Below are 56401 nucleotides of genomic sequence, written 5' to 3' on the forward strand. Positions count from 1 at the left end.
GATCTGCAGCGGCGGCGAGCGGGTCAAGGACGCTGCCGGCGAAAAGGCCCACCCGACGCAGAAGCCGGAAGCCTTGCTATACCGAATCCTGCTCGCCTGCACGAAGCCGGGTGACGTCGTCCTCGACCCCTTTTTCGGCACCGGCACGACGGGCGCCGTCGCTCGTCGCCTGGGCCGCAAGTGGATCGGTATCGAGCGCGAGCCTGCCTATGTGAAGGTCGCGCGCGATCGCATCGCCTCCACCCTTCCGCTCGACGAAAGCGCTATGGAGACCGTGCCCGACAAGCGCGGCCAGCCGCGCGTCGCCTTTGGCCTGCTCGTTGAAAGCGGCATGGTCCCGGCCGGAGCGCTCTTGACGGACAGCAAGCGCCGCTGGTCGGCCCGCGTGCGCGCTGATGGATCGATCGAGTGCGAAGGCCACAGCGGATCGATTCACAAAGTCGGTGCCGCCTTGCAGGTCGCGCCGTCCTGCAATGGCTGGACCTTTTGGCATGTAGAACAAGAGGGCGCGCTCACCTTGATCGACAACCTGCGACAGAAGCACCTGTCCACGCTCGCTTAAGGCTTGCGCCGGACTGTTTCGGCGTGGTGATATCGCCGCTGTGATGCGCCGCCTGGCCCTCGTTGCTTTTGCCTGCCTTGCGCTTGGCCATGCCTCCGCGCAGGTGTTGCAACCGGCCGCCGACGATCCACGCTTGAATGCGGCGCTTGCGGCCCTGAAGCCGCAAAGGCCGGGCGCGGTCGATGCCTATGTGATCGTTGCCGCGCTCGACACGGATCCGGTCTTCAATCGCGAGGCAAGGGAGGCCGGCCGGGTTCTGGCTGAGCGTTTTGGTGCCGAAGGCCGCGTGATTACGCTCGCCGAAGACGAAGGCGACGACCGTGCCGCCGCAGCCGGAACTCCCGCGGACCTCGCCGCAGCGCTGGCGCGGGCCGGAGCCTTGATGGACAGGAATGAGGACGTGCTGGTGCTCTACACCACTAGCCACGGTTCGCCTCATTCGGGGCTCAGCTACGACAATGGCGCCCGCGGCAGCGGCATCGTCAAGCCTCAGGACCTGACCGCAATGCTTGCGGGCAACGGCGCCCAGAACCGGCTGATCATCCTCCAGGCCTGCTTTTCGGGCCAGTTCGTGCCGGCTCTGGCAGGCCCCCGCTCCGTCGTTGTGACGGCCGCTTCGTCGATGAAATCTTCGTTCGGCTGTTCGGCCAGCAATGATTGGACTTTCTTCGGCCACGCCTTGATCAATCAGGCGATGCGTACCCCCGACACCCTGGCTCGACAGATCCGTCGGGCCTTCGTGACGATCATCGGTTGGGAGCAGAAGCTCGGCATCGAATCGTCCAATCCCCAGGTCAGCGTCGGTGCGGATACGGGGCCGTGGCTGGCCGCGCTTGACGCAGAGGCTCGCCCTGTGCCGCCAACGCCGGTCGGCAAGCCGCCTTCGGAACTCGGAAATTAGGACCTCGATGCGCAAACTCATTCGCCCTACCGGCTTCGTCGATTCGCCGTTCGGGCATGACGGCAAAGTAGCGCGCCTTGCCTGTGGCCTCACCTGGTTCGCCTCGGTCGAGTTGCTGACCGTCGAGGATGGGAGGCGTACCTCGACCGAGTTGCTTGCCGTCGAAGGTCTCGAATCCCGCTTTGACGACGATCTTGGCGCGCAATGGCAAGCGCTGACGGCCACGCGCCCCCCGATGCAGCTTGGCGAGCGGACCGTTCGCCTCGATCAGCCGCAAGTCATGGGCATCGTTAACGTGACCCCGGACAGCTTTTCCGATGGCGGCCAGTTCGGCGATGCGGTGTCAGCCGCGGACGCGGGAGCCCGCATGTCTTCGGCGGGCGCTGCGATCATCGATGTCGGCGGCGAATCCACCCGCCCGGGCGCCTCTCTCGTCTGGGAAGGCGATGAAGCCGAGCGCGTGGTTCCCGTCATCCGCCAGCTTGCCGGCGGCGGCTGCGCGGTATCGGTCGACACACGCAAGGCGGCGGTAATCGAAGCGGCGCTTGGGGCAGGGGCGAGGATGGTCAACGACGTGTCGGCGCTGACCTTTGACCAGCGCTCGGCGGAGGCCGTCGCCGCTTCGGGTGTGCCGGTGGTGCTGATGCATCATCAGGGCGATCCGCAGACGATGCAGGACAACCCTCGCTACGGGGACGTGCTGATTGAGGTCTACGAGTGGTTGGAAGGCCGCATTGCCGCCGCCGAGGAGGCCGGGATTTCCCGTGACAAGATTCTCATCGATCCCGGCTTTGGCTTCGGCAAATCGGTCGCGCACAACCTTGAGCTCATGAATGGCCTCGCACTGCTGCATTCACTGGGATGCCCGATCGTCCTCGGCGCCAGCCGCAAACGTACCATCGGCGCCCTGTCCAACGAAGCGCCCTCAGGTCAACGCCTGGCCGGCTCACTGGCCTTTGCGCTGAAGGCTGTGGAGCAGGGCGCGCAGATTGTCCGCGTCCACGATGTCCCCGAAACCGTCCAGGCCCTCAAGGTTTGGCGGGGCCTCCGCGACCAGGCTTTGACGCCTCGGGCTTGAAGGCAACTACGATAGGCCCAAGTTCCGAATGGCTGTCCTGCCGGCCATTCGCCGGATCCCACAGCGAACTGACCGACCCATCAAAATAGAGCGCGTCCGGCGTCTTCAATTCGTCGCGAAAGAATCGCGCGAATTTGCCGAGTGACACGGCGCTCTTTGAAATGACGAAAACGGCCTTCCCATCGCGAACCCCGACGCCATTGCGGATCAGCCGCGACTGTCCGTCCGCCTGCAGCTTGGGGTGCAGCTTGCCCTGGATGACCAGCATGGGGCCTGATTGAGTCATCAGGTGAGGCGCGCAACGGAAGGCGGGAATCGCGTCACTCGGAGAGATCATCGCCCCGCCGCCACATCCGACGATGAAGACTCCATTCGGTTTCAGGTGAAAATTGCCTGGGCCATCCCTCAGGTTGAGCTTGTGCAGTTCCCGGCCGTCCGCAACCGCATAACCGATTGGTCGTCCCTGCTCGTCGAACATCCCCGCGTTCATTGCAAAGGCGACGCGGGTCGGGTCCACCTTGCGCATTAGGTCTGAAAAGCTGCGGGCCGGAACCTCGTTCTTCCCGGCTGCGAACAGCTTCACCTCGCCGCCCTTGTTGTCGCAAACCGTGAAATGCGATGTTTCGAACACCTGCTCATGGCAGAAGGATTGTGGCGCCTTGTCTGGCTTCGCCTGCGCGCAATCTGCCGTGAATAAGAATAAAGGAAGCAACCAGATACGCATGCGGGCAGGCTAGGGCTTTTGCTGGTCAGACACCACGCTCAGCAGCCTTACGGTCGGCACGCCGCTTCCGCATACCACGGCGCCAATCGTCCTCAAGTTCCGGGTGGCGGTCGAGAAACTCGTTGTGAAGCCGGTCCCGTATCTCGAAATATTCGGGACGGATGAGCGTGATTTGCGCTGGCGCGCCAATCGCCGAAGCGAGCAATTGGGCCGCAATCTCCGCTGCCTCTGGATCGAATAAAGGACGCTCACCCGGCCTTCGCTGGTACTTCAGTTCCTGCTCCATCCGTGCTTCTTGATGCCCGCTATCATGGCCCGCCGTCGGGAGGCTCCAGGTTGTGCCGTCGGGCAAGTTTAGCTGAAGTCCCCCGCATCCGTCACGATCCCAACGCCCTTCGAGGGCTGCCCCGAGACTAGGGCTGCGAAACCGCCATCCGCCTCGCGACCGCGGTCCAGGTGGCTCACGGATGGCGTCTGGGAGTGGCTCGGCCGGGCCGATTGTGACCTTGCCCAACTCACGCAAGAGCCGGCCGCCCGGCCCATCGTGGGAGAAATAGTCGCGGACGGCCTGGTCACGAGCTCGCGACAATTCCTGATCGCGCAGAGTCTCCTCGCGACGCTTGGCCTGCTTCTCCATTTCCCTGCGCAGGCGTTCCCGCCCTTCAGGCGAGTTCTGCATTCTTGCGGCGAGGGGAAGGAGCGCGACGCTGGCGAGCGCCATGCCCGCAGTGACGATTGGATTGCCGAAGAAGCGCCTTAGCCCCTCGAAGACTTCATCGTTACGCTCGGACATGCTTTGCGAGGTCTATGCGGCAGTGTCGATGCCGAGTTCGCCCAGTTTGCGGTAAAGTGTCGAGCGCCCAATGCCGAGGCGACGCGCTACTTCCGTCATGCGCCCGCGATAATGGCCGATCGCGAGGCGAATGATGTCCGCTTCCAGCTCTTCGATCGACCGGATGTGACCGTCGGGGCGATAGAGCGTTAGTTGTGGGCCGCCCATGGCCGCGTCCGCGCTCGCCTTGGTGATGTCGGGCAAATGGTCGCTACGGCGGCCGCTGAAGCGCGACTGGATGGCGATGTGGGGGAAATGGTCGGCGGTCAGCGAGCTACCTTCGCACTGCAGTGCGGCCCGGAACAGGACGCCGGCCAGCTGGCGGACGTTGCCCGGCCAGCCGTAACGCATCAGCACGGCCAAAGCGTCATTGCCGATCGACAGCGGCTTCAGGCCGCGGTGCTCGGCGATCCGGCCAAGCAGGTGCCGGGCGAGGGTCGGGATGTCGCTGGCGCGGTCGCGGAGCGCTGGAATGACCACGCTTGTGGCGCCGATGCGCTCGGCCAGATTGCCGTCAAAACCGTCCGGGAGCGGCCGGCTGGAGGTTGCGATGACCCGGACATCGACCGAGTTGGACCCGTTGCAGCCGACCGGACGCACTTCGCCGGTTGCTAGCACGCGATCGAGCCGCTGCTGGGTCTCGGGTGGCAGTTCGCCGATTTCGTCGAGCAGCAGGGTGCCCCCGTCCGCCTGGACGATGGCACCAACCTTTTCGGAGAATGCGCCCGGAAAGGCTCCGGCGACATGACCGAACAAAGTGCTGTCGATGATGTTCGCAGCAACCGCCTTGCAGTCGACCTGGATCATCGGGCCCTTGGCGCGCAGCGAGGCCGCGTGGATGGCACGAGCAAAGGTCTCTTTGCCGGTTCCTGGCTCACCGATAATCAGGATCGGCAGGCGGTTGCGGGCCGCCTTGGCGGCTACGGCCAGGGCTGCGCGGAAATCAGGAGCGGCGCCAACCAGCTCTTCAAGCGCCAGGTCCGGCGCTAGTTTCTCTGACAAAGGAGCTAGCTCACCAGACGCGCGACGGCGGTCGCGGTGAGCGCTCAAAGCCTCGAGCAGGCGCTCCGGAGCGACCGGCTTGGCCAGGAAATCGCTGGCGCCGGCGCGCATCGCATCGACCGCAAGGTCGATCGAACCGCCATCCGCCAAGACGATGACCGGAAGGTCGGGGCGAACCTTGCGCATGGCGGCGATCAGGCCGGGTCCGCTCTCGCTATCCCAACTGGACAGGAGGGACGCGCGCACTTCGCGGCCGTGGGGTCCTTGCAGCAGGCCTGCGGCGGTTTCCGGATCGGCAGCGCTGACGACGCTCCAGCCGGCGCGCGACGCCGTCGCGGAGACGATGCGCCGCTCGCCGGGATCGGCGTCGACCAATAGCAATGAGCGTAGGACTTCTTCGCGCATGTGTGCCTCAGCTTGCCACGTGCGCGCGACAATAGACTCTCAACGGTAAAGGTCGGCTTAAAGGGCTTGGGACAATGCGGATCGGTTGGTAAGACCCTTGCCGAAACTCATCCTCTCAGGGGTCAAATATGGTCAATTTTCCAGACGCTGAAGGCGGGCACGATTCCAACTTCCCGGTACACGTGCGCAATTACCTCGGCTTTATGAACCTCGTGAAGTGGACCATCGTCGTTGTCGCGATCATCGCGGCCGTCGTCATCTACGTCATCGCAAACTAGGCTGGAGCGGCCATGAAGATCGCGGTCCTTAGAGAAGCGGACGGCGAAACCAGGGTCGCCGCCATTCCCGAGACGGTGAAGAAATTCATCGGCCTCGGAGCTCAAGTCGCCGTCGAATCCGGTGCCGGCGAAAAGGCCGGGATCAGCGATTCCGACTATAAGGACGCGGGCGCCAGCGTCGCCGGCCGAGCCGCGGCGCTGAAGGACGCCGGCATCATCCTCTGCATCGCCGGGCCGGATCCGGCGACTCTGAAAGGCGCGGCCAAGGGCGCCATGCTGGCGGGCGCGCTCGATCCAGCCCACCGCGCGGGCGACATTGCCGCCTACGCCAAGGCGGGGATTGAGCCGCTGGCGATGGAGAAAATGCCGCGGATCACGCGCGCGCAGTCGATGGACATCCTGTCCTCGCAGTCGAACCTTGCCGGTTACAAGGCCGTCGTCGATGCCGCCGCCGTTTATGGCCGGGCCTTGCCGATGATGATGACTGCGGCCGGGACGGTCAGCGCCGCCAAGGTCTTCGTCATGGGAGTCGGCGTGGCTGGCCTTCAGGCAATTGCAACCGCGCGCCGGCTCGGCGCCCAGGTGAGCGCCACCGACGTCCGTTCGGCGACGAAGGAGCAGATCCTTTCGCTCGGCGCCAAGCCGATCTTCGTCGAGGGTGTTGCCGGCATAGAAGGCGAAGGGCAGGGCGGTTACGCAAGCGAGACCAGCCCCGAATACCAAAAAGCGCAGGCTGAGCTGGTATCGGGTCACATCGCCAAGCAGGATATCGTCATCACCACGGCATTGATCCCGGGGCGCCCTGCGCCGCGCCTGATCAGCGACGCGCAGCTGGCCTCCATGCGGCCGGGCAGCGTCATCGTCGATTTGGCTGCTGAGGCAGGCGGGAATGTGGAAGGTACTAGCCCCGGAAAGACCGTCGTTCGCCACGGCGTCACCATCGTCGGCGCGGTCCAGCTGGCGCGCACTTTGCCAGCGGATTCATCCGCGCTCTTCGCCCGCAACCTTTATAATTTCCTCAGCGCGTTCTGGGACAAAGAGGCGGGGAAGGTCGATCTTCCGGCCGATGACGAAATCGGCAAGGCGCTCCGAGTCGCAGTGACTGAAGACGCAGTCGGCTAAGACTGCCTGACCAGGCGGCGGCGCCGCCCGCTTTACCCCAAAAGAAAAGACCGGCCAGTCTTCCTGGGCCGGTCTAATCTATAAAAAACTCAATGGTTTGGGCGGATCAACCGCCGCTGCCGGCGTTGCTCCAGCCACCGCCAAAGAGCCAGCTCCAGAAGCCCTTCACGGGCGGACGCTTCTTCATGGGACAACTCCCCCTTTGTTACGTGCGAATCACGTCGGCACGTCGGGGATATTAACCCTAATGGATATGGTTATCAAACGATTAACTATTTCACCTCAGATCGGGCCGCAAAGCACATGGCCGGTGCCTCAAAGCACAGCGCTGACTCTGCCGCGATCAAGCAACCGCGAACGAGTATTTGTTAACTATTTGGGGAATGGCGCCTATATTGGCGCTTTGACTTAAGCCGCTGTGCGGCGGCGCTCGACGAGCAGGCGACGGACGATCTCTTCGTAGCTCATCGGCCGACCGACGATGAAGCCTTGGGCGATGTCGCATTTCAGCATCGTCAGCTGCTCGAGGCTTTGCGGGTCCTCGACGCCTTCGGCGACGACGGTCCGCCCAAGCGAATGGGCGAGGGCGATCGTCGACTGCACCATGATGAGGTCGCTGCGGTTGTCGCGCATCGATTTGACGAAGCTCTGGTCGATCTTGATCTCGCTCGCGGGAATCTTCTTCAAATACTCCAGCGTCGACAGGCCAGTGCCGTAATCGTCGATGGCAATCTTGACTCCCAACTCACGCAAGCCCGCCAGCAGCTCAATGCCATAGCCGGTGCCCGACACGGCAGCCGTCTCGGTCAGCTCGAGCGTCAGCTTGCCGGGCTCCAGCCCATGCTTGTCGAGGACCGCCGCGACCCTTGCCGGCAGGCGCCGGTCAGTCAGCATGCGTGCTGACAGGTTGACGGCGATTTCGAATTCGATGCCGCGCTTGCCGATGTTTGCCGCGGCCTCGACCGCTTTATCGAGGACGAAGTCGGTCAGCGGCTCGATGCGGTCATGCTGCTCGGCGGCGGAAATGAATTCCACCGGGCTGATCGGGCCCTTTTCAGGGTGAGTCCATCGCGCCAGCGCCTCGGCGCCGATCGTCCGCCGCGTCGCCAGGTCCAGCTTGGGCTGGTAGGCGAGCCAGACCTCCCCATTCTCGATCGCCTTGTCGAGCTGGGACAGGAGGGAAAGCCGCCACGGCACGTCTTCAAGCCGGGCGGGATCGTGGAATTTCCACTTGAGCGATTCCGTGTCGGCATCGTCGGCGGCGACCAGGGCGCTGCCGAGACGGCTCGTCGGCGAGCGGCTGCTGCCAAGCTCGACACCGAAGCTGAGCACGGCATCGATGCTGGTTCCGCCGACCCGGACCGGGCTACGAAACAAGGCGTGCAGCGCATCCAGGTGCGATGCGAAAGGCGTGCCCTTGGGAGCGAACCATGCAAAAATTCCCTCGTCGCCCTGGTAGATGCGGCGATTTTCCTGGCCCAAGGTCAGGCGGGCCACGATTTGTTCGATGAACTGCCGCTCGCCGGCGGCATCGAGTGTCGATGCAATCTCCGCATAATTGTGCACGCGGACTGCGACCAGCGGCAGATCCTTGCCGCTGCTGTCGGCGGCCAGCGCCGCGAGATTGGGTAGGCCCGTCAACGAATTGACCAGGCCCTTCGATCGCGACTGCATCCAGCCAAGCCGGGCGGCGACTGTGCCGACGAGGAAGAGGGCCGGGGTAATGTCGATCCAGATGCGCAGGCTTTCCGTCGCCAGCGGCAATACGAAGATGACGCCCGCGGCGACGGCGAGGACGCTGTGGCGCCGCTTGCGCACAGCCACAACCGTCGCGCCGAGCGCGATCAGCAGTGCCGGCACCCAACCCAAGTCGTGAGAAGCGCCCTTCTTGAGCGTCTCCGCGGCGAGCAGGTGGATGAATACCCCGCCGCGCTTGCCCCGCCCCGGAATGAAATATTGATCGCCGATGCGGGTGGAATTGGTCCCCACCATCACGGTTTTGCCGGCAATTTGCGACCGCTCGACTCGCCCGCTCAGCAGGTCGGCGGCACTGATCCGCGGGACGCTGTTCGGATCCAGCGCGTAATCGATCAGGAACTCGCTGCCGAGAGGACCGCTGACGCCGGCGGCACTTGCCGCCAGCGACGGGAGCGCGCGGCCCCCGACATCGGCGGCATAGGGAACCCGCCACGCGGAGTTTTGCCAATTGTAGCTGACACTGATCGCGGCGAGTTTGGCATGCTTGGCGAACATCGACAGGGGCATGCCGGTGTCCTGCTTGCCGCCCTGGTCCCCGACCCGGTTCTGCACGGCCAGGATGACCTTGCCCGAGCGCGAGATTGCTCGAGCCAATGCGGCGTCCTCCGCCGGTGAACTCGGATTGGCGTAGAGAATGTCCATGACGATTTTCTTGGCGCCGAGCCGATCGATTTCGCTGACGATCTTGGCTTGCTTCGATCGCGCCCATGGCCAGCTACCCACTTCGCGCAAGCTGGCGTCGTCGACATCGACCAGGACGATATCGCCACTCACGGCATGGCTGCGCACACCGTCGCGGGCAATTCGGAGGGCATCTTCCAGCACTTCGCCAAAGCCGATCAGGCCGAAGACGATCGCCGCAAGCACGGGCCACAGAAGCAAGCGCAGCCCCGTGTCCCTTGTGGCTTCAGTCTTCTTTGGCGATGCCGAGCGCATCTCGTCTCCAACGGGAAATGACCCCGCGCGCACCTATGCGCGTGCAAAGGTTAACAACCTGGAAACCCCGTCTTGTTTAACGTCAGGACGCCCCGGGCAACTTGCAGATATCCACCCAGCGGTCGCCGACCAGCTCAAACAGACGGTCCACCGATACCCGCACCGAGGTGTTAAGCGATCCACCGGCCGGATAGACGGTTCCAAGTGGTCGCAGCGAAACGTCCAGATAGATCGGCAGCCCTTCCGGCAGATCGAAGGGACAGACGCCGCCGACGGGGTGGCCGGTAACCTTGTATGTTTCATCAGGCCCCAACATCCGTGGCCTGCCGCCGAGTTCGCTCTTGGCTTTCGTATTGTCGAGGCGGGCGATTCCACTCGTCACAAGCAGGAAGACCTCATCGCCGACGCGTACGGTTAGGGATTTGGCTATTTGTGCAGGTTCGACACCCAGGGCTTCGGCAGCCTCCAGGACCGTCGCGGTGCTGGCTTGGACCTCGATGAACTCAAGATCCGGTGCGTACTTCTGTAGCCAGGCATGGACGGATTCGGCACTCATCTTTGCTGGTCCTCACGCATCGGGGAGATTGCCTCTGTCCTATCGCCCGTATCCTGTGCAATGCTGTGCTTCATGCACCGGGCGCCGCGCAGCAATCGTTCATTTCATCTCTCACCCGTTATGCAGTCTTGGGGGTCACGAAAATTGGTCGTTGATCCCAAGACTTTTGTGACTTTTGCGACCTTAAGAGGCTGATGGGGGGCTAATGGACTTCATCTCAATCCTGTCGATTTTCGTGCTGGCCTGTTTCGTCGGTTATTTCGTCGTCTGGTCGGTAACGCCGGCCCTGCACACGCCGCTGATGAGCGTCACCAACGCCATTTCCTCGGTCATCGTCGTCGGGGCACTGATCGCCTCAGCGGCGGCCGGAAGCCCATATTCGAAGTGGCTTGGGTTGGTCGCGGTCGCGCTAGCGAGCGTCAACATTTTCGGCGGCTTCGCGGTCACGCACCGCATGCTGGCGATGTACAAGAAGAAGGAGCGCCAGGCCCCGCAGGGAGACAAGACTCATGCATGAGGCCGCCGCCATTCCTTCCTGGGTACTGCTAGCCTACCTCGTAGCGGGCGTCTGCTTCATCATGGCGCTACGCGGGCTGTCGAGCCCGGAAAGCAGCCGCCGCGGCAATCGCATGGGCATCATCGGCATGACGATTGCCGTGGCGACAACGCTTGCGACCCACGAAATCGCGACCCTCTGGGAAATCGCCATCGCCATCTTGATTGGCGGAGGCGTCGGGCTGGTTATCGCCCGCCGGATCCAGATGACGGCAATGCCGCAGCTGGTTGCCGCCTTCCACTCGCTGGTGGGCATGGCGGCGGTGCTGGTCGGCGCGGCAGCCTACCTCAACCCTGGCGCCTTCGGCATCCTCGGCCCGGACGGCATTCATCAGGTCAGCCGCATCGAAATGGGGCTTGGCGTCGCCATCGGCGCTATCACCTTCTCTGGTTCTGTCATCGCCTTCCTCAAGCTCAACGGCAATATGAGCGGCAAGCCGATCATCCTGCCGCTACGGCACGTCATCAACCTTGGCACGCTCGTCGCCATCCTCGGCCTGATCGCCTATTTCACGCAGGACCAGGCACCCTGGATCTTCTGGACGGTCACGGCGCTCAGCTTCGCCATCGGCTTCCTGCTGATCATCCCGATCGGCGGCGCCGACATGCCGGTCGTGATCTCGATGCTGAACAGCTATTCCGGCTGGGCGGCGGCGGCGATGGGCTTCACGCTGCACAACAGCGCCATGATCATCACCGGCGCGCTGGTCGGCAGTTCGGGCGCCATCCTCAGCTACATCATGTGCAGGGCCATGAACCGCAGCTTCGTCTCGGTGATCGCAGGGGGCTTTGGCGGCGACGCGGTGGCGGGCGGCGACGCGGTGGCGATTGACCGACCCTACAAACGCGGTTCGGCCGAAGACGCGGCCTTCCTGATGAGCCAGTCGGACCAAGTCATCATCGTCCCGGGCTACGGCATGGCAGTCGCCCAAGCCCAGCATGCGCTGCGCGAGATGGCCGATCTCCTCAAGAAGGCTGGGGTGAAGGTCAAATATGCGATTCACCCGGTCGCCGGCCGAATGCCCGGGCACATGAACGTCCTGCTCGCCGAGGCGAATGTACCCTACGACGAGGTCTTCGAGCTGGAGGACATCAACAATGAGTTCGCGCAGACCGACGTCGCCTTCGTCATTGGCGCCAACGACGTCACCAACCCTGCCGCCAAGACCGACAAGTCGTCACCGATTTACGGCATGCCGGTCCTGGACGTGGAAAAGGCCCGCACCGTCCTGTTCGTGAAAAGATCGATGGGCGGCGTGGGTTACGCCGGTGTCGACAATGAATTATTCTATCGCGACAACACGATGATGCTGCTTGCCGACGCCAAGAAAATGGTGGAGGAAATCAACAAGGCCCTCGGCTAAGCCACGGCCATACAAGCGTTTCTGGGTTAAAGCCCCCAGCCGGATCGCCCCGGTTGGGGCAGAGTCGGGAAGGGGTCGGCAACGTGCGCAAACTGGGAATCATCGGCGGCACCAGCTGGGCGTCGACGGCGCTTTATTATGAGCATCTCAACCGAGGAATCTCCGCTCGCCTCGGCGGTCTCCACAGCGCTCTGCTCTGCATCGAAAGCCTCGACATGGCCCCCTTTGTCGCCATGCAGCAGTCCGGCGACTGGGACGGCGTCGCACATGTCGCCGTCGAAGCCGGCCGCCGTCTCAAGGCGTCGGGCGCGGAGGGCTTGCTGATCGCCTCGAACACCGGCCACAAGGTCGAGGGCGCGATCACGGCGGAAACCGGGCTTCCGGTGCTGCACATCGCCGAAGCCACCGCCGATCGCCTCGTCGCCGACAGCCGGACGCGGGTTGCTTTGCTCGGCACCCGCTTCACCATGACCGAGCCCTACATCCGCGATCGATTTGAATCGCGTGGCATCTCCCTCGCGTCCATCGACGCCAGCTGGACCCGGGAAGTGGACCGCATCATCTATGAGGAGCTCGCCGCCGGCCGCGTCGTCCGCGACAGCCAGCGCAAGCTCAAGACGCTGATCACCGAGCTCGCCAAGCAGAAGGTCCAGGCGATCGTTCTCGGCTGCACCGAGCTGGTGCTCGCGGTCGACACCCGCGCCAATGTCCTGCCGGTCTATGACACGACCGCCATCCACGCGCGCTTCGCCGTCGATTGGATGCTGAGCGAGGAAGAGCAGGCGAGGGCGGCCGCCTAGCGGGAATCCGCTTCGCGCCCTACATCGTCGGAGTGAGCAAAGCCGATCGCCCCGACCAGCCTGGAGCCGCCGAGCGTTTCAACGAAGAGACGGCGACCTATGCGGTGCGCGGCTCAGATGTGCCCGACCTCGAAGCAGGCGTGGCAGCGATCCGCAATGTCCTGAAGACCCTGCCGGTCCGGCCAGGTGTCTATCGCATGCAGGACGCGCGGGGCGACGTACTCTACGTCGGCAAGGCGCGGGCGCTGAAGAACCGCGTCACTAGTTACACGCAAGTCGCCAAGCTGCCGAAGCGCCTGCAGCGCATGGTCGCTCAGACCCGGTCGATGACCATCGTCACGACCCGGACCGAGGCTGAGGCGCTGTTGTTGGAAGCTCAACTGATCAAGCGGTTCCGGCCTGCTTACAACGTCCTGCTGCGCGACGACAAAAGCTTCCCGTTCATACTTCTGCGCGAGGACCACGAATTCCCGCGTGTCCAAAAGCACCGAGGTGCGCGGCGCATCAAGGGGCAGTATTATGGGCCGTTCGCCAGCGCCGGGTCGGTGACGAGAACGCTCAATGCACTGCAGAAACTATTCCTCTTGAGGAGCTGTTCTGACAGCTTTTTCGCCAACCGTTCGCGACCATGCCTGCTTTACCAGATCAAGCGCTGCTCGGCGCCGTGCGTGGACCGCATCGACCGCAAGGATTACGCTGACCTTGTCGCCGATGCGAAGAGCTTCCTCGCGGGCAAATCGACCAACGTGCAGACGCGCCTGTCGAGATCGATGGCGGAAGCGGCCGAGGCACAGGATTACGAACTCGCGGCCGTCTACCGGGACCGACTGAGGGCCCTGACCTACATTCAGGGCAGCCAGACCGTGCACGCCGAGGGGCTTGGAGATGCAGACATCTTTGCTCTCGCCTGCAAAGCCGGGTCGATGTGCATACAGGCCTTCTTCATCCGCGGCGGCCAGAATTGGGGGCACCGGGCTTTCTTCCCGGCGCACACCGCCGACGTGCCTGAAGCAGAGGTCCTGTCGAGCTTTCTCGTCCAGTTCTACGACGACATGCCGCCCCCGCGGCGCATCCTCGTTGATCGCGAACTTGCCGACGGCGAACTCCTGACTGAGGCGCTGACAGCCCGGGCCGAGCGCAAGATCGTCATCGAGCGCCCTCAGCGCGGCGACCGCCGCAAAGTGATGGAGCAGGCTCGCCGCAATGCCGAAGAGGCGCTGGATCGCCGGATGGCCGAAGCGACGACACAGGGTAAACTGCTCCGCGAGCTGGCCGACATGTTCGAGCTGGCTGAGCCGCCGAAGCGGATCGAGGTTTACGATAACAGTCACATCATGGGGACCAACGCCACGGGCGCTATGATCGTCGCCGGCCCGGAGGGCTTCCGCAAGAACAATTACCGCAAGTTCAACATCAAGTCAGGCGTTACTCCCGGCGATGACTTCGGAATGATGCGGGAAGTCCTGCAGCGCCGTTTCGCCCGACTTGAGAAGGATGACCCCGACCGCGCCAGTGGCGAATGGCCTGACCTTCTCCTTATCGACGGGGGCAAAGGACAATTGTCCGCGGTGTGCGATGTCTTGGAGGACGCGGGTGTTCATGACGTGCCGGTGGTCGGTGTCGCCAAGGGCCCACATCATGGCCGCGAGGGTCGGGAGGTGTTCCATCTGCCCGGCGGCCGTGAAATCACCCTGCCGCCAAACTCGGCCCTGCTCTTCTACATCCAGCGTTTACGAGATGAGGCTCACCGTTTCGCGATCGGCACACATCGTCAGAAGCGCGCAAAGAGCCTGACAACGTCGACTCTCGACGACGTTCCCGGCATCGGCCCTAATCGCAAGCGGGCACTGCTCATGCATTTTGGCACCGCTCGGGCGGTGAAGGGCGCCGCGCTTGAAGACCTTGAGCGCGCCCCGGGAATCAGCAGCGCGATGGCGCGCCAGCTCTACGATTTCTTCCATCCGGCGGGATGAGGATCGAGACCCAAGCGATCGTTTGCGCCCTGCTTGTCCACGGCGAGCACGGCGCCATCGTCCGCTTGATGACCCCGCAGGATGGCCTGCAGGCGGCCTATGTCCGCGGTGCTCGCGGACGGAGGATGCGACCGGTGCTTATCCCAGGAAACCAGGTTCAGGCTCGCCTGTCCTCGCGCACCGAGGCGCAGCTTGCACAGGCTGAAATTGAACTGATGCACAGCCGGGGGCCATTGCTCGGCGAGCCATTACCCGCCGCGGCAATCGAATGGGCAACGGCCTTGACCGCAACTGCCTTGCCGGAAGCGCAGCCTTATCCACCTCTCTATCAGGCGTTGGACGGGCTGCTGGCGGCGATCGAGGCCGCACCGGCCGCAAGCGGTTGGGGCTCGGCGCTGGTCCGCTACGAACTGCTCCTTCTCGCCGAACTTGGCTTTGGGCTGGACCTGCAGACTTGCGCAGTGACTGGCTCCAACGATGCGCTAGTCGCCGTCAGCCCCAGGTCGGGGAGAGCGGTCAGCGCTGCCGAAGCCGACCCGTATCGCGACAGGTTGCTGCCCTTGCCCAATTTCCTCCTGGACGGCGGCACGGCATCATGGCCAGAGATCATCGACGGCCTTCGCCTCACCGGCCATTTCCTGACGCGCGATGTATTGACCGACCGAGCCGCGTCATTGCTTGAGGGTCGTGAAAGACTTGTCGACCGCTTGCGCCGCGCCGCCGGAGTGGCATAGCGTTGCAGCATGAGCGGAGGATCCAGCTTCGATACCATGGCGATGCTGTTCCCGCATGTCGCGACTACAGGCGACATCCACGTCCGTGTCGCGGTTTCCTATCTTCCGGAACAAAGCGCGCCGAAAGCCGGGCGCTGGTTTTGGTCCTACCATGTCCGGATCGAGAACGAGGGTGAGCGGTCGGTCCAGCTGTTGTCGCGGCATTGGCATATCCTGGATGGGCGCGGCACCGAGCATGAGGTGAAGGGCGAAGGTGTGGTTGGCGAGATGCCGCTCATCCCGCCGGGCGGTAGTTACGATTATGTATCAGGCTGCCCGCTCGCTACTCCGTCGGGAGCCATGCACGGCAGCTATCGGCTCGTGGATGAAGACGGATCGACCTTCGATGTAACCATCCCGAACTTCCAGTTGCTGAGCCCAGTCGAATAGGATCGCCGCGGCCTCTGCAACTTTGATCCTCCGAATTGGTTTTCCAATTTGGCCCGAGTCACGGCCAGCCAGTTTGTCGAGGAGGGTGTGAGATGACGAAGCCCAGCTTTGCCGTAGCGCTAGCAGGTACTGCCATGTTGATTGCGCCAGTCGCAGCTCAGGCGCAGTGGGTGCCGGGATCCGAAATTGTCGGCCAGACGCTGCAGGTACAGAAGAATGGCGTCACTAACAGCGTGTTCCTTGGGCCAGGCGGCCAGGCGCAGATCACGACGCCTGGCGGGTCGGTCATCCCGGCGTCCTGGACGGCGGCCAACGGCCAATTGTGCCTGAACACGGGCGCAGCGCAGGAATGTTGGGGTTATGCAAACGCCTTCCAAGCTGGCCAGCCCATGACCTTGACCAGCAATTGCGGTACGGCCTCATGGCTTGCCAATTCGACCAACGCTCCGCCGCCGCCAGTACAGCAACCTGCGGGCGAAAGGGGTTAGGGTACCCTGCGCCCATCGATGTTTCCGGCAGGCGCATACCGGCAGACAAGGAAATCGGCGTGGGCATTGCTTGCAACCGCGCAGCCGACCCGCGTGGTCGTAGGCCAGATCATCTGGCTGTAATGGCCGACGTCAGCCCAGTTGCCGGTCGTGCTGACGGAAGGAAATAGACCGCGCCGGAAGTAGCGCTTCTCCGCGGACCAACTCCCCATCATCTGTGAGAGGGCATAGTGCCCGCGCGTCCCCATCCAGAGATTTTCGCCCTGTCCGGGACGCGACTGTCGCGGCGAGTGGCGCAGAACTCCGGAGGCAGCCAATTGTCCGGCATACAAAGCGGCGGCCTGAGCCAGGCTTGGATCCCAGCTTATCGGCAGGGCACCGACCGGCGATCGTTCACGATTGTGGGCAGCGATAGCCTCCGCGGAAATCTCGATCGGTCGAGCCGGTACGGGAGCACGCTGAACCAGCGACGGCTCGGCCACGCAGCTGCTGACTGCCACGACCGCGATGAGCATCGGAGTGCACATCAAGCGAAAACGCGGAACGGGGATTCCCGCTCCCCAGATATGAAAATGGCCGCCAGCGGCGGCCATGATCAATTGGCCTCGACAGTCCTTAGTCGGGACTGGCCGGCGAATGGCTGTCGTGGTTCTGGCTGGCGATCAGCGCGGCAAGCGCGGCGATGCCGAGAAGGCCCAGAATCACCGGCGAGATACCAAATCCATAGTGAGCCGGAGGCGGCACAGCCTCAGCCGCAGGCGGGGGCGGTGGCACGTCCGTCGCGGGAAGTACGCAGCCAGTCTGGCCCTGGACCGCTGTCGAACCCGCCGCCGCGGCGGCGGAGGCCGCTTCGGTGCAAACCGCCTGAGCAGATGCCTGCGTGCCAAATACGCTGACCGCCACGAGGGGGCTAATCGATTGAACGGGAGCCGCAGTGGCGGCGGCAGCCATGGTCGGGCTCGCGCATAGGGCGATAGCCACGGCAATTCCGACACCGGACTTGAAACGCGCCAGCTGCATCATGGTCTCCTACGCCTAGTCGGGCCTATACATAGGTCACCGCTCATTGTTAAGGGTGCACGAATAACTTTCGTTAAACGGTCAACCCGGTGCGAAGTTGCGCAGAAAATTGGGCCAACCGACTGAATGCCGGCCATGTGTGGAGAAAATGTGACTCTCACCCACCGACCGGCCTCACCGATCGCCGTTATCGCCGCCAATAGCGCTTGGAATATCGCCAATTTCCGGGCTCCACTGATCACGGCTCTCCGCAACGACGGTTGGCATGTCGTCGCACTTGCACCCGGAGACGGCAGCATCGCCGCGCTTGAAACACTTGGCGCAGAGTTCGTGCCAATCGGAATCGAGAGCTCGGGTACCTCTCCAGTCGGAGACGCGCGACTGCTGGCCAGCTATTTGCGGGTTCTACGACGACTGCGTCCGAAGCTATTCCTGGGCTTCACCATCAAGCCGAACGTCTATGGATCGATTGCCGCGCACCTGCTCGGGATCAGGGTCGTCAATAATATTAGCGGGCTGGGAACCGCATTCATGAAACCTGGCCCCCTCAACTGGCTGGTCACGAGGCTCTACAAGCTGTCGCTCCGCGGTTCGGTGCGTGTCTTCTTTCAGAACCCCCATGACCGTGATCTTTTCGTATCCGGCGGGCTCGTCCAGGCGGATCAGGCGACGGTGATTCCAGGTTCGGGCATCGATCTTGAACGGTTCAAGCCGCCTTCCCGGGCGCGCCAGCAGAACCTTCCATTCCGTTTTCTGTTCATCGGCCGACTACTCCGCGACAAGGGCCTCGTCGAATATGCCGAGGCTGCGCGGCTGCTTCGTCCTTCCTGGCCGAATGTCGAGTTCGCGGTGCTCGGGTTTGCGGGTAGTGATAATCCGTCCGCGGTTCCCATGTCGGAGGTCAGGCGTTGGGAGGGCGAGAATTTGGTGTCCTACCTTGGAGAAACCGACGACGTGCGTCCTTTGATCACTGACAGCGACTGCATTGTCCTGCCTTCCTATCGAGAGGGCCTGCCGCGCTCGCTGCTGGAGGCGGCGGCGATGGCCCGGCCGATGATCGCAACAGACGTTCCAGGATGCCGCGATGTTGTCGTGAACGGTGAGAATGGTTTCCTGTGTGAGCCGCGCTCAGCATCGTCGTTGGCTTCGGCAATGGAGGCCATGCTTCGCCTCGGTCCAGACGAGCGTCAGGCCTGGGGCCTCAAGGCTAGAACAATGGTTGAATCGAAATTCGATCAGCAATTGGTTGTTGATGCCTATTTGCAGGCAGCGAATTGATGTTTGCTCGCTTCTTCGGCGGGCGGGCCAAAGCTTCGCAGCCGCATGTACCGGCGGGCTACCGAGTATACGCGATCGGCGATGTTCACGGCCGCGACGACCTGCTCGAGCAACTGCTCGCTCGTATAGAGGAAGATCACGCGGCGCGGGGCCATGCTCGCCCGGTCATCGTCTTCCTCGGCGACCTTATAGATCGTGGCCCGGCCTCATCCGGAGTAATTGAGCGCCTGCGGACCTATCGGCCTGCCCAGGGACGGCTCGTGTTTCTTTCCGGTAATCATGAGGAAGTCCTGCTCCGGATCATCGACGGCGAGGCGCGGCTGGTGCCCGACTGGCTGCGCTTTGGCGGTGCGGAATGCCTTCGCAGTTACGACGTCGATGCAGAACGTGTGCGGGTGATGTCGCCGGCGCGAGCGATCGCGACAGTCAGGGAGGCAATTCCGGCGGCGCACATCGAGTTCATTCGGTCGTTCGAAGACACGTTTCGGGCCGGCGACTACTTGTTCGTACATGCCGGATTACGTCCCGGCATACCGCTGGAAGAGCAGGCGCGAACCGACTTACGATGGATCCGGGAGCCTTTCCTCGGCGATCGCGCTGACCATGGATTCATCGTCGTTCACGGGCATACGGTGCGCGAGGAGATTGAGGAAATGCCGAACCGGATCGGCATCGACACGGGCGCCTACCGATATGGCGTCCTTACTGCCATCGCCCTTGAGGCGGACAAACGCTGGTTCATTCAAGCCAGCTTGCAGCCCGAAAATTGATGGGCCCTCAAATGGAACTGTGCAATTCCATCCGCATTGGATGCAGTTAGTGGCCAGTCTGGATAGGTCTTGCTAAGGGGCTGCCGGCTGCATTCCGGGTTAGGAGCGTCACTTTGTCTGAATTGCAGTTCTCCAAGGGCGTCGCCCGCGCTTTCATCATCGTCGCGGCGGCCATCGGCCTTGTGTCCTGCGCGGACAGCCGGGGCGGACCGATCCCATATAATGTCCAGACTTTCGGGCTTCCCGACGCACCCAAGGTCGTGCCGCTGGAAGAAAATTACCGCATCGCACCGCTGGACGTCATCAGTGTACGCGTCTTCAAGATGGCGGATCTCACCGGTGATTACGAAGTCGATCTCACTGGCAAGATATCCATGCCACTGATCGGTGAGGTATCCGCCATCGATTTGACCACCGCTCAGCTCGATCAGCGCCTGACAGCCAAGCTTGGCGAGAAATACCTCGAGAATCCGGACGTCAGCGTAGGCATCAAGTCGTCCACTCGCCGCAGCGTCACAGTGGACGGCTCGGTCGGCAAGTCAGGAACCTATGCCATCAACGGCCCGACCACACTGATCCAGGCAATCGCCGGTGCGGGCGGTGTCAGCGAAAACGGCAATCCGCGTCGCGTTGCTATCTTCCGCCAGATCAGCGGGCAGCGGCAAGCGGCCGCATTCGATCTCACCAGCATCCGCCGCGGCGAGGCCCCGGATCCGCCAATCTATGCGGGTGACATCATTGTCGTCGACGGCTCGGCGACGAAGGCAGCGCAGCGCCAGATTCTGAACGCGCTGCCCATCCTGTCGCTTTTCCAGCCGTTCTAGCGAGGCAAGGCAGAATGATGCGTCGATCAGGAATGGCCCATGGGTAACGATGTTGCCCTGACGCCCGGCGAGCGCCAGGCGCTCGTCGACCCGTTCTCGCCGACCCGCGGTCATGGCCTGCACTGGCAGCCGGCGCAGTCGGAGCGTTCGCTCGATTTCGCATCCATTGTCAGGATTCTGCGGGAACATCGTTGGTTGATTCTCGGCGCCGTTGTTGCCGGCCTGGTCTTCGCCGTGATCGTGACCCTGATGACCAAGCCGCTCTACCGGGCGGACGTTATCCTTGAAGTGAATCCGCCCAACGTCGAGGTAATGGACGAGAACAAGCGGGAGAACGCCGGTCCGTCCACCGATAGCTGGGACATCCTCAACACCCAGGTGGGGTTGATCCGAAGCCGAAGCCTGGCCGAGCGCGTTGCCCAGGACCTCAACCTCGCCGCCGATCCCAACGTCGTCGGCACCCAGGGAGACGCCGCGACGCGGATGAAGATCGCCGCCACGGTTGTCCAAAGCGGCCTGAAAGTGGAAGTCCCGGAGAGTGGGCAATTGGTCAGTTACAGCTATGTGTCGCCGTCGCCTCAGTTGGCCGCACGGATCGCCAACGGAATTGCCGACAGCTTCATCGATTCCGGGTTACAGCGACGGTACGATGCATCCGCCTATGCACGGCGATTCCTGCAGCAACAGATCGCCAAGACTCGTGGCGATCTCGAGAAGTCCGAGCGTGAACTGGTCGCCTATGCCCAGGCGGAGGGTATTATCAACACGGCGACTGGCGAGCCTGGCTCAGCTGGCGGCGATGCCTCGTCGCTTCAGGGCGAATCCCTTGTCAGCCTGAACAAGGCACTCGCGGATGCGACGGCTCGGCGCGTCTTGGCCGAGGGCAACTATCGACAGGCGCAAATCGCGGGCGCCGCCGACGCCGCGCAGGATACGAGCGCCCTTCGCCAGGCACGCGCCTCGCTCGAGGCCGAATACCAGGAGAAGAGAACGCTGATGAAGCCGGATCATCCGGATATGCTCAGCCTTCGCTCCCGCATCGACGAGCTTGACCGACAGATTGCGCGTGAGGGCGGGGTCGCCGCGGGTGGACGTGCCAATACGCTTCTTGCCGAGTATCGCGCCGCCGCGTCCGCCGAGCGGGCGCTCCAGGGCAGGGTCGCTTCGCTCAAGGGCTCAGTGCTCGATCTGCGCGGCCGCAGCATTCGCTACAACATTTTGCAACGCGACGTGGACACCAACCGGGGTCTCTATGACGCGCTGCTGCAGCGCTATAAGCAGATTGGCGTCGCCGGCGGCGTTGGCGCATCCCCCGTTTCAATCGTCGACCGGGCTGAAGTTCCACCTGGGCCATTCAAGCCCAACCTTCTCTACAACCTTTTGGCGGGACTGGGGCTCGGCCTGCTTGCGGGGGTCGCGGGAGCCCTCGGCCTCGAATTCCTCCACGACACCATCAAGACCCGCGAGGATGTCCGCTCCAAGCTTGACCTCGCCTGCCTCGGCGTCGTCCCGCGCCAGCGCGGCAAGGGCAGCGTTGTCGAGGACCTCAAGGATCCCGCCTCACCGGTCTCGGAAGCCTATTCCGCGATCTTGGCCGCACTTCGGTTCAGTACGGAGCATGGTGCTCCGAAATCGATGCTCATTACGAGTACCGAGCCCGCTGAGGGCAAGTCTTCTTCGGCCTTCGCACTTGCGCAGAATTACTCTCGCCGCGGCGAATCTGTCTTGCTGATCGATGCCGACCTGCGGCGCCCAGCGTTCCGTGGTGCTTCCGATCGCCAGGGCCTGACCAAATTGCTCACCAACGATGAGCCGGTCCGTGGCCATATCCTTGAGACCCAGTTCGAGAATCTCTGGCTGCTGCCGTGCGGGCCGACTCCACCCAACCCAGCGGACCTCCTTGCAACCGGCAGGTTCAAGGAAGTCTTGCGCGAGGCCAGCGAGCACTTCGATCGGATCGTCATTGATGGGCCGCCGGTCATAGGCCTCGCGGATGCGACGCTGCTCGCGGCCGTCGTGGGCGATGTCATGATGGTCGTTGAATCCGGCAGGACGAAAACTCGCGCCGCGCGTGACGCGGCCGATCGGGTGCAGGCATCAGGCGCCAAGATCGTCGGCGTCGCACTCACAAAGTCGACGGACGAAGGCAGCCACTACGGTTATCGTTCCTATCGTTACGGCTACAAGCGTATCGATGAGCCGAAGAACGAGATCGTCATGATCTCGCACCAGCCGGAGAGTTGATGGCGGCGCGGGGGGGCAGAAAGCCAAGGGGCGCGGCGGCAATCGCCGCAGTAGCGGTGTGTGCAGCCTTATTGTCCTTCCAGATTATCAGAAATGCCGCCGCCGCTGAGCATGAGCGGTATCCCGCTCTGGCTCAGAAGCTATGGCCTTCGCATCCTGCCGTTGTGACGGACCGGGTTCTATTCGATATCGCCGTGGCCGCTGCACATGGTCGACTCCCCCCTGCAAGTGTCATTGAAGACGCTCGGCAAATTGCGACCCGCGCACCTTTGTCGCCAGATCCGTTCGTTATCCGTGGTGCGATCGCTGAAACCCAGGGACGAGGAGCCGTCTCCGAAACATTCCTGACTGAAGCGCGGTCCCGCGATCCCCGCTCGCGCGCTTCCCGCTTCCTGTTGGCAGATCGCTATTTCCGCACGGGTCGAATGACCCAGGGACTGATTGAAATGCAGGTGCTCGTCGGCCTGCAGTCGCGAGGCCTTGAGGCCTTCCTTCCGGCGTTGGTGGCTTATGCAAAAACACCGGGCGCCATACCGCAGATGCGCGATTATTTCCGGTTGCGGCCGCAAACCGAAGCGCCGGTACTGTCCATTCTGGCAGTCGATCCCGCCAATGCTGACCTGGTGATGGCACTGGCAACCAATCTTCGCCGCCCCGAGCCCGACTGGCGCGAAACCCTTCTAACCCGCCTCACTGCGACGGGCCAATATGCGAAGGCCTATGTGAGTTGGAGCCGCTTGACGGGAGTTCCGATGCGCTCCGGGTTGTACAATGCGGCTTTCGCGAAATTGCCGGCGCCTGCACCATTCAATTGGAGCTACGCGGAAACGCCCGAGGGCGTGGCCGAAGCCGACGGCAAAGGCGGGCTCGACCTTCTCTATTACGGCCGCGCCCCTGCAACTCTTGTTCACCAGATCATGCTGCTGCGTCCAGCGACCTACAAACTGGCGATGAAAGTAAACGTGGATAGCGGCGATGCGACAGCAATACGCTGGGCGGTTCGGTGTTTGCCGGGTGAGACGGCCCTCGCCGAAGTTCCTTTAAAGCCCGGTCCGGTTGAGGTGATATTTGCCGTTCCGGAAACCTGCCTGGCGGCAAGGCTCGAACTCGCGGGCGTTGCCGGAGATGTTCCGCGAACGACGGAAGTGATCATTTCTGGTCTGCGTCTGGATGCTGAGGCTCCGCGGTGAGCAGGCTGAAGTTCGCCATTCTTCCGTCCTACCTTTTCCTCTGCCTCCTGCTCGGCGGCAGTTCTCGCGGCGTTTGGGCAAACGCCTTGTTGCAGCTCTCGGCAGTCGGTCTCCTTGTTTGGGCTTTCTTGTCGCGCGATCCGCCTGCAATTCAGCCTGCTGGCCGGCGTCTGTTGCTTATCGTCGCGGTTCTCGGAGCGCTGTTCGCCATTCAGCTGGTTCCGATGCCGCCGGACTTATGGACGAAGATCCCGGGACGCGAACTCGTCGCGCGTGGGTTCGACCTCCTCGGAATGCAGCAACCGTGGATGCCTTTGAGCCTGTCGCCTTATGATACCATCGCTGCCGCGCTGACCCTGCTGCCCCCGTTGTCCCTTCTTATTGCCATGCTGCGATTACGCGCCTGGCGGGCAGAAACGATGTTCATGGCGTTACTGGCTGGAGCCGCGACTTCGATTTTGCTGGGCCTCCTCCAGGTCCGAAGCGGCACCGAATGGTACTTCTATGAGGTGACCAACCTCGGTGTCGCTGTGGGTGCCTTCGCCAACGCCAATCATTTTGCGACATTGCTGCTTGTCGCCATCCCGATATTCAGCGCAGTCGCTATTGGCAGATGGCGCGCCGCCAAGGACCGCCAACAACGATCGGCGATTTTTCTCGTCTCAGCTGCGGCCGCCGCAGTGCTGCTGGTCGGCATTCTCATGTGCCAATCTGCAGCCTTCCTCCTGCTGGGCCCGCCCGTTCTGGCGGCAACCATCTTGATTCCAATGCGCCTCGGCAAGACCCGCATTCGCCAAGGATTTCTGGCCATCTTCGCTTTGATTGTAATCGCTGCAGGTACTTTGGTCGTCGCGGGCGACCGGCTGCCTGGATGGGGAACCAGTGCGTCGGTCGAGACTCGGAAACAGTTTTGGGCGACGAGCGCGGCCGCAGTCCAAGGTCAGGCGCTGACAGGCTGGGGATTCGGCACTTTCCAGGAAGCTTATCGTCGCTACGAAGATGCCGGGTCAGTTGACCGTTTTTACGTCAACCATGCCCATAATGACTATCTTGAGATCGCTGTCGAAGGCGGCGTTCCGGCACTCTTGCTGGTCGTGGCCTTCCTCATCTGGTGGGCAAATCGTTCCCGCGAAGCGTGGATGTCATCGGGCGCAACTATCGAACAGAAAGCGGCTTCGATCGCTTCGGCGGCAATCCTGCTACATAGCCTGTTCGATTTCCCGTTGCGGACTTCGGCGATCACTGCGGTCCTTGCCGTGTGCCTTGCCCTCCTGGCCGGAGCCCGGGGAACGATCCGCTCTGCCGATGTCGAAAAGCCAAGGCACGCAACTCTCTGAGAGTTCGGGCGCGGAAACCGCCGGCCCGATCCATCGTTCAGCCTCAAGCGGTGAATTTGGATGGAGTGTGTCGCGGATGACGAAGCTGCCGTTCATGAGGGTGTTCCAGGCCTGATGGTCAGGACGCTTGGCACAATCCTGGTCACGGCGGTGCTGACCAGCGCCTTCTGGATCTTCTATTATAATGTCAGCAACGCGCCGCTGGTCGCACTTGCGGGTGAGAAAACGACGGTCGATCCTGCGAAAGAGCCCCCGGTCACAATCGCCGAGGGAGTGACCGTCGGCCCGGCCGGCCTCGCGCTTCCGGTCGTCGGCGTGAAGCCGGGCGAGCTAACCGACACATACACCCAGGCGCGGGCCGGCGGCGCCCGTAGCCACGACGCGATCGACATCATGGCCCCCGAAGGCCGGCCGGTCGTTTCAGCTGCACCAGGAACTGTTGAGAAGCTGTTCTTCAGCAACGGCGGCGGCGGTACGACCGTCTATGTCCGCTCCGAAGACCGCCGCTGGATGTATTATTATGCTCACCTCAGCGCGTACGCGCCCGGCCTTCATGAGGGGCAGCACCTGCTGCGCGGTGCCCCAGTGGGTTTCGTAGGTCATTCCGGCAACGCCAATCCCGATGGCCCGCATCTGCATTTCGCCATCAACCGGATGGAGCCGGGCGAGCGCTGGTGGCAGGGGACAGCGATCAATCCCTATCCGCTCCTTGCCGCCAAACCGGTCAGCCGCTAAGGCCGCGCCGGCTTTTTCTCACATTCCATAGGTTTCCAATGAAGATCAGCGGCGTGGACATCCGTCCCGGCAACATCATCGAATATGAAGGCGGCATCTGGCGGGCGGTGAAGATCCAGCACACGCAGCCGGGCAAGGGCGGCGCCTATATGCAGGTCGAGCTCAAGAATCTGATCGACGGCCGCAAGAACAACGTCCGTTTCCGTTCCGCCGAGACGGTTGAGCGCATCCGTCTCGACACCAAGGACTTCCAGTTCCTCTACCATGATGGCGACATGCTCGTGTTCATGGACAAGGAAACCTACGAGCAGGTCTCGCTTCCCGAAGATCTGATCGGCGAACCCGCCGCCTTCCTTCAGGACGGCATGGACGTCATCATGGAGCTTCACGAGGAGCGTCCGATCTCGGTCCAGCTTCCCGACACGATCGAAGCGACCATCGTCGAGGCGGATGCCGTCGTGAAGGGCCAGACTGCAAGCTCGTCCTACAAGCCGGCCATGCTCGACAATGGCGTTCGCGTCATGGTGCCGCCGCACATCACCAGCGGCACGCGCATCGTCGTGGACGTCTACGAAAAAACCTACGTCCGCCGCGCCGACTAATGGTCTCCCACTCCGGCCTCATCACCGTCATGCAGCGCGCCGTCCGCAAGGCGGCGCCGCGCCTTCGCCGCGACTTCGGCGAGGTCGAGCAGCTACAGGTGTCGAAGAAGGGGCCGGGCGACTTCGTCTCGATGGCGGACAAGCGCGCCGAGGCGACAATCGTCGAGGAATTGCGAAATGCGCGGCCGGATTGGGGCCTGCTGCTGGAAGAAGGCGGCGAGGTTGCCGGCGATCCGAACAAGCCGCGCTGGATCGTCGATCCGATCGACGGCACGACCAACTTCCTGCACGGCATCCCGCACTTCGCTGTCTCGATCGCGGTCGAGGAGAGGAAGCCCGATGGCCGCGGCGAGATCAGCCATGGCATGGTCTACCAGCCGCTGACGGACGAGACCTATTGGGCGGAAAAGGGCAGGGGCGCCTGGCTTCAGGACCGCCGCCTGCGCGTCTCCTCGCGGCGCTATCTCGACGAGGCCTTGATCGGCACCGGCATGCCGCACCTTGGCCGCGGCAAAAGCGAGAGCTGGGCGAAGATCTACAACGCCATCGCGCCGGAAGTTGCGGGTGTCCGCCGCTTCGGTGCCGCGACGCTCGACCTTGCCTGGGTCGCCGCCGGCCGCATCGACGGATTCTGGGAAGACGACCTCGACCCCTGGGACACGGCGGCGGGCCTTATCCTCGTCAAGGAAGCGGGCGGCTTCATCACCGATTACCGCGGTTCCGACCGCAGCTTCGAACGCCGCGAATATCTCGCGGCCAACGGCGAATTGCACAGCAAATTGCACAAGCTGGTGGCAGGCGCCCTGAGATAGGGCCAATTCGCCCTTTCAGGTGGTTGCGAGCCTCACTTCCCTGTCCTAAAGCCCCGCCATCTTTCGCCCCGTTGGGAGTTCTCCTTTGGCCAGCGTTGCCGCCGGATACCTGCCGATCCTCATGTTCATCGCCATCGCATTGGCGTTGTCGACGGCGTTCGTCGTGTTGCCCATGCTGGTCAGTCGGTTGACGGGCACGCACCGGCCTGACCCGGCGAAGCTTGCCGAATATGAATGCGGCTTCCCGGCGTTCGAGGACAGCCGCAGCCAGTTCGACGTCCGCTTCTACCTGGTCGCCATCCTCTTCATCGTCTTCGACCTTGAGGCGGCGTTCCTGTTCCCGTGGGCGGTGTCGCTCAAGGAAACCGGTTGGACCGGCTGGATCGCCATGGTCGTGTTCCTCGCCGAACTCGCGCTTGGCCTTGCCTATGCCTGGAAGAAGGGTGCGCTCGAATGGGAGTGATGCTGGATCCCAAGGCGAATCCGGCGCCGACAGAGGAGGAGCTCGCCCGCGCCGCCGGCCTCGTGCCCGGCGGGCCGGAGATGCAGCGCTTCGAGGAGATGCGCCGCGAGCTCGATGAAAAGGGCTTCCTGGTCACGACCACCGAGGATCTTTTCACCTGGGCGCGCACCGGCTCGCTTTGGTGGATGACCTTCGGCCTTGCCTGCTGCGCGGTCGAGATGATCCACGTCAACATGCCGCGCTACGACCTGGAGCGTTTCGGGGCCGCGCCGCGCGCATCGCCGCGCCAGTCGGACGTGATGATCGTCGCCGGCACGCTCTGCAACAAGATGGCCCCGGCGCTGCGGACGGTTTACGACCAGATGTCGGAACCGCGCTACGTCATCTCCATGGGCAGCTGCGCCAATGGCGGCGGCTACTATCATTACAGCTATTCGGTGGTTCGCGGCTGCGACCGCATTGTGCCCGTCGACATCTATGTCCCCGGCTGCCCGCCGACCGCCGAAGCCCTGCTCTACGGCATCATGCAGCTTCAGCGGAAAATCCGCCGCGAAGGGACGATCGAGCGCTGATGGCCGTCTCCCTCGCCAACCATGTCCCGACCTATGCGGACGAGCCGGCATCGCTGGCGAACCTTTCGCGCGCCCGTCGTCATGAGGGCGTCGAAACGGCGTTCGACGTAGACCGCGACGATTTGGTCGAGGTCATGCGCTCGCTCCGCGATGAGCATGAGTATCAGCAGCTCATGGAGATTGCCGGGGTCGACTACCCTGAGCGTCCGGAGCGGTTCGAGGTGGTCTACTGCCTCCTGTCGCTGACCAAGAACCACCGCCTGCACATCCACGTCTCGACCGACGAGAAGACGCCGGTGCCGAGCGTCACTGGCCTGTGGCCGGTCGCCGGCTGGCTGGAGCGCGAAGTTTACGACATGTACGGCGTCGGCTTCGCCGGCAATCCGGACCTGCGCCGCATCCTCACAGATTACGGTTTCGAGGGCTTCCCTCAGCGCAAGGACTTCCCGCTGACGGGCTATGTCGAGCTGCGTTACTCGGAGGCCGAGAAGCGTGTCGTCTATGAACCCGTGAGCCTGGCCCAGGACTTCCGCACCTTCGACTTCCTGATGCCGTGGGAAGGCGCGGAATATCGCTTGCCGGGCGACGAGAAGGCGACCCCGGAAGAACCGGGCGCGCCGTCGCCGGTTAAGGCGAACGTGGGGGCTAGGACGCCCAACTCGAAGACGCCGGCGGAGACGCCGAAGACCACCGAGAAGCCCGCTGACACTGGTGCGGGCGCAGAGGCCAACAAGGCGGCCGCGAAGAAGAGCAAGGCCGCGCCCAAGGCTAAGGCGCCGACGAAGCCGAGGGCCAAGAAATGACCCAGACCCTCGATGTCATGGTCGGCGGCGCGCCGGGCGACAAGCCAACCGCTGGCGACCAGACGGTCAGCAACTACACGATCAACTTCGGCCCGCAGCACCCGGCCGCCCACGGCGTGCTGCGCCTGATCATGGAACTGGACGGCGAGATCGTCGAGCGCGTCGACCCGCATGTCGGCCTGCTCCATCGCGGCACCGAAAAGCTGATCGAGTACAAGACCTACGCCCAGGCGCTGCCTTACTTCGACCGGCTCGATTACTGCTCGCCGATGTGCATGGAGCATAGCTACGTGCTCGCGGTCGAAAAGCTGATGGGCCTCGAGGTGCCGATCCGCGCCCAGTACATCCGCACATTGATGGCGGAGCTGACGCGCATCTCCAACCACATGCTGAACCTCGGCAGCCACATCATGGACGTTGGCGCCATGACGCCGAACCTGTGGCTGTTCGAAGTCCGCGAAGACACTCTGGTCTTCTACGAACGCGTGTCCGGCGCCCGCATGCACGCCAATTACTTCCGCGTCGGCGGTGTCCACCAGGACATCCCGGAAAAGGTGCTGGCAGACATGGGCGACTGGCTCGACAACCGCCTGCACCTGGTCGAGGACGCGATCAGCCTCGTCGCCGACAACCGCATCTTCAAGCAGCGCAACGTCGATATCGGCACCGTCACCAGGGAAGACGCCATCGCCTGGGGCTTCTCCGGCCCGATGATCCGCGCCGCGGGCGTGCCGTGGGACATCCGCCGCTCGCAGCCGTACGAAGTCTATGACCGGATGGATTTCGACATCCCGGTCGGCACCAAGGGCGATTGCTACGACCGCTTCATGGTCCGCGTCGAAGAGGTTCGGCAGTCGGCGAAGATCATGCGCCAGTGCCTGAAGGAAATGCCGTCAGGCCCGATCGGCACGCTCGACCGCAAGGTCTTCCCGCCTTCGCGCGGCGAGATGAAGCAGTCGATGGAAGCGCTGATCCACCACTTCAAGCTTTACACCGAGGGCTATCACGTGCCCGCCGGCGAGGTTTACGTCGCGACGGAAAGCCCCAAGGGCGAGTTCGGCGTCTATCTCGTCGCCGACGGCACCAACAAGCCCTACCGCTGCAAGATCCGCCCGACCGCTTTCTCGCATCTGCAGGCCATGGATTTCATGATGAAGGGCCACATGCTGGCCGACACCACCGCCGTCCTCTCCGCCATCGACGTCGTCTTCGGGGAGTGTGATCGGTGAAGGCGATCCTTCGAAGCTTGCCGGATTGGCTCATCGGCATGGCAGCCGGGTTGATGCTCGCCGTCTTCATGTTGCGCGATGCGGGGGTAGACGCGATTGCGGACGATATGCGTGACGGTGGTCTAGTCTTGGTTATTGCGAGTCTGGCATCCCGTTGGCTCGCTTCTAAAGCCACCAAAACTGAATTTGTTAGGGACAGCCAGAATGGCTGAGCGCCTCCTCCATCCCGACACGCCGGAGCTGCGCGAGCGCTGGGGCGGTTTCGCCTGGACCGAGGCGAACGCCAAGGCGGCCGCCGCGGCCATCGCCAAATATCCGGAAGGCCGCCAGCAGTCGGCAGTCATCCCCCTGCTCGACCTCGCCCAGCGCCAGGTTGGCGAAGAGACGGGCACGCAGGGCTGGCTGCCGATTCCGGTGCAGGAATTCATCGCCCGCGAACTGAAGATGCCGCCGGTCGCGGTGACCGAGGTCGCGACTTTCTACACGATGTTCAACCTGGCTCCGGTCGGGAAATTCCACGTCCAGGTGTGCGGCACGACGCCCTGCATGCTGCGCGGTTCGGACGACGTGCTGTCCGCCTGTTACAAGCGCGGCCTCAAGAAGGGCCACACGACCAAGGACGGCCTCTTCACTTTGACCGAGGTCGAGTGCCTCGGCGTCTGCGCCAATGCGCCAATGGTCCAGATCAACGACGACAATTTCGAGGACCTGACCGAGGCGAGCATGGGCGCGATCCTCGACGCGCTGGCCGAGGGCAAACAGCCCAAACCCGGCCCGCAGATCGAGCGCCAGACCAGCGCCCCCGAAGGCGGCCCGACCACGCTCAAGAAAATGGCCGAGCGCAATTACGACTATCGGGGGCAGTGGTGACCAGCATGCAGAGCCATAACCTCGCTCGTCCTGAGCTCGGCCTCTCGGATTGCCCCCAGCAATCCGTTCGTCCTGAGCTTGTCGAAGGGCGCATGCTCGACGGCCGTGCAGCGCGCTTCGACTTCGCTCAGCACGAGCGGATGCTTGGGGAGGCTGCCCGATGAAGGACATCCTCAAAGCCGTCGTGGCGATCATCATCATCCTCATCGCCATCAAGATCATCGGCGCAATCCTCGGCCTGCTGGTCGGCCTCGCAGTTGCCGGGCTCGTTGTCTATGGCGGCGTCAAGCTTCTGGAGGGGCCGCGCAATGGGTAGCGTCACGCCCCTCAGCGACAAGGATCGCATCTTCACCAACGTCTACGGCTATCAGTCGGCAGACCTGAAGGCGGCGCAAGCGCGCGGCGATTGGGACAAGACCGCCGATTTGATGAAGATCGGCCAGGACCAGATCATCGAGATCATCAAGGCGTCCGGGCTTCGCGGCCGCGGCGGCGCCGGTTTCCCGACGGGCCTCAAGTGGAGCTTTATGCCCAGGGAGCCCAAGCCCGGCAAACCAAACTTCCTGGTCATCAACGCCGACGAGTCCGAACCGGGAAGCTGCAAGGATCGCGAGATCCTGCGCCACGACCCGCACAAATTGGTCGAAGGCGCGCTGATCGCCGGTTTCGCCATGCGCGCCCGCGCCGGCTACATTTATGTGCGCGGCGAGTTCATCCGCGAGACTCAGGCGCTCGAGAAAGCGGTCGCCGAGGCCTATTCCGCCGGCCTACTCGGCAAGAACGCGGCCGGTTCCGGCTACGACTTCGACCTCTTCGTCCACCGCGGCGCCGGCGCTTATATCTGCGGCGAAGAGACGGCGATGCTCGAAAGCCTGGAGGGCAAGCAGGGCAAGCCGCGCCTGAAGCCGCCGTTCCCGGCCGGCGCCGGCCTCTATGGCTGCCCGACCACAGTCAACAATGTCGAGAGTATCGCCGTCGTCCCGACCATCCTGCGCCGTGGCGCGGCCTGGTTCGCCGGCTTCGGGCGCGAGAAGAACGAGGGTACCAAGCTCTTCCAGATCAGCGGCCACGTGAACAAGCCGTGCGTCGTTGAAGAGAGCATGTCGATCAGCTTCCGCGAGCTCATCGACATCCACGCCGGCGGCATCCGCGGCGGATGGGACAACCTCCTCGCCGTCATCCCCGGCGGCTCCTCGGTACCGCTGGTTCCGGCGGCGCAAATCATGGACGCGCCGATGGACTTCGACGGCTTGAAGGAGCTCGGCTCCGGCCTCGGCACCGCCGCCGTCATCGTCATGGACAAGTCGACCGACATCGTCCGCGCGATCAGCCGCATTTCGTATTTCTACAAGCACGAGAGCTGCGGCCAGTGCACGCCGTGCCGCGAAGGCACCGGCTGGATGTGGCGCACCATGGAGCGCCTCCGCGAAGGCGATGCGACGTCCGCGACGATCGATCGCCTGCTCGACGTTACCAAGCAAGTCGAAGGCCACACGATCTGCGCATTGGGCGACGCCGCCGCCTGGCCGATCCAGGGCCTGATCCGCCACTTCCGCCCCGAACTCGAGCGCCGCATCGCGGAGCGTGGCAATGAAACTCTCGAGGCAGCCGAATAATGCCTAAAGTCACCGTCGACGGCGTCGAGATCGAGGTCCCGCAGGGCGCGACCGTCCTCCAGGCTTGCGAACTGGCGGGGAAGGAAATCCCGCGCTTCTGCTACCACGAGCGGCTGAGCATCGCCGGCAATTGCCGCATGTGCCTGGTCGAGGTCGCGCCGGGGCCGCCCAAGCCGCAGGCGAGCTGCGCGCTGCCGGCCGCCGACGGCCAGACGATCAAGACCGACACGGCCATGGTCAAGAAGGCACGCGAAGGGGTGATGGAGTTCCTGCTCATCAACCACCCGCTCGATTGCCCGATCTGCGACCAGGGCGGCGAGTGCGACCTGCAGGACCAGGCCATGGCCTATGGCCGCAGCTATTCCCGCTACGACGAGAACAAGCGCGCGGTCGAAGACAAATATATGGGCCCGGTCATCAAGACCTCGATGACCCGCTGCATCCAGTGCACGCGCTGCATCCGCTTCGCCGACGAAGTCGCCGGCACGCCGGAAATCGGCATGCTGTACCGTGGCGAGGACAGCCAGATCACGAGCTACCTGGAGCGCGCTTTGACCAGCGAGCTTTCGGGCAACCTCGCCGACATCTGCCCGGTCGGCGCCTTGCTGCAGCGGCCGCAGAGCTTCGAGAGCCGCCCATGGGAGCTCCGCAAGGTGCCCGCGATCGACGTCATGGATGCGGTCGGTTCCAACATCCGTCTCGACGTTCGCCAGCGCCAGGTGATGCGCATCCTGCCGCGCACCAATGACGCGGTGAACGAGGAGTGGATCCACGACAAGACTCGGCACCACGTCGACGCGCTCGTCCGTAACCGGCTCGACCGGCCGTGGATTCGCGAGAATGGCAAGCTCCGCGCCGCCACCTGGAACGAGGCGCTGGAAGCCTTTGCCAAGCAATTGAAATCGGCGGGCAAGAAGGTCGCGGCCATCGCCGGCGACCTGCTCGACGCCGAGACCATGTATGCGGCCAAGAAGCTGCTGGCGGGGCAGGGGTCTAAATTGCTCGAAGGTCGCCAGACCGGCCTCGACTATGACGTCTCCAGCCTGTCGGCATTGCGCTTCAACACGCCGATCGCCGACCTGGAAAATGCCGATGCGATCCTGCTGGTGGGCTCCAACCCGCGCTGGGAAGCGCCGCTGGTCAACACGCGCCTCCGCAAGGCGGCGCGCAAGGGCGCCAAGGTCTTCGCCATCGGCCCGGTCGCCGACCTCGCCTTCCCGGTCACCTGGCTCGGCGACGATCTGAAGCTGATCGGCAAACTGCCGAAGGAGGCCGCCGACGCCATCGCCAAGGCCGAGCGGCCGGTGATGATCGTCGGCCCCGGCGCCCTGGGCAAAGGGGCACTCGGGGCGGCGCTGAAGGCCTCAGGTCCGTTCATCAAGACCGGGTGGAACGGCTTCAATACGCTGCATATTTCGGCGGCGCGCATGGCTGGCCTGATCCTCGGCTACGCCCAGAAGGGCGGCATCGCCGATATCGAGGCCGCCAAGCCCGAGCTCGTCCTGCTGCTCGGTGCCGATGAGGTTCCGGACGGCAAGTTCGACAAGGCTTTCAAAGTCTATGTCGGCCACCATGGCGACAAGGGCGCCAAGCAGGCCGATCTCGTCCTCCCGGCCGCCGCCTGGAGCGAGAAGCACGGCACCTACGTCAATATCGAGGGCCGGGTGCAGCGCGGCGAGCGCGCCACCTTCCCGCCGGGCGACGCCCGCGAGGACTGGACGATCTTCCGCGCCGTTTCCGACCTCACCGGCAAGCCGCTGCCGTTCGACCGCTTTGACCAGTTGCGCGCCGCGATGGTCGCCGATCATCCCGAACTGGGCACCGACGGCGTCATCGACTGGAAGTGGAGCGCCCCGAAGCTCGACGCCAAGGCGGAAGGTCCGGTCGGTTACGCGATCAAGGACTTCTACCTGACCAACGCCATCTGCCGCGCCAGCCCGACCATGCAGCGTTGCTCTGAAGAGCTGGTGCACGGTCAGTCATTCCTGGAGGCCGCCGAATGACGGCGCTCTTCCAGTCCTGGGGCGCAACTCACGAATGGGCGTGGTTCTTCTCCATGCTCATTGGCATCCTCGTCATCGCTTTGCCGCTGATGCTGGCGGTGGCGATGATCATCTATGCCGACCGCAAGATCTGGGCAGCCATCGCGTTGCGTCGCGGCCCCAATGTCGTCGGGCCGTGGGGTTTGCTGCAAAGCTTCGCCGACGGCCTGAAGGTCTTCCTCAAGGAAACCATCATCCCGAGCAGCGCCAACAAGGCGATGTTCCTGATCGCACCGATCATCACTTTCACGGTGGCGCTGATCGTCTGGGCGGTGGTGCCGTTCGACATCGGCGTCGTCCTCGCCGACATCAACGTCGGCATGCTCTATGTCCTCGCGGCGTCGTCGCTCGGCGTTTACGGCGTCATCCTCGCCGGCTGGTCGTCCAACTCCAAATACCCGTTCTTCGCTGCCATTCGCGCGGCCGCGCAGATGGTCAGTTACGAAGTCTCAATCGGCTTCGTCCTGATCTGCGTCGTTCTCTACGCCAACAGCTTCAACCTGACCGACATCGTCATGGCCCAGAAGGGCAATGTCCTCGGCATTTTCAGCGGCTACGGGTTCAACCCCCTGCTGTTCCCGATGGCGGTGGTCTTCTTCATCAGCTCGATGGCCGAAACCTTCCGCACGCCGTTCGACCTGGTCGAGGCGGAGAGCGAGCTCGTCGCCGGCCACCAGACCGAATATTCGTCGATGAGCTTCGCGCTCTTCTGGCTCGGCGAATATGGCAACGTCATCCTGATGTGCGCGCTGAACGCCATCCTCTTCTGGGGCGGGTTCCTGCCGCCACTCGACATCGGCTTCCTCTACTGGATCCCGGGCATCCTCTGGCTGTTCCTCAAGATGGGCTTCTTCTTCTTCTGCTTCAGCTGGGTGAAGGCGACCGTACCGAGGTACCGCTACGACCAGCTGATGCGGCTCGGCTGGAAGATCTTCCTGCCGCTCAGCCTGCTGTTCGTTGTCCTCATCTCGGGCTGGCTGATGTTCTGGCGCTATGGAGCCGCCGCATGATCGCGCGCACAATCAAGGCCTTCACCCTGTGGGAATTCGTCAAGGCGCATGCGCTGACCTTGAAGTATTTCTTCAAGCCCAAGGCGACCATCAATTACCCGTTCGAGAAGGCGCCGACCTCGCCCCGCTTCCGCGGTGAGCATGCGCTCCGCCGTTATCCGAACGGTGAAGAGCGCTGCATCGCCTGCAAGCTGTGCGAAGCCATCTGCCCGGCGCAGGCCATCACCATCGAGGCGGAGCCGCGCGAGGACGGGTCGCGCCGCACCACGCGCTACGACATCGACATGGTGAAGTGCATCTATTGCGGCCTGTGCCAGGAAGCCTGCCCGGTCGACGCCATCGTCGAAGGGCCGAACCTGGAATTCGCGACCGAAACGCGGGAGGAATTGCTCTACGACAAGGCGAAACTGCTGGCCAACGGCGACCGCTGGGAACAGGCAATTGCCGCTTCCCTTGCCGCCGATGCGGCGTATCGCTAGGCGCCCCGCATCCCATGATCGCAGTCATCTCCTTCTACCTCTTCGCGGCCATGACCATCGCCTCGGCGGTGCTCGTCATTTTCGCCCGCAACCCGGTGCACAGCGTGCTCTGGCTGATCGTGTCCTTCTTCAGCGCGTCGGGCCTGATGTTGATGACGGGGGCGGAGTTCATCGCCCTGCTTTTGGTCATCGTCTATGTCGGCGCGGTCGCAGTGCTGTTCCTGTTCGTCGTCATGATGCTCGACATCGACTTCGCCCAGCTGCGCTCCGGCTTCACCAGGAACCTGCCGTTCGGCCTCTTGATCGCGCTGGTATTGCTGGCGGAGATCATCGTCGCCGCCAATGCGCGCGGCGCTGGCTCGATCATCGCCGACAAGCCGCCCGAAGCCGCCCAGCCGAACATCGTCGCGCTCGGCGAGGCGATGTACAGCCGCTTCCTGTTCCCGTTCGAAATCGCCGGCCTGATCCTGCTCGTCGCGATGATCGGCGCCATCGTCCTGACGCACCGCAGCCGCGGTGACGTTCGCGGCCAGAAGATTTCGAAGCAGGTCGACCGCCGCCCGCAGGATGCCATCCAGAACAAGCAGCCGGCCGTGGGGCAGGGGGTGAAGCTGTGATCGGCCTCGACCATTACCTGACCGTGGCGGCGATCCTGTTCACGATCGGCGTGCTCGGCATCTTCCTCAATCGCCGCAATATCATCCTGATGCTGATGGCGATCGAGCTGATCCTGCTCGCCGTGAACATCAACCTCGTCGCGTTCAGCGCCTTCCTCGGTGATCTGACCGGCCAGGTCTTCGCCATGTTCGTCCTGACCGTCGCCGCCGCAGAAGCGGCCATCGGCCTCGCGATCCTCGTCATTTTCTTCCGCCGCCGCGGCTCGATCGCGGTTGACGACGCCGACCGGATGAGAGGCTGACATGCAACTCCAGCTCCAGCTCATCGTCTTCCTGCCCTTGCTGGCGGCGATCATCGCGGGCCTCGGTGGGCGTGTCATCGGCCAGACTGCTTCAAAGGTCGTCACGACGGGCGCGCTGATGATCGGGGCGGTCCTATCCTGGCCGATCTTCATCCAGTTCCTCGGCGCGCATGCCCAGCCGCAGGTCGTCGACGTCCTTAAGTTCATCCAGTCAGGCGATCTCGATGTGAACTGGGCGCTGCGCGTCGACGCGTTGACGGCCGTAATGTTGGTCGTGGTGACGACCGTCTCGTCGCTCGTCCACCTCTACAGCTGGGGCTATATGTCCGAAGACCCCAGCCAGCCGCGCTTCTTCGCTTACTTGTCGCTGTTCAGCTTCGCGATGTTGATGCTGGTGACCGCCGACAGCTTGGTGCAGATGTTCTTCGGCTGGGAAGGCGTCGGCCTCGCCTCCTACCTGCTCATCGGCTTCTGGTACCATAAGCCCTCGGCCAATGCGGCGGCGCTGAAGGCGTTCGTCGTCAACCGCGTCGGCGATTTCGGCTTCAGCCTCGGCATCTTCGGCACGTTCCTGGTGTTCGGTACCGTCTCGATCCCGGCAATCCTGGCCGCCGCGCCCGGCATGGCCGGATCGACCATCGGTTTTGCCGGCATGCGGGTCGACACCATGACCCTGCTTTGCTTGCTGCTGTTCGTCGGCGCCTGCGGCAAGTCGGCCCAACTCGGCCTCCACACCTGGCTTCCGGACGCGATGGAAGGCCCGACCCCGGTTAGCGCGCTCATCCATGCCGCAACCATGGTCACCGCCGGCGTCTTCATGGTGTGCCGCCTGTCGCCGATGTTCGAGACTAGCCACACGGCGATGACCGTCGTCACCTATGTCGGCGCGGCGACCTGCTTGTTCGCGGCAACCGTCGGAACGGTGCAGAACGACATCAAGCGGGTCATCGCTTATTCGACCTGCTCGCAGCTCGGCTACATGTTCTTCGCCGCGGGCGTCGGCGCTTACGGCGCGGCCATGTTCCACCTCTTCACGCACGCCTTCTTCAAGGCCCTGCTGTTCCTCGGCGCAGGCTCGGTCATCCATGCCATGCACCATGAGCAGGACATGCGGTTCTACGGCGCGCTAAGGAAGGAAATCCCGATCACCTTCTGGGCGATGGTCGCGGGCACGCTGGCAATCACCGGGGTCGGCATTTTCGGGATCGGTTTCGCCGGCTTCTGGTCGAAGGACGCGATCCTCGAATCCAGTTTCGCCAGCGGTTCGGTTCACGGCACCGTCGCCTTCTACCTCGGCGCGTTCGCCGCGCTGCTGACCAGCTTCTACAGCTGGCGGCTCATCTTCCTGACCTTTTTCGGCAAGCCGCGCTGGGCGGGCAGCGAGCATATCCAGCACGCGGTCCACCACGTTCATGAAGAGCAGAGCGAGATGGCGTCCGACCACGACAGCGCCCACGATCACGAGGTGCACGCCAAGACCGGCACTGCCGGCTATCACCCGCACGAAAGCCCGTGGACGATCCTCGTGCCTTTGGTCCTGCTGTCACTCGGTGCGGTATTCGCCGGCCAGATCTTCCACGAATATTTCGTCGGTGCTGAAGGCGGTGAGGGCTTCTGGCGCGGCAGCGTCGCGTTCAGCGAGCATCTCGCCCATGCCAGCCACGAAGTTCCCTTCTGGGTGACTTACACGCCGCTGGCCGTGATGCTGATCGGCCTCGCCATCGCCTACCGCAACTACATCGCCAAGCCCGATGCGCCGGCGGCCTTCGTCGCGCAATTCCCGAGCCTGCACCGGTTCTTGATCCACAAATGGTATTTCGACGAGCTCTATGACGCCATCTTCGTCCGTCCGGCCATGTGGCTCGGCAATCTTCTCTGGAAGAAGGGCGACGAGGGAACGATCGACCGCTTCGGCCCGCACGGCGCGGCCGTGGCCGTCGGTGTCGGCAACAAGCTCACGACCCGCCTGCAGTCGGGCTATGTCTACAGCTACGCGTTGGTCATGTTGCTCGGCCTGATCGGCGCGGCGAGCTGGGTCTTCTGGTGGGTGCGTTGATGGGCCTGCCGATCCTGACCATTTTGATCGCGGTGCCGCTGATCGCCGGCGCGCTCTGCCTGTTCGTCAACGCGAGCAGCGCGCGCTGGATCGCACTCATCGCCACCCTGATCGACCTCGCCATAGGCATCTACCTCTGGACGGCTTTCGATCCGTCAGGTGCGCAATGGCAATTCACCGAGCTTGTGAAGTTCGGCGCCGGCGGCATCACTCCGTCATGGGCTCTGGGCATCGACGGCATCGCCTTGATGCTGATCATCCTGTCGGTCTTCCTGATGCCGATCTGCATCGGCGCCAGCTGGGTCGCGATCGAGAAGCGGGTGCCCGAATATATGGCCGCCTTCCTGCTGATGGAGGCGCTGATGCTCGGCGTCTTCTGTGCGCAGGACCTGATGCTGTTCTACATCTTCTTCGAGGGCGGCCTCATCCCGATGTTCCTGATCATTGGCATCTGGGGCGGCGCGGAGCGGATCAAGGCCAGCTACAAGTTCTTCCTCTACACCTTCTTCGGCTCGGTGCTGATGCTGATCGCCATGATCTACATGGTCAGCACGGCGGGGACGACCTCGATCCCGAAGCTGATGGCCTACGACTTCCCGTTCGACGCGCAGAAATGGCTATGGCTCGCCTTCTTCGCCAGCTTCGCGGTGAAGATGCCGATGTGGCCGGTCCACACCTGGCTTCCCGATGCGCACGTCCAGGCGCCGACCGCGGGCTCGGTCATCCTGGCCGGCGTGTTGCTGAAGATGGGCGGCTACGGCTTCATCCGCTTCTCGCTGCCGATGTTCCCTGAAGCGTCCGAATATTACATCCCGCTCGTCTTCATCCTGAGCGGTGTCGCGGTGGTCTACACCTCGCTCGTCGCTTTGGCGCAGCGCGACATGAAGAAGCTGATAGCTTACTCGTCCGTCGCGCACATGGCATTCGTGACCTTCGGCCTGTTCGCCTTCAACCGGCAGGGCCTCGAAGGCGCGATGATGGTCATGCTCGGCCACGGCCTTGTGTCGGGCGCGCTCTTCCTCTGCGTCGGCGTCATCTACGACCGCCTGCACACCCGCGAGATCGCGCGCTACGGCGGCCTTTCCGACAATATGCCGGCCTATGCCTTGCTGTTCATGGTTTTCACCATGGCCAGCGTCGGCCTGCCGGGCACCAGCAATTTCGTCGGCGAGTTCCTGGCGTTGGTCGGCACCTACAAGGTGTCGAGCTGGGCGGCGATCGTCGCCACTACCGGCATCATCCTTGGCGCCGCCTACATGCTCTACCTCTACTGGCGCATTTGCTACGGCAAGCTGGTTCACGCCGACGCGGCCGCGATGCCCGACCTCAGCGCCCGCGAATGGTGGTTGCTCGGTCCGATTGCGGCATCCGTCTTCTGGATGGGCATCTATCCAGAGAGCTTTCTGAAGCCGATGCGCGCCGACATCGGCCGCCTGCTGGAACGCGTCGAGCGCGCTACGCCGCCAGGCGATGCGCTGCTCACCGCCGGCAAGCCAGCGGCCGCAACCGCGCATGAAGGGGCGGCGCACTAATGAACCTGGCTGCCATCCTTCCCGAACTGATCCTGACCGTCAGCGCCATTGTGCTGATGATGGTTGCGGCGCTCGGCCGCCGCATGACCCCTGTCACGACCTGGGCTTCGGTCGCGGCCCTGATCGCGGCCTGTTTCGCGCTGCTCGGACAGCCGCAGAGTGCCGGCGCCTTGTTCGGCGGCCTGATCGTCGCCGACGGCTTCGGCGCCTTCGGCAAACTCATCTGCTTCGTGTCCGCGGCGGTGGCCATCGTTGCCGCCCATGGCTGGTTTGAGCGCGGCTCCGAGCACGGCGCCGAATATCCAGTGCTCATCCTCTTTGCCTCGGTCGGCATGGCGGTGATGGTCTCCTCGACGAGCCTGATGACGCTCTATGTCGGCCTCGAACTGTCGAGCCTCGCCAGCTACGTCCTCGCCTCCTACCGCCGCACGGACGAGCGCTCGGCGGAAGCGGGCCTCAAATATTTCGTTCTCGGCGCTCTGGCCTCCGGCATCCTGCTTTACGGCATTTCACTGCTTTACGGCTTCACCGGCACGACCGGGTTCGCCGGTGTCGCCGCAGCATTCGCGCGCGATGCGACGCCGTCGATCGGGCTCCTCTTCGGCCTGGTGTTCACGCTCGCGGGCCTTGCCTTCAAGATCAGCGCAGTGCCTTTCCACATGTGGACTCCGGACGTCTACGAAGGCGCACCGACGCCGGTCACCGCCTTTTTCGCGTCGGCGCCGAAGGCAGCGGCAGTCTTGCTCTCTACCCGCGTCTGCCTGGAAGCCATGGCTCCGGCGACGGATGCCTGGCGCCAGATCGTCATCTTCGCGGCTTTGGCTTCGATCTTCCTCGGCGCCATCGCGGCTTACGGCCAGACCAACATCAAGCGGCTGCTGGCTTACTCGTCGATCAACAATGTCGGCTTCGCGCTGATCGGCCTCGCCGCCGGAACTGCGACCGGTGCTTCGGCCATCCTGTTCTACATGGCGATCTATGTCGTCATGACGCTCGGAGCGTTCCTCTGCGTTCTGCGCATGCGCACCGCTGATGGTCAGCCCGTCGAAACGCTCGCCTCACTGTCCGGCCTATCGCAGACCCGCCCGGCTCTCGCCTGGGCGATCGCCTTCTTCATGTTCAGCTTGGCCGGCATCCCGCCCTTCTTCGGCTTCTGGCCGAAGCTGCTGGTTTTCTGGGCAGCGGTTGGCGCCGGCTACTACCCGCTGGCGGTCGTCGGCATCCTCGGTGCCGTGATCGGCGCTTATTATTACCTGAAGATCGTCAAGATCATGTTCTTCGACGCGCCGGCTGAACCCTATGGCAAGGTTCGTGCCCCGCTCGAAACCGCCCTGATCTTCCTGTCGGCGCTGGTCATCAGCCCCGTCGGCTATTTCCTGATCGGTCCGCTTGGCCGCCTGGCCGACAACGCCGCTGGAAGCCTCTTCTGAGCCGCATCCGCATTGTCGAGCGGACTGGCTCGACCAATTCCGACCTGCTGGCCGACATCGGTGCCATCGAGGGCGACTGGCTGGTCGCACTTGCGCAGGATGCGGGGAAGGGCCGGCAGGGGCGGGAGTGGCAGTCGCTCGAAGGCAATTTCTTCGGCTCGACACTGATCCGACTGCGCAGTTCAGATCCTCCAGCGCCGTCGCTGGCATTGGCCGCCGGCCTCGCCCTGATCGAAGCCGTCGACACTGCAGCAGAGGGTCGCGATCTCGCGCTTAAGTGGCCGAACGACCTCATGTCTCGCGACGCAAAGCTGGCGGGCATCTTGCTCGAGCGATCCGGCGAGCGCGTCGTCGCCGGTTTCGGAGTCAATCTCGCGATGGCACCGCAGATCGAGGGCAGGGCGACGGCCGACCTTGGCGGAGCAGTCGCGCCGAAAGCCTTTGCGCCGCTTCTCGCAGCCAGCTTCGCCCGAATGCTCGACGCCTGGCGCTCAGCCGAACCCGATGCATTCGCCCGCGCCTGGCTCGCCCGAGCCCATCCACTCGGAACGCCGCTAAAGGTGCATTTGAATGGCGACGCTTATGTGTCGGGCACGTTCGCGGGCATCGAGCCGGATGGCGCGCTCCGCCTTGACGTCGGTGGCGAAATCCAGCTCATTCGGGCCGGCGACGTGCATTTGCGTTGAGCCGTTGAGTCGGCGTCTCGCCGCCGTCACGGACTGTTGGTAAGGCCCGTCTCGTTTCGCGACCGAGTCGATGCATTTCGGGCGAGGAAGTACGGCTCGCCCTTCGGCGCCTTCATGAGACCGCAGCGCCGGTCCTGCTGGCCGGCACCCCCGCATGCGGAGCAGAGCCATGCCCTTCATCACTGCAAGAGACGGAGCCCAGATCTTCTACAAGGATTGGGGCCCCAAGGATGCGCAACCGATCCATTTTCATCACGGCTGGCCGCTCAGCGCCGACGATTGGGATGCACAGATGCTGTTCTTCCTCGGTAAGGGTTTCCGTGTCGTCGCCCATGATCGCCGCGGTCACGGCCGCTCCGAGCAGACCCCCGCGGGCAACGAAATGGACACCTATGCGTCCGACGTTGAAGATCTGGTCGCTGCTCTCGACCTCAAGAATGCTATCCATGTCGGTCACTCGACTGGTGGCGGCGAGGTCGCCCACTACACCGCTCGGGCTGAACCGGGCAGGGTCGCCAAGGCCGTCCTGCTCGATGCCGTCCCACCAGTAATGGTGAAGAAGGAGTCAAACCCCGGCGGAACGCCGATCGAAGTGTTCGACGGTTTCCGCGCGGCGCTGGCCGCCAATCGCGCGCAATTCTACCTCGATATCCCGACGGGGCCGTTCTACGGCTTCAACCGGCCGGGAGCGAAGGTTAGCCAAGGCCTCATCGACAATTGGTGGCGCCAGGGCATGATGGGCAGCGCGTTGGCGGGTTATGAGTGCATCAAGGCCTTCTCGGAAACCGACTTCACTGAGGATTTGAAGTCGATCGAGCAACCGGTGCTCGTAATCCACAGCGAGGACGACCAGATCGTCCCCTATGCGGATTCCGGGCCGCTTTCAGCCAAGCTGCTGAAGAATGGCACGCTCAAGACCTACAAGGATCTTCCGCACGGGTGCCACGGGACGCATCCGGACCTCATCAACACGGATATTCTCAATTTCATCCGCGGCGAGTTCCAGCCGGACGAGCAGAAGGTGGAAGTCCAGATCCTGGAGACGACCGTTCAAGCGTAAGCGGGATGGCCGGGTCGCCTCGAGGCGGCCCGGCATCCTCGACCGGGGAGATTGAAATGCCTGGCAAGCCCAGAATGAACGTCGCGGCGGTGGCGCCGGAAGTCTATCGCCACCTGATGCAGCTCGAAGAGCTGGTCGCCGCCAAGCTAGACCCGAAGCTTCTCCATCTCCTCAAGCTCAGGGCATCGCAGATTAACGGCTGTGCCTATTGCATAGGCATGCACACGGACGAGGCCTTGCGTGACGGCGAAACGACGGAGCGGCTGACGCTGCTCGACGCGTGGCCGGAGTCCTCGCGCTACACTGAGAAGGAGCGTGCGGCCCTGGCATGGATCGAGGAAGTCACCTTGATCGCCGATACCGGCGCGTCGGACGAGGCCTTTGATGGGCTGAAGCCCCATTTCAATGAAGACGAGATCGTCTGGCTCACGACGGCAGGGACGCTGATCAACGCGTGGAACCGCATCGCCATCTCGTCCCGCATCGAATATCAATCGCCACACCGTGCACGTGCGCAACCAGTTCCCGAGGTGACCATTGGGTGACATCCCGCAAGCGTCTGTTCTGGACACTCGTTCCGACCAGATGTTCCCGAAGCTGACGGCGGAAGAGATTGATCGCCTCTGTCGTTTCGGTCAGCTCAAATCGTACAAGGCGGGCGACGCGATTGTGCGGGTCGGCGAGACGGGTCCAGGCCTTGCCCTCGTCCTCAGCGGTGAGATCGAAGCAACTCAGCGCGACCAGGCAGGTCACACGCGAGTGATCGTAACGCACAAGCGCGGCAATTTCATGGGCGAGCTCGCCCAGCTGTCCGGGCGGCCATATTTAGTCGACGAAATCGCCGTCACCGATGCCGAGATCATGGCAATCGCGCCCGATCGCCTACGCGCTTTGCTGATTGCTGAAGCCTCGCTGGGCGAGCGCATCATGCGCGCGCTGATCCTCCGCCGCGTCGGCCTGCTCGAAACCGGCGCGGGGCCGATCGTCATTGGCGAGGAAGGCGATGCAGATGTCCTCCGCCTCACGAATTTCCTGCGCCGAAATGGTCATCCGCACCAAAGGCTCGACCCGGTAGACGATCAATGCGGACGGACGCTGATACAGCGCTTCTCGATTGCCCCGGAGGAGCTACCGATCGTGTTGTGCACGAACGGCAAGATCCTCCGCAATCCAAGCGAGGGCCAACTCGCCCGCTGCGTCGGCCTGCTCAACCAGCTGGATGAGACACGCCTATTCGATGTCGTCATCATCGGGTCCGGCCCTGCGGGCCTCGCGACCGCAGTCTATGCGGCTTCCGAGGGACTGTCCGTGCTCATGCTCGATTGCCGCTCCTTCGGCGGCCAGGCGGGGGCATCGGCACGGATCGAGAATTACCTTGGTTTCCCGACCGGCATTTCCGGCATCGCGCTCATGGCCCGTGCTTTCAACCAGGCGCAGAAGTTCGGTGTCGAGGTGGCAATTCCCGACGAAGCGGTGAAGCTCGAATGCGGCAATGACCCGTGCCGCATCGATCTTGCCACGGGTGAGCGCATCCAGGCTCGGTCGATCGTGATTGCTACCGGCGCGCGATACCGCCGGCTGGAGGTCGAAGGTCTTGAGGATTTCGAGGGCGCCTCGGTCCATTATTGGGCGTCGCCGCTCGAAGCGGACCTCTGCAAGAACGAGGATGTCGGCCTCGTCGGCGGCGGCAATTCCGCTGGGCAAGCGTGCGTCTATCTTGCGGAGCATGCCCGGAGCGTGACGCTCATCGCCCGCCGCCCTTTGCGCGACACCATGTCGCAATATCTGGTCGAGCGGATCGAAGGCCTATCCAACGTGACCATCGTCATCGGCGCGGAAGTCGCTGAGTTGAAGGGTGAGCAGGGCGCGCTCCAGGCCGTGCTCCTCCGCGATCGCAAGACCGGCGAGGTGAATTGGCACGAGATGCGGCGCCTGTTCTCCTTCATCGGCGCCGAACCCAACACCGACTGGCTGGCGGCATCGGGCCTCAAGCTGGACAACCGTGGCTTCCTGCTTGCGGGAGAGGAGGGCCGCTTCCCGCTCGAAACAAGCCGCGATGGCGTCTTCGCGGTCGGCGACGTTCGCTCTGGCTCGGTCAAAAGGGTCGCCGCGGCCGTGGGTGACGGAGCGCAATGCGTCGCGGCCATTCATGCCTATCTCGGTAAGCAGCGAGAGGCTGAAGCCGGCCAAAAGGCAGAGTTGGTCGTTACGGCAGTCTGACGGCTTTTCGGGTTCGCACTTCTCGCCTAAGGCCGCTCCATGCTTCTCGCTATCGATGCCGGCAATACCAACGTCGTCTTCGCGCTCGTCGACGACGGGGAGATCCGCGCCCGCTGGCGGATCGCCACCGACCCGCGCCGGACTGCGGATGAATATGTCGTTTGGCTCAAGGAACTGTTGGAGCTTGAAGGCCTAGGCCGTGAGGCCGTGACCGCTGTAATTATCGGCACGGTCGTCCCCCGGGCGCTTCACAACCTGTCGGTGCTCGCGACCAAATATTTCGGCGTCGAGCCGCTGGTGGCTGGGCAGGGGAAGGCCGAATGGCCGATCGCGCTCGACGTTGACGAGCCGCAGAATGTCGGCGCCGACCGGGCGCTCAACGCCATTGCCGGGCACGCCAATCACAAGGGCGACCTGATCCTCATCGATTTCGGGACGGCGACCACCTTCGACGTCGTCGACTTCTCCGGCGCCTACAAAGGCGGGATCATCGCTCCTGGTCTCAACCTTTCCCTGGACGCGCTCGTCGGTGCCGCTGCCAAGCTGCCTCGCATCGCCATCGAAGCGCCGGAGGATATCAGTGTCATCGGCCGCACGACGACCAGCCAGATGCTGACGGGCGTCTATTGGGGCTATGTTGCAATGATCGAGGGGCTGGTTGCGCGCCTGAAAGCCGAAATTGGCCGGCCAGTCACGGTGATCGCCACCGGCGGCCTCGCATCTCTGTTCGAACGGCACGGCAAATTGTTCGATGCAGTGGAACCCGATTTGACGATCCAGGGGTTGAGCTTGCTGTACAAACAGGTGGCGGCGCACTGACCAGATGACGCGCACGTAATGACCCCCGGCGACGAACTCCTCTTCCTGGCCCTCGGCGGCTCGGGTGAAATCGGCATGAACGTCAACCTCTACGGTTGCCGCGGCAAATGGCTGATGGCCGACCTTGGCCTAACATTCGCTGACCCCGATTACCCCGGCATCGATTTGATCCTGCCCGACCTCGAGTTCATCGAGGAGCGGCGCGACGACCTCGTAGGGATCGTCCTTACTCACGGCCATGAAGACCATATCGGCGCGATCCCTTATCTCGCCGCAGACCTGAAGGTGCCGCTCTATGCAACGCCGTTCACGGCGGGACTGATTGCCGGCAAGCTGGAGGAGGAGGGCCTCACCGGGCAGGTTGAGCTCAACATCATCGAGCGCGACGGCTGGATCGACCTCGATCCCTTCCGTGTCGAGTTCGTCGCGCTGGCCCACTCGATTCCCGAAGGCAACGGCCTGCTCATCGAGACACCCCATGGCCGTATCTTCCACACGGGCGACTGGAAGATCGACGAAACCCCGGTGCTCGGGGAGCCATCGAGCGTCGAGACGCTGAAGAAGATCGGCGACGACGGCGTCCTGGCGCTCGTCTGCGACTCCACCAACGTCTTCCAGGACCAGCCGTCCGGTTCGGAAATGGGCGTCCACGACGGCCTGCTTGGTGCAGTCCAGGCGGCGCGAGGTCGTGTCATTGTCACGACTTTCGCCTCCAACGCCGCCCGGCTGGAGACCATCGGCCGAGTCGCCAACGAAACCGGCCGCAAGGTATGCGTCGCCGGCCGTTCGCTGGACCGTATCCTTCGTGTCGCCAAAGCCAACGGCTACCTCCTCGACTTCCCGGACCCGGTTCGCTTCGACGAAGCAATGCTTCTTCCTCGGCATGAGGTGTTGATCATCGCCACCGGCGGGCAGGGGGAGCAACGAGCGGCGCTGGCGCGGATTGCCTTCGGCCAGCATGAATTGAAGGTCAGTGAGGGCGACACGGTCATTTTCTCGTCCAAGATCATCCCCGGCAACGAAATGCCGATCGGCCGCATCATGAATGCGCTGAGCGATGCCGGCGTGATCATCGTCACCGACAGGCAGGTCCATATTCACGTTTCCGGACATCCCGGACGCCCCGAACTGGCCGAAATGTACAAGTGGATCCGACCTCAGATTGTCGTGCCGGTTCATGGCGAGGCCCGCCACATGTCCGAGCAGGCGCGGTTCGCGCTGAAGCAGGGCGTGCCGCAGGCGATCTACCAGAAGAACGGCGACGTCATTCGCCTCGCCCCCGACGGACCTGAAAAGGTCGGCGACGAGCGCACGGGCCGCCTCGTTCTCGACGGCGACGTAATCCTGCCTGCCGACGGTTCGACGGTGAACGAGCGGCGCAAACTCTCGATCAACGGCTTCATTGCCGTCGCCGTGCCGGTCGACGCGCGTGGACGCCTGGCAGGCGACATTGTCATCCGGCCGCTCGGCGTGCCGATCGAGCAGGATCGCGACGATTTCATCATCGATGCCACCGACGCTGCCCGCCGTGCGGTCACTGAAGGCGTGGATGAGGAAAAGGTACGCGAGGCGGTGCGCCTTGCCGTTCGCCGCTGTGCGACGCTCTGGACGGGCAAGAAGCCGGTCGTCGAGGTAATGCTGGCCCGGGTCGGGACATGAAGCCTGGCTCGATCCTGGCGATCTATTTCCTGTTTTGGGTCGCCAGCGCCTTCCTCCTGCTGCCGTTCGGCGTCAGGACCGACGAGGAAATGGGGACGACGAAAATCCCCGGCCAGGCGGACAGCGCCCCGCACAAGTTCGATATTCCGAGGCATCTGGCGAGGGCAACGGTCCTTGGGACTGTCCTGTTCGCTCTATATTACGCCAATTGGTATTTCGGCTGGATCGGCGTCGACGATCTCGACTTCTATCACTGATTAGCGGGCAATCGCCTGCGACAGCGCCACATAGAGTTTACCCATGTCGGACGACATGAGCGTCACGGCCAGCAACCCGCCATCGCGTTCGGCATGGACCCGGCGGAGCATCGCTTCGAAATCGTGCACGTAGCGATTGGCAGAATCATGAAATTCGTGGTCGGTGTCGTAATGCGAGGCGATGGCCTTGGCTTCGGTGCCGCCGATCAGGCGTGAGGCACGTCGCGTGAAGACACCGCGATCGCCCTTCATGTAAGACGCCCAGGCCCGATCATCGACTTCGTCCGACAGGATCTTGCCGACGTCGATGGAGGCCGAGTGCATGGAATCGATCAGCAGCGAGACGCGCTTGGCGAAATTCTCGCTGTCATGCTGGCGCTGTGCTTCGGTGGTTTCCTGCAGGTGTGCGTCGAGCGCAGCGGCGCTCTGGCCGATGTTGATCATCTGCGCGGTAAGACGTTCGGAAACTCCGCGAGCGGCTTCGAGGGCGCGAGCGGCGGTCGTTTCGACCTCTGAGAGCTGGCGAGCGACGGTCTCGCGCACGACCTGCTCCAAGGCCAAACGGGTCGCCTCGGATAGGTTTCCGGCGCTTTCCGGAATGACGGCGCTGATTGATTCGCGGGCGCGCTCGGCGGCGTGGGCAGCCGCTTCCTTGACCTGGAGAAGCGAGGCAACGAGCGCGGGGCCGGTCTCGGCCGACAGACGCGACGCCTCCGCATCCGCCGCGCGGACTGCTTCGGCAAGTTCCGCCAGTCTCTTCTCGGCGCCGCCGACACCGGTGTCGACCGCCGCAAGCAAAGCGGCCAGCCGATCATGCTGCGCTTCGATTGCGCCAGCGCCGGCCTCCAGGCGGCTGCCGGCCTCCAGCGAAGCTTGATGCGCCCATTCGATTTCCGGACGGGCTTGCTGTGCAACGACGAGCACGCGCTCCGCACCTGATTGCGCGGCGCCGATTTCCGTAGCCAGTTGCTCGACCGACTGCCGCAGGACCGAAGTGCGCTCAGCCAGCCCGTCGATGCTACCTTCATGGGCACCGGATTGTTGCGACAGGCCCTCAAGTTCAGTCCGCATGCGGTTGAGAGCATTGACGATGGACGCGGCGCGAGTCTCGCCATTTGCTGCCATCTGGACGAACTGCTCATCGAGCGTGGCAACACCCATGCCGATGTCCGCGACCATGCGCTGCGACGTCCGTTCCTGCTCGGCGATTCGCGCGGTCAGGTTGTCCAGAGAGCCTGAAGCCGACTCCAGTTTCTTGCCCAGCGCATCCGCTGCCTCAACTCCAACCCGGCCGAGCCCGGCCGTGGCCTGCTCCAGAAGCGCCGCAACGGCAGCCGCCTGCAAATCGATTCCGCTACGGATTTCTTCCAGCGCTTCGGCGGCACGCTGCAACAGCGCGTCCATGGTCGTACCCGAAAGGCTCGCACTTGCCGAAATCTGGGCGCTGGCCGCTGCCCCGGCGGATTGGATATCCGCGACCTGCGCGAGCAGGCGCTGGGCTGCCTCGCCGACCACGGTATCGGCTTCGCGCGCCCGCTCGGTCAGCGATCCGACCTGCACTTCGAACTTTGCGGCCTTTTCCGATGCTTCGTTGCCGGTCGCCCTGAGCGCGGCCGCCATTGCCTGCGCGCTCGCTTCGGCTCGCGGCAAGTCTTCCAGCAGCACGCCAATGTCGACGCGGGCGGTATTCGCGGCCTTGTCGAGCGCTTCGCCATGTTGAGCCAGTCGTTGAGATCCGGCCTCAAGGTCGCGGGTGACGGTGCCCAAACGAGTCGCTGCTTCGTCGCCCAGGCCCATCAGCTGGTTGGCCATCACGTTGAGCGAGGCATGATTCTCGTCGATCCGCTGAGAGAGCACTCCAAGCAGGGCCTCCAGCGACCGCGCCTCGCTGCGCATGGTGATGACGGACCGCGTGAACGCTTCGGCCTCCCGGCGCCGGGTCCGGCCGAAGATCAGCCAAGCAAGGCCAAGCAGGGCCAACGGCCCCGCCGCAACCGCCACCCACTGGGCAATCGCCGGCGATGTCAGCGGCTGGTTGGCGAGTTCGCGTCCGGCGGACCAGGCCGTGTAAGCCAGCCACAGGGCTGCCAGCAGGCCAAGGGCCCAACCGAGCACGGCGCGTCCGCCAGCCCCGCGCGTTTGAGGCTCTTCTTGCGGAGCCAGCCATTCGGCGTCCTGCGCGGAATAATCCTGATGCTCCGCCATGGCCTCGATCGGCGCGTCCTCGGCGGGTTGCGGAATCGGTTCGGCGCGGTGCGGGGTGGCGGTCATGACGGGTAATTTACCAGTTTTATCAAAGCGCGAAAGCATGTTCGCGGCCGGACTGGAAACGCGGTGCCGGACTGGCCTACAGTCGGTTCCGCGGGCGGAGCGAAAGGTGGGGACGGAATGGCGCTCGGCGCCCTCATTTCGGCATATCAGGAGGATGATCGGGGCGGCTTGAGAGCCCTGTTCCCGCTCGCCGGCCAAACCTTGGTTGAATATCAGGTGCGCTGCGCGGCCGCAGTGGGCGCAGCCCCGATCGTCATCATGGTCGAACGCATTCCGGCCATGCTGAACGAGGCCTTCGAGCGACTTCGGGACGAGGGGATTGCGGTCGTCCCGGTTAGCGACGGTGCCGAGGCGGCAAGCCGTTTCGAGGCAGGGGCCCTGATCCTGCAAATCGCCGACGGCTTGGCGCCAGACCTGCCGCTGCTTTCGAAGCTCGCAGAATTGGCGGAGCCTGCAGTAGCCACGGTTCCCGACGACGAGCAGCACCAGAATTTCGAGCGGATCGACGGCATCAGCCGCTGGGCCGGCGCGTCGCTTGTCGAAGGTCACGTGCTTAGCTCAACTGCCGCCATGCTTGGTGACTGGGATTTGCAATCGACCCTCCTGCGCCGGACCGTGCAGGACGGCGCGCGGCATGTTGCCGCGGGAGGGGCGGGCGTCCTGCTAGCCGATAAGCCCGACGACCTCGCCGATTACGAACGTCGGCTACTGGTCGCGACGCGAGGCGAGCGCAGCGACTGGAGTAGCCGCTACATCCTGCCCATCGTCGAGGAATTCGCCACCGAGCGACTGATGGAAGGCGCGCTCAAACCGTCGTACCTGGTTGTCGGAGGCCTCCTCCTCACTTTTGCCGCCGCATTCTGCTTCTCTCGCGGCTGGCTGTGGGAAGCGTTGGCCTTGCTGGTTCTGTCGACGCCCCTGGACCTCATTGGGTCGCGTCTCGCCAGCCTTCGCCTTCAGCCGCTACCACCACGCCACCTCGCCAAGCGCCTCCTGTGGCCCGCAGCCGGCCTGGCCTTGCTTGCGCTCGGCTGGTGGGCAAGCCGGCACGGTGGCGGCTGGGGAGCATTGTTCGCGGCTCTTACGGCGTGCGCGTTCGCCGAAGCCATGCGCATCGAGAAATCGGGTTCGGAATTGCCGGCTCAGCCCTGGCTCTTCTCGCGACGCAACGCGATTTTCCTGGGCATCCCCTTCGCGATCGGCGGTTGGTGGATCCCCTATCTCATCCTGCTCGCCACCTATGCGGCGGTTTCCTTTTTCGTCTTGCAGCATTTCCGTCACCGCATTGCTCGCGATTGACGACGCGTTAACCCCAATCGTCTAACGTTAAATCCGATGGTGCCCGAGGAATGGCCGCTCGCTGCATTGGCAGCCGACCCCCCGGTCGAATCCGCGCGCACGCGCGGAAGCCGGCGCTTGGCCAGCGTTCGCCGCGATTTCTTCCTCGACCCCGCCTACCGCCTGACCGAGCAGGAGCGGGCGCTGATGACCGCCATGCTCCATGATTTGGTCGGCACGGTCGCAGCTGAAATTCTTGCGGCGGCCCCCGGCAAAGGCGAACCGGCGCCCGATGGAACCGCCTTGGCGTCCCGCCTGCATTCTGCCGGTCTGCTCGACCGCGAAGCGCTGGTGGCCATGCTTCTCCGCCGGGCCGACGAGCACCGCATCGGGGCAGCCTTTGCCGGACGGGCCGGACCTCGCAAACTGCCGCTGCTTCCGCGGTTGGTCGGTGACAGCGACGCAGGCGTTGCGGCCGCCGCCATGACCCTTGTTGTCGCCCGCGGTCGCCGTCGCGACGCATTCGGCCAACCACGTATCGAACTTGCCGATTTGCCTCGATTGGAAGCGACGAGCCTCGCTTTTGCCGTGGCCGCTACGCTTGGCGATGATTTTGCGGAGGCTGCCCAGGCCGCGGTTGCAGGTCATCTCCCCGACGAAGCGCTCGACGCTGCCGTCGCCGCACTGGCGGACGCGCTGGAGGCGGCGGGCCGTCTTGACGACAGGATGATCGAGGCCGCCGCTGAAGACGGCGAAGCCAGCTTGCTAGCCGGTTTGCTCGCCCGCCGGGCTTCCATCTCGGCCGATACGGCCTGGGGCTATCTGGTTGGCGGGCAGGAAGACGGCCTGGCGCTGCTCGGCCGCTTGGCCGGCCTGTCCCGGCCGACGGCTGCACGGCTGATTGCCGAGTTCGGCCTGCTGTCGGGAGCTTCTGTGGAGGATGAAATCGGTCGCTTCGACAGCCTGGCCGATAAGGACGTCTCTGCCGCCCGCCATTGGTGGGGCCTGCCTGCCGGCTACCGCGCCGCGCGTACCGCACTGGGGCTTGGCCGTGGCTAGCGCCGCCCAAACTCCGCCGCCGGTCACTGGTCGCGTCGATGCGCTTGGCCGCTTGGTAGAGGCTGATACCCTGTTGCTCGACCTGCAACTCGAGGCGGGATCGGAGCTTGGGGGTAAACTGGCACTACCGCAGCTCGCTGCTGTTGCACGCCTGGTCCGCAAGCTCGGCATCGCCGTGTCACGGCCGGCAGTCGTGGCCGGGCAGGATCATGATGTCGAAATGTGGGTCCGAGCGGAACCGCAGGGCGAAGATGTTGTCCTGACCATCGAGAAATGGCGCAAGCGGGCCCCTTCGCCGTCGAGGCTGGAAGTGGCCGCCAGCGACGACGATCTGATTGGCAAGGCCGTGCGCAACAGCTGGGCGACCGACGCTGAGCTTCGCTTTACCACTGTTTCGGACGAACTCGCCCAGCTCGTCGGCGTCAGTGCCTCCGAAGCAGCTGGCCAGCCACTCACCCGCCTTCTCCGCCTCGAGGAGGGCGAAGACGGAGCCATGCCCTTGTTGAGCGCACTTGCTTCCCGATCGGCCTTCTCCGGCCAGGCAGCGGTGGCCAGGAGCGGCAACGGCCAGCGCATCATGCTGAGTGGGGAGCCCGTCCGTGGCGACGACGGTAAGTTTGCCGGCTTCCGTGGCCGTGCGCTTGCCGACCATGTGCCGGTGCCCGAAGCCGCGAACGAGCCCGGCGGCGCCGCTGCCACCATCGATCCCGCGCTGGACCAGGCTCTGCGATCGCCCTTGGCGCGCATCATCTCCGCCGCGGAGGGCATCGTCGAGCGATCGGATGGTCCGCTGAGGAGCGACTATGCCGCTTATGCCGGCGACATTGCCGCCGCGGCCCGCCACCTCCTTTCGGTCATTCGCTCCATGGTCGACCAGCCCGGCGAGACCGCGGACACCATCGACCTTGCCGCGCTTGCCGGCGATGCCGTCGCTCTCGTCCAGCCGCAGGCTGACGAACGCAACGTCGTCCTGGTCATGACCGGCGAAGCCACCATCCACGTCCATGGTGATCGTCGCGGCGTCATCCAGGTGCTGGTGAACCTGCTAGGCAATGCCGTTCGCCATTCGCCCGAAGGCGGAAGTGTGACTGTCGACCTGAGCCGCAGTGGCAACACGGGCGACGTTGCCATCGCCGATCAGGGCAAGGGTATTGCCCCTGAAGACCAGGAACGCATCTTCGAAAAGTTCGAAAGGCTCGAAGACGGCGGCGGAGCAGGGCTAGGCCTCGCCATCGCTCGCCGGCTCGCCCGCTCCATGGGCGGTGAAATCTCGTTGCAAAGCACGCCCGGCGAGGGCGCGCGCTTTACCGTCTCACTGCCGCTGGCCTAGCCTCTAACGCTGGTCGAGCGGGACATAGTCCCGGGCCGTCGCGCCGACATAGAGCTGGCGCGGGCGGCCGATTTTCTGCTCCGGGTCCGAAATCATTTCGTTCCACTGCGCCACCCAGCCGACGGTGCGGGCAAGGGCGAACAGCGCCGTGAACATCTCCGTCGGGAAGCCGATCGCATTGAGGATGACGCCTGAGTAGAAGTCGACGTTCGGATAGAGCTTTTTCTCGACAAAATATTCGTCGTGGAGCGCGATATGCTCCAGTTCCTTGGCGACATCGAGCACTGGATCGGAGATGTTGAGCTCCTTCAGCACCTCATCGGCCGTCTGCTGCATGACCTTCGCCCGTGGGTCGTAATTCTTGTAGACGCGGTGGCCGAAGCCCATCAGCCGGAACGGGTCGTTCTTGTCCTTGGCGCGGGCGATATATTCCGGGATGCGCTTCACATTGCCGATCTCGCGCAGCATGTTGAGCGCTGCCTCATTGGCGCCGCCATGCGCCGGGCCCCACAGGCAAGCGATGCCGGCCGCGATGCATGCGAATGGATTGGCGCCCGACGAACCGGCCAGGCGGACGGTCGAGGTCGACGCATTCTGCTCATGGTCAGCGTGCAGGATGAAGATCCGCCGCATGGCGTTTTCGATGATCGGATTGACCTCATACGGCTCGGCCGGCACGCCGAAGGTCATGCGCAAGAAATTGCCGGTGTAGCTGAGACTGTTGTCCGGATAGAGGAACGGCTGCCCGACCGAATATTTGTGCGCCATCGCCGCGATCGTTGGCATCTTGGCGATCAGCCGGTGCGAAGCGATCAGCCGCTGCTGCGGATCGGTGATGTCCGTGCTGTCATGGTAGAAGGCGCTGAGCGCACCAACGACGCCGCACATGATCGCCATCGGGTGCGCGTCGCGCCGGAACCCGCGATAGAAGGTCGCGAGCTGCTCGTGCAGCATCGTATGGCGCGAAATCGTATAGTCGAACTCGCTGAGCTCTGCCTGGTTCGGCAGGTCGCCGTGCAATAGCAAATAGGCGACTTCCATGAAGGTCGACTGTTCGGCCAGCTGGTCGATCGGGTAACCGCGGTGGAGAAGGATGCCCTTGTCGCCGTCGATAAACGTGATCGCGCTCTGGCAACTTGCCGTAGACGTGAAGCCCGGATCGTAGGTGAACAGCCCGGTGTCGCCGTAAAACTTGCGGATATCGACGACGTCCGGCCCGACCGAGCCTTCCATCACGGGATAGGTGCGGTCGCTTCCATCGATTCCGAAGCTGGCGGTCTTGTCGGTCATGCGGTCACTTCTTTCATCTGGTCGGCGATGCGCGCCAGGCTCTCGGATTGCCCGAGGAGAAGCAGCACATCGAAGATCCCCGGCGAGGTCGTCTTGCCGGTCAACGCGGCACGTAACGGCTGTGCGAGCTTGCCGAGTTTCA

General features: G+C 63.7%; 58 protein-coding genes (2 of these 58 running past the window's edge). 48 read left to right on the forward strand and 10 right to left on the reverse strand.

What is annotated here, in order from left to right; genetic code table 11:
* The 3 genes in view from LZ536_RS00305 to folP are tightly spaced (at most 43 nt apart) and all read left to right on the forward strand, a layout consistent with a single transcriptional unit that may run on beyond the window.
* Positions 1–562, forward strand: the end of a protein-coding gene (locus LZ536_RS00305; RefSeq protein ID WP_283938359.1) for a site-specific DNA-methyltransferase. It extends 578 nt beyond the left edge of the window; only the last 562 of its 1140 coding nucleotides appear in the window; the start codon falls outside the window, past its left edge; its stop codon occupies positions 560–562.
* A 43-nt stretch (positions 563–605) separates the two neighbouring features.
* Positions 606–1463, forward strand: a complete 858-nt coding sequence (locus LZ536_RS00310; RefSeq protein ID WP_249846324.1) for a C13 family peptidase — start codon at positions 606–608, stop codon at positions 1461–1463.
* Between the two features lie 7 nt (positions 1464–1470).
* Positions 1471–2541, forward strand: a complete 1071-nt coding sequence (gene folP, locus LZ536_RS00315) for a dihydropteroate synthase (RefSeq protein WP_249846325.1) — start codon at positions 1471–1473, stop codon at positions 2539–2541.
* On the opposite strand, the gene LZ536_RS00320 is transcribed toward folP, so the two are convergent.
* The 3 genes from LZ536_RS00320 to LZ536_RS00330 are packed head-to-tail and all read right to left on the reverse strand — an operon-like array spanning position 2492 to position 5504.
* Complete coding sequence (locus LZ536_RS00320) at positions 2492–3265, reverse strand: phosphodiester glycosidase family protein (protein WP_249846326.1); 774 nt, start codon at positions 3263–3265, stop codon at positions 2492–2494. The genes folP and LZ536_RS00320 overlap by 50 nt on opposite strands.
* Before the next feature lie 25 nt (positions 3266–3290).
* Positions 3291–4058 (reverse strand): hypothetical protein, encoded by a 768-nt coding sequence (locus tag LZ536_RS00325; protein WP_249846327.1) that lies wholly within the window; start codon positions 4056–4058, stop codon positions 3291–3293.
* Positions 4059–4070: 12 nt separating this feature from the next.
* The gene (locus LZ536_RS00330; RefSeq protein ID WP_249846328.1) at positions 4071–5504 is read right to left on the reverse strand and encodes a sigma-54-dependent transcriptional regulator; all 1434 of its coding nucleotides are present in this window, start codon (positions 5502–5504) and stop codon (positions 4071–4073) included.
* A 128-nt stretch (positions 5505–5632) separates the two neighbouring features.
* On the opposite strand from LZ536_RS00330, the gene LZ536_RS00335 reads away from it, so the two are divergent.
* Entirely contained in the window at positions 5633–5782 is a 150-nt protein-coding gene (locus LZ536_RS00335; RefSeq protein WP_249846329.1) for an aa3-type cytochrome c oxidase subunit IV, read from the forward strand.
* Positions 5783–5794: 12 nt separating this feature from the next.
* Entirely contained in the window at positions 5795–6904 is a 1110-nt protein-coding gene (locus LZ536_RS00340; protein WP_249846330.1) for an NAD(P) transhydrogenase subunit alpha, read from the forward strand.
* A gap of 408 nt (positions 6905–7312) precedes the next feature.
* Here LZ536_RS00340 and LZ536_RS00345 read toward each other — a convergent pair whose 3' ends face one another.
* The gene (locus tag LZ536_RS00345; RefSeq protein WP_249846331.1) at positions 7313–9544 is read right to left on the reverse strand and encodes an EAL domain-containing protein; all 2232 of its coding nucleotides are present in this window, start codon (positions 9542–9544) and stop codon (positions 7313–7315) included.
* 136 nt (positions 9545–9680) lie between these two features.
* Positions 9681–10154, reverse strand: a complete 474-nt coding sequence (locus LZ536_RS00350; protein ID WP_249846332.1) for a YbaK/EbsC family protein — start codon at positions 10152–10154, stop codon at positions 9681–9683.
* Positions 10155–10359: 205 nt separating this feature from the next.
* Between LZ536_RS00350 and LZ536_RS00355 the strand changes: the two genes are divergently transcribed.
* From LZ536_RS00355 to LZ536_RS00385, 7 genes are all read left to right on the forward strand, one after another.
* Positions 10360–10671 (forward strand): NAD(P) transhydrogenase subunit alpha part 2, encoded by a 312-nt coding sequence (locus LZ536_RS00355; RefSeq protein ID WP_249846333.1) that lies wholly within the window; start codon positions 10360–10362, stop codon positions 10669–10671.
* Positions 10664–12073: an NAD(P)(+) transhydrogenase (Re/Si-specific) subunit beta gene (locus LZ536_RS00360; RefSeq protein ID WP_249846334.1), complete on the forward strand. Its 1410-nt coding sequence runs from the start codon at positions 10664–10666 to the stop codon at positions 12071–12073. Before LZ536_RS00355 ends, LZ536_RS00360 begins: the two co-directional genes overlap by 8 nt.
* An 83-nt stretch (positions 12074–12156) precedes the next feature.
* Entirely contained in the window at positions 12157–12873 is a 717-nt protein-coding gene (locus LZ536_RS00365) for an aspartate/glutamate racemase family protein (RefSeq protein ID WP_249846335.1), read from the forward strand.
* 32 nt (positions 12874–12905) lie between these two features.
* Entirely contained in the window at positions 12906–14846 is a 1941-nt protein-coding gene (uvrC, locus tag LZ536_RS00370) for an excinuclease ABC subunit UvrC (RefSeq protein WP_249846336.1), read from the forward strand.
* Positions 14843–15580, forward strand: a complete 738-nt coding sequence (gene recO, locus LZ536_RS00375; protein ID WP_249846337.1) for a DNA repair protein RecO — start codon at positions 14843–14845, stop codon at positions 15578–15580. The genes uvrC and recO overlap by 4 nt, the downstream gene beginning before the upstream one ends.
* A gap of 36 nt (positions 15581–15616) precedes the next feature.
* Positions 15617–16009 (forward strand): Co2+/Mg2+ efflux protein ApaG, encoded by a 393-nt coding sequence (gene apaG / locus LZ536_RS00380; RefSeq protein ID WP_249848509.1) that lies wholly within the window; start codon positions 15617–15619, stop codon positions 16007–16009.
* Between the two features lie 92 nt (positions 16010–16101).
* Complete coding sequence (locus LZ536_RS00385) at positions 16102–16497, forward strand: hypothetical protein (protein ID WP_249846338.1); 396 nt, start codon at positions 16102–16104, stop codon at positions 16495–16497.
* On the opposite strand, the gene LZ536_RS00390 is transcribed toward LZ536_RS00385, so the two are convergent.
* On the reverse strand, positions 16494–17090 hold the full coding sequence (locus LZ536_RS00390; RefSeq protein ID WP_249846339.1) for a CAP domain-containing protein: 597 nt from the start codon (positions 17088–17090) through the stop codon (positions 16494–16496). The genes LZ536_RS00385 and LZ536_RS00390 overlap by 4 nt on opposite strands.
* Positions 17091–17112: 22 nt before the next feature.
* On the reverse strand, positions 17113–17520 hold the full coding sequence (locus LZ536_RS00395; protein WP_249846340.1) for a hypothetical protein: 408 nt from the start codon (positions 17518–17520) through the stop codon (positions 17113–17115).
* A gap of 147 nt (positions 17521–17667) precedes the next feature.
* Between LZ536_RS00395 and LZ536_RS00400 the strand changes: the two genes are divergently transcribed.
* From LZ536_RS00400 to LZ536_RS00560, 33 genes are all read left to right on the forward strand, one after another.
* Positions 17668–18795 carry a glycosyltransferase family 4 protein gene (locus LZ536_RS00400; RefSeq protein ID WP_249846341.1) on the forward strand — a complete coding sequence of 376 codons (1128 nt, stop codon included), beginning with the start codon at positions 17668–17670 and terminating at the stop codon, positions 18793–18795.
* Positions 18795–19565: a metallophosphoesterase family protein gene (locus tag LZ536_RS00405; RefSeq protein WP_249846342.1), complete on the forward strand. Its 771-nt coding sequence runs from the start codon at positions 18795–18797 to the stop codon at positions 19563–19565. Before LZ536_RS00400 ends, LZ536_RS00405 begins: the two co-directional genes overlap by 1 nt.
* A gap of 113 nt (positions 19566–19678) precedes the next feature.
* Positions 19679–20389, forward strand: a complete 711-nt coding sequence (locus LZ536_RS00410; protein ID WP_249846343.1) for a polysaccharide biosynthesis/export family protein — start codon at positions 19679–19681, stop codon at positions 20387–20389.
* A 39-nt stretch (positions 20390–20428) separates the two neighbouring features.
* Complete coding sequence (locus LZ536_RS00415; protein WP_249846344.1) at positions 20429–22633, forward strand: GumC family protein; 2205 nt, start codon at positions 20429–20431, stop codon at positions 22631–22633.
* Positions 22633–23823, forward strand: coding sequence for a tetratricopeptide repeat protein (locus LZ536_RS00420; protein WP_249846345.1), 1191 nt, complete (start codon positions 22633–22635; stop codon positions 23821–23823). Before LZ536_RS00415 ends, LZ536_RS00420 begins: the two co-directional genes overlap by 1 nt.
* Positions 23820–25160: an O-antigen ligase family protein gene (locus tag LZ536_RS00425; protein ID WP_249846346.1), complete on the forward strand. Its 1341-nt coding sequence runs from the start codon at positions 23820–23822 to the stop codon at positions 25158–25160. The genes LZ536_RS00420 and LZ536_RS00425 overlap by 4 nt, the downstream gene beginning before the upstream one ends.
* A gap of 60 nt (positions 25161–25220) precedes the next feature.
* Complete coding sequence (locus tag LZ536_RS00430) at positions 25221–25895, forward strand: M23 family metallopeptidase (protein ID WP_249846347.1); 675 nt, start codon at positions 25221–25223, stop codon at positions 25893–25895.
* A 38-nt stretch (positions 25896–25933) separates the two neighbouring features.
* Complete coding sequence (efp, locus tag LZ536_RS00435; RefSeq protein WP_249846348.1) at positions 25934–26497, forward strand: elongation factor P; 564 nt, start codon at positions 25934–25936, stop codon at positions 26495–26497.
* The gene (locus tag LZ536_RS00440) at positions 26497–27309 is read left to right on the forward strand and encodes an inositol monophosphatase family protein (RefSeq protein ID WP_249846349.1); all 813 of its coding nucleotides are present in this window, start codon (positions 26497–26499) and stop codon (positions 27307–27309) included. Before efp ends, LZ536_RS00440 begins: the two co-directional genes overlap by 1 nt.
* A 121-nt stretch (positions 27310–27430) precedes the next feature.
* Entirely contained in the window at positions 27431–27772 is a 342-nt protein-coding gene (locus LZ536_RS00445) for an NADH-quinone oxidoreductase subunit A (protein ID WP_249848510.1), read from the forward strand.
* Between the two features lie 98 nt (positions 27773–27870).
* Positions 27871–28344 carry a NuoB/complex I 20 kDa subunit family protein gene (locus tag LZ536_RS00450; protein WP_431357928.1) on the forward strand — a complete coding sequence of 158 codons (474 nt, stop codon included), beginning with the start codon at positions 27871–27873 and terminating at the stop codon, positions 28342–28344.
* Positions 28344–29147, forward strand: a complete 804-nt coding sequence (locus LZ536_RS00455; protein ID WP_249846350.1) for an NADH-quinone oxidoreductase subunit C — start codon at positions 28344–28346, stop codon at positions 29145–29147. The genes LZ536_RS00450 and LZ536_RS00455 overlap by 1 nt, the downstream gene beginning before the upstream one ends.
* 17 nt (positions 29148–29164) lie before the next feature.
* Positions 29165–30376, forward strand: a complete 1212-nt coding sequence (locus LZ536_RS00460) for an NADH-quinone oxidoreductase subunit D (RefSeq protein ID WP_249848512.1) — start codon at positions 29165–29167, stop codon at positions 30374–30376.
* A complete protein-coding gene (locus tag LZ536_RS00465) occupies positions 30373–30588 on the forward strand; it encodes a hypothetical protein (protein WP_249846351.1) in 216 nt (71 codons plus the stop codon). The genes LZ536_RS00460 and LZ536_RS00465 overlap by 4 nt, the downstream gene beginning before the upstream one ends.
* Positions 30581–31246, forward strand: coding sequence for a complex I 24 kDa subunit family protein (locus LZ536_RS00470; protein ID WP_249846352.1), 666 nt, complete (start codon positions 30581–30583; stop codon positions 31244–31246). Before LZ536_RS00465 ends, LZ536_RS00470 begins: the two co-directional genes overlap by 8 nt.
* Positions 31243–31410 (forward strand): hypothetical protein, encoded by a 168-nt coding sequence (locus tag LZ536_RS00475; protein ID WP_249846353.1) that lies wholly within the window; start codon positions 31243–31245, stop codon positions 31408–31410. The genes LZ536_RS00470 and LZ536_RS00475 overlap by 4 nt, the downstream gene beginning before the upstream one ends.
* Complete coding sequence (locus LZ536_RS00480; RefSeq protein WP_249846354.1) at positions 31407–31562, forward strand: hypothetical protein; 156 nt, start codon at positions 31407–31409, stop codon at positions 31560–31562. Before LZ536_RS00475 ends, LZ536_RS00480 begins: the two co-directional genes overlap by 4 nt.
* A complete protein-coding gene (nuoF, locus tag LZ536_RS00485; RefSeq protein WP_249846355.1) occupies positions 31555–32862 on the forward strand; it encodes an NADH-quinone oxidoreductase subunit NuoF in 1308 nt (435 codons plus the stop codon). The genes LZ536_RS00480 and nuoF overlap by 8 nt, the downstream gene beginning before the upstream one ends.
* Positions 32862–34865, forward strand: coding sequence for an NADH-quinone oxidoreductase subunit NuoG (gene nuoG / locus LZ536_RS00490; RefSeq protein WP_249846356.1), 2004 nt, complete (start codon positions 32862–32864; stop codon positions 34863–34865). The genes nuoF and nuoG overlap by 1 nt, the downstream gene beginning before the upstream one ends.
* Complete coding sequence (gene nuoH, locus LZ536_RS00495) at positions 34862–35914, forward strand: NADH-quinone oxidoreductase subunit NuoH (RefSeq protein WP_249846357.1); 1053 nt, start codon at positions 34862–34864, stop codon at positions 35912–35914. Before nuoG ends, nuoH begins: the two co-directional genes overlap by 4 nt.
* On the forward strand, positions 35911–36393 hold the full coding sequence (nuoI, locus tag LZ536_RS00500) for an NADH-quinone oxidoreductase subunit NuoI (RefSeq protein ID WP_249846358.1): 483 nt from the start codon (positions 35911–35913) through the stop codon (positions 36391–36393). The genes nuoH and nuoI overlap by 4 nt, the downstream gene beginning before the upstream one ends.
* A gap of 14 nt (positions 36394–36407) precedes the next feature.
* Complete coding sequence (locus tag LZ536_RS00505) at positions 36408–37010, forward strand: NADH-quinone oxidoreductase subunit J (RefSeq protein WP_249846359.1); 603 nt, start codon at positions 36408–36410, stop codon at positions 37008–37010.
* Positions 37007–37312, forward strand: a complete 306-nt coding sequence (gene nuoK / locus LZ536_RS00510) for an NADH-quinone oxidoreductase subunit NuoK (RefSeq protein ID WP_249846360.1) — start codon at positions 37007–37009, stop codon at positions 37310–37312. Before LZ536_RS00505 ends, nuoK begins: the two co-directional genes overlap by 4 nt.
* 1 nt (position 37313) lies before the next feature.
* Positions 37314–39368, forward strand: coding sequence for an NADH-quinone oxidoreductase subunit L (nuoL, locus tag LZ536_RS00515; protein ID WP_249846361.1), 2055 nt, complete (start codon positions 37314–37316; stop codon positions 39366–39368).
* Entirely contained in the window at positions 39365–40900 is a 1536-nt protein-coding gene (locus tag LZ536_RS00520) for an NADH-quinone oxidoreductase subunit M (protein WP_249848513.1), read from the forward strand. Before nuoL ends, LZ536_RS00520 begins: the two co-directional genes overlap by 4 nt.
* Positions 40900–42330, forward strand: coding sequence for an NADH-quinone oxidoreductase subunit NuoN (gene nuoN / locus LZ536_RS00525; protein WP_249846362.1), 1431 nt, complete (start codon positions 40900–40902; stop codon positions 42328–42330). The genes LZ536_RS00520 and nuoN overlap by 1 nt, the downstream gene beginning before the upstream one ends.
* 11 nt (positions 42331–42341) lie before the next feature.
* Positions 42342–43016 (forward strand): biotin--[acetyl-CoA-carboxylase] ligase, encoded by a 675-nt coding sequence (locus LZ536_RS00530; RefSeq protein ID WP_348538830.1) that lies wholly within the window; start codon positions 42342–42344, stop codon positions 43014–43016.
* Positions 43017–43185: 169 nt separating this feature from the next.
* Positions 43186–44076 (forward strand): alpha/beta fold hydrolase, encoded by an 891-nt coding sequence (locus LZ536_RS00535; protein ID WP_249846363.1) that lies wholly within the window; start codon positions 43186–43188, stop codon positions 44074–44076.
* Positions 44077–44132: 56 nt separating this feature from the next.
* Positions 44133–44621 carry a carboxymuconolactone decarboxylase family protein gene (locus tag LZ536_RS00540; RefSeq protein WP_249846364.1) on the forward strand — a complete coding sequence of 163 codons (489 nt, stop codon included), beginning with the start codon at positions 44133–44135 and terminating at the stop codon, positions 44619–44621.
* Complete coding sequence (locus tag LZ536_RS00545) at positions 44614–46296, forward strand: FAD-dependent oxidoreductase (protein ID WP_249846365.1); 1683 nt, start codon at positions 44614–44616, stop codon at positions 46294–46296. Before LZ536_RS00540 ends, LZ536_RS00545 begins: the two co-directional genes overlap by 8 nt.
* A gap of 39 nt (positions 46297–46335) precedes the next feature.
* On the forward strand, positions 46336–47115 hold the full coding sequence (locus LZ536_RS00550; protein WP_249846366.1) for a type III pantothenate kinase: 780 nt from the start codon (positions 46336–46338) through the stop codon (positions 47113–47115).
* A gap of 18 nt (positions 47116–47133) precedes the next feature.
* Positions 47134–48774 (forward strand): ribonuclease J, encoded by a 1641-nt coding sequence (locus LZ536_RS00555; protein WP_249846367.1) that lies wholly within the window; start codon positions 47134–47136, stop codon positions 48772–48774.
* Positions 48771–49031, forward strand: a complete 261-nt coding sequence (locus LZ536_RS00560) for a DUF1467 family protein (RefSeq protein WP_249846368.1) — start codon at positions 48771–48773, stop codon at positions 49029–49031. Before LZ536_RS00555 ends, LZ536_RS00560 begins: the two co-directional genes overlap by 4 nt.
* Here the strand turns inward: LZ536_RS00560 and LZ536_RS00565 are convergent, their stop codons facing one another.
* Positions 49032–51302, reverse strand: a complete 2271-nt coding sequence (locus LZ536_RS00565) for a coiled-coil domain-containing protein (protein WP_249846369.1) — start codon at positions 51300–51302, stop codon at positions 49032–49034. It lies immediately after the preceding gene.
* Between the two features lie 117 nt (positions 51303–51419).
* Between LZ536_RS00565 and LZ536_RS00570 the strand changes: the two genes are divergently transcribed.
* From LZ536_RS00570 to LZ536_RS13095, 3 genes are all read left to right on the forward strand, one after another.
* A complete protein-coding gene (locus tag LZ536_RS00570; RefSeq protein WP_249846370.1) occupies positions 51420–52601 on the forward strand; it encodes a hypothetical protein in 1182 nt (393 codons plus the stop codon).
* 117 nt (positions 52602–52718) lie between these two features.
* Entirely contained in the window at positions 52719–53639 is a 921-nt protein-coding gene (locus tag LZ536_RS00575) for a DUF2336 domain-containing protein (RefSeq protein ID WP_249846371.1), read from the forward strand.
* Positions 53632–54969 carry a sensor histidine kinase gene (locus LZ536_RS13095; protein WP_249846372.1) on the forward strand — a complete coding sequence of 446 codons (1338 nt, stop codon included), beginning with the start codon at positions 53632–53634 and terminating at the stop codon, positions 54967–54969. Before LZ536_RS00575 ends, LZ536_RS13095 begins: the two co-directional genes overlap by 8 nt.
* Positions 54970–54972: 3 nt before the next feature.
* On the opposite strand, the gene LZ536_RS00585 is transcribed toward LZ536_RS13095, so the two are convergent.
* Both LZ536_RS00585 and gltX read right to left on the reverse strand, forming a co-directional pair.
* The gene (locus LZ536_RS00585; protein ID WP_249846373.1) at positions 54973–56259 is read right to left on the reverse strand and encodes a citrate synthase; all 1287 of its coding nucleotides are present in this window, start codon (positions 56257–56259) and stop codon (positions 54973–54975) included.
* On the reverse strand, positions 56256–56401 hold the 3' end of the coding sequence (gltX, locus tag LZ536_RS00590; protein WP_249846374.1) for a glutamate--tRNA ligase. 1267 nt of this gene lie beyond the right edge of the window; only the last 146 of its 1413 coding nucleotides appear in the window; its start codon lies off the right edge, out of view; it ends in the stop codon at positions 56256–56258. The genes LZ536_RS00585 and gltX overlap by 4 nt, the downstream gene beginning before the upstream one ends.

This window comes from Sphingomonas alba, assembly GCF_023516555.1.
Taxonomy (GTDB): domain Bacteria; phylum Pseudomonadota; class Alphaproteobacteria; order Sphingomonadales; family Sphingomonadaceae; genus Sphingomicrobium; species Sphingomicrobium album.

What these genes read in the sequence shown, in the direction of transcription:
- LZ536_RS00310 (WP_249846324.1), top strand. Translation starts at nt 606, where the DNA reads ATGCGCCGCCTGGCCCTCGTTGCTTTTGCCTGCCTTGCGCTTGGCCAT.
- folP (WP_249846325.1), top strand. Translation starts at nt 1,471, where the DNA reads ATGCGCAAACTCATTCGCCCTACCGGCTTCGTCGATTCGCCGTTCGGG.
- LZ536_RS00320 (WP_249846326.1), bottom strand. Translation starts at nt 3,265, where the DNA reads ATGCGTATCTGGTTGCTTCCTTTATTCTTATTCACGGCAGATTGCGCG.
- LZ536_RS00325 (WP_249846327.1), bottom strand. Translation starts at nt 4,058, where the DNA reads ATGTCCGAGCGTAACGATGAAGTCTTCGAGGGGCTAAGGCGCTTCTTC.
- LZ536_RS00330 (WP_249846328.1), bottom strand. Translation starts at nt 5,504, where the DNA reads ATGCGCGAAGAAGTCCTACGCTCATTGCTATTGGTCGACGCCGATCCC.
- LZ536_RS00335 (WP_249846329.1), top strand. Translation starts at nt 5,633, where the DNA reads ATGGTCAATTTTCCAGACGCTGAAGGCGGGCACGATTCCAACTTCCCG.
- LZ536_RS00340 (WP_249846330.1), top strand. Translation starts at nt 5,795, where the DNA reads ATGAAGATCGCGGTCCTTAGAGAAGCGGACGGCGAAACCAGGGTCGCC.
- LZ536_RS00350 (WP_249846332.1), bottom strand. Translation starts at nt 10,154, where the DNA reads ATGAGTGCCGAATCCGTCCATGCCTGGCTACAGAAGTACGCACCGGAT.
- LZ536_RS00355 (WP_249846333.1), top strand. Translation starts at nt 10,360, where the DNA reads ATGGACTTCATCTCAATCCTGTCGATTTTCGTGCTGGCCTGTTTCGTC.
- LZ536_RS00360 (WP_249846334.1), top strand. Translation starts at nt 10,664, where the DNA reads ATGCATGAGGCCGCCGCCATTCCTTCCTGGGTACTGCTAGCCTACCTC.
- recO (WP_249846337.1), top strand. Translation starts at nt 14,843, where the DNA reads ATGAGGATCGAGACCCAAGCGATCGTTTGCGCCCTGCTTGTCCACGGC.
- apaG (WP_249848509.1), top strand. Translation starts at nt 15,617, where the DNA reads ATGGCGATGCTGTTCCCGCATGTCGCGACTACAGGCGACATCCACGTC.
- LZ536_RS00385 (WP_249846338.1), top strand. Translation starts at nt 16,102, where the DNA reads ATGACGAAGCCCAGCTTTGCCGTAGCGCTAGCAGGTACTGCCATGTTG.
- LZ536_RS00390 (WP_249846339.1), bottom strand. Translation starts at nt 17,090, where the DNA reads ATGGCCGCCGCTGGCGGCCATTTTCATATCTGGGGAGCGGGAATCCCC.
- LZ536_RS00395 (WP_249846340.1), bottom strand. Translation starts at nt 17,520, where the DNA reads ATGATGCAGCTGGCGCGTTTCAAGTCCGGTGTCGGAATTGCCGTGGCT.
- LZ536_RS00405 (WP_249846342.1), top strand. Translation starts at nt 18,795, where the DNA reads ATGTTTGCTCGCTTCTTCGGCGGGCGGGCCAAAGCTTCGCAGCCGCAT.
- LZ536_RS00415 (WP_249846344.1), top strand. Translation starts at nt 20,429, where the DNA reads ATGGGTAACGATGTTGCCCTGACGCCCGGCGAGCGCCAGGCGCTCGTC.
- LZ536_RS00420 (WP_249846345.1), top strand. Translation starts at nt 22,633, where the DNA reads ATGGCGGCGCGGGGGGGCAGAAAGCCAAGGGGCGCGGCGGCAATCGCC.
- LZ536_RS00430 (WP_249846347.1), top strand. Translation starts at nt 25,221, where the DNA reads ATGGAGTGTGTCGCGGATGACGAAGCTGCCGTTCATGAGGGTGTTCCA.
- efp (WP_249846348.1), top strand. Translation starts at nt 25,934, where the DNA reads ATGAAGATCAGCGGCGTGGACATCCGTCCCGGCAACATCATCGAATAT.
- LZ536_RS00440 (WP_249846349.1), top strand. Translation starts at nt 26,497, where the DNA reads ATGGTCTCCCACTCCGGCCTCATCACCGTCATGCAGCGCGCCGTCCGC.
- LZ536_RS00445 (WP_249848510.1), top strand. Translation starts at nt 27,431, where the DNA reads ATGTTCATCGCCATCGCATTGGCGTTGTCGACGGCGTTCGTCGTGTTG.
- LZ536_RS00450 (WP_431357928.1), top strand. Translation starts at nt 27,871, where the DNA reads ATGCGCCGCGAGCTCGATGAAAAGGGCTTCCTGGTCACGACCACCGAG.
- LZ536_RS00455 (WP_249846350.1), top strand. Translation starts at nt 28,344, where the DNA reads ATGGCCGTCTCCCTCGCCAACCATGTCCCGACCTATGCGGACGAGCCG.
- LZ536_RS00460 (WP_249848512.1), top strand. Translation starts at nt 29,165, where the DNA reads ATGGTCGGCGGCGCGCCGGGCGACAAGCCAACCGCTGGCGACCAGACG.
- LZ536_RS00470 (WP_249846352.1), top strand. Translation starts at nt 30,581, where the DNA reads ATGGCTGAGCGCCTCCTCCATCCCGACACGCCGGAGCTGCGCGAGCGC.
- LZ536_RS00480 (WP_249846354.1), top strand. Translation starts at nt 31,407, where the DNA reads ATGAAGGACATCCTCAAAGCCGTCGTGGCGATCATCATCATCCTCATC.
- nuoF (WP_249846355.1), top strand. Translation starts at nt 31,555, where the DNA reads ATGGGTAGCGTCACGCCCCTCAGCGACAAGGATCGCATCTTCACCAAC.
- nuoG (WP_249846356.1), top strand. Translation starts at nt 32,862, where the DNA reads ATGCCTAAAGTCACCGTCGACGGCGTCGAGATCGAGGTCCCGCAGGGC.
- nuoH (WP_249846357.1), top strand. Translation starts at nt 34,862, where the DNA reads ATGACGGCGCTCTTCCAGTCCTGGGGCGCAACTCACGAATGGGCGTGG.
- nuoI (WP_249846358.1), top strand. Translation starts at nt 35,911, where the DNA reads ATGATCGCGCGCACAATCAAGGCCTTCACCCTGTGGGAATTCGTCAAG.
- LZ536_RS00505 (WP_249846359.1), top strand. Translation starts at nt 36,408, where the DNA reads ATGATCGCAGTCATCTCCTTCTACCTCTTCGCGGCCATGACCATCGCC.
- nuoL (WP_249846361.1), top strand. Translation starts at nt 37,314, where the DNA reads ATGCAACTCCAGCTCCAGCTCATCGTCTTCCTGCCCTTGCTGGCGGCG.
- nuoN (WP_249846362.1), top strand. Translation starts at nt 40,900, where the DNA reads ATGAACCTGGCTGCCATCCTTCCCGAACTGATCCTGACCGTCAGCGCC.
- LZ536_RS00535 (WP_249846363.1), top strand. Translation starts at nt 43,186, where the DNA reads ATGCCCTTCATCACTGCAAGAGACGGAGCCCAGATCTTCTACAAGGAT.
- LZ536_RS00540 (WP_249846364.1), top strand. Translation starts at nt 44,133, where the DNA reads ATGCCTGGCAAGCCCAGAATGAACGTCGCGGCGGTGGCGCCGGAAGTC.
- LZ536_RS00550 (WP_249846366.1), top strand. Translation starts at nt 46,336, where the DNA reads ATGCTTCTCGCTATCGATGCCGGCAATACCAACGTCGTCTTCGCGCTC.
- LZ536_RS00555 (WP_249846367.1), top strand. Translation starts at nt 47,134, where the DNA reads ATGACCCCCGGCGACGAACTCCTCTTCCTGGCCCTCGGCGGCTCGGGT.
- LZ536_RS00560 (WP_249846368.1), top strand. Translation starts at nt 48,771, where the DNA reads ATGAAGCCTGGCTCGATCCTGGCGATCTATTTCCTGTTTTGGGTCGCC.
- LZ536_RS00565 (WP_249846369.1), bottom strand. Translation starts at nt 51,302, where the DNA reads ATGACCGCCACCCCGCACCGCGCCGAACCGATTCCGCAACCCGCCGAG.
- LZ536_RS00570 (WP_249846370.1), top strand. Translation starts at nt 51,420, where the DNA reads ATGGCGCTCGGCGCCCTCATTTCGGCATATCAGGAGGATGATCGGGGC.
- LZ536_RS00585 (WP_249846373.1), bottom strand. Translation starts at nt 56,259, where the DNA reads ATGACCGACAAGACCGCCAGCTTCGGAATCGATGGAAGCGACCGCACC.